50 protein-coding genes, 1 tRNA gene and 2 pseudogenes (2 of these 53 running past the window's edge) are annotated in these 57,671 nt (G+C 55.6%); 28 read left to right on the top strand and 25 right to left on the bottom strand.

Translation table 11 applies throughout. The features are described from left to right. Window positions 1-109: the end of a glutamine synthetase family protein gene (locus IM294_RS17130; RefSeq protein ID WP_126818260.1), read on the top strand. 1,280 nt of this gene lie to the left of the window's left edge; only the last 109 of its 1,389 coding nucleotides appear in the window; its start codon lies beyond the left edge, outside the window; its stop codon occupies window positions 107-109. A gap of 49 nt (window positions 110-158) precedes the next feature. Here IM294_RS17130 and mglC read toward each other — a convergent pair whose 3' ends face one another. From mglC to IM294_RS17095, 7 genes are all read right to left on the bottom strand, one after another. Next, a complete protein-coding gene (gene mglC / locus IM294_RS17125; protein WP_013097952.1) occupies window positions 159-1,169 on the bottom strand; it encodes a galactose/methyl galactoside ABC transporter permease MglC in 1,011 nt (336 codons plus the stop codon). A 15-nt stretch (window positions 1,170-1,184) separates the two neighbouring features. Further along, the gene (mglA, locus tag IM294_RS17120; RefSeq protein WP_028013859.1) at window positions 1,185-2,705 is read right to left on the bottom strand and encodes a galactose/methyl galactoside ABC transporter ATP-binding protein MglA; all 1,521 of its coding nucleotides are present in this window, start codon (window positions 2,703-2,705) and stop codon (window positions 1,185-1,187) included. A gap of 79 nt (window positions 2,706-2,784) precedes the next feature. Further along, entirely contained in the window at window positions 2,785-3,783 is a 999-nt protein-coding gene (gene mglB, locus IM294_RS17115) for a galactose/glucose ABC transporter substrate-binding protein MglB (RefSeq protein WP_008500923.1), read from the bottom strand. Between the two features lie 294 nt (window positions 3,784-4,077). Then, window positions 4,078-5,100, bottom strand: a complete 1,023-nt coding sequence (galS, locus tag IM294_RS17110) for an HTH-type transcriptional regulator GalS (protein ID WP_048960194.1) — start codon at window positions 5,098-5,100, stop codon at window positions 4,078-4,080. 155 nt (window positions 5,101-5,255) lie between these two features. Further along, a complete protein-coding gene (gene yeiB, locus IM294_RS17105; RefSeq protein ID WP_045259731.1) occupies window positions 5,256-6,413 on the bottom strand; it encodes a DUF418 domain-containing protein YeiB in 1,158 nt (385 codons plus the stop codon). 18 nt (window positions 6,414-6,431) lie between these two features. Further along, window positions 6,432-7,100 (bottom strand): GTP cyclohydrolase I FolE, encoded by a 669-nt coding sequence (folE, locus tag IM294_RS17100; RefSeq protein WP_023330924.1) that lies wholly within the window; start codon window positions 7,098-7,100, stop codon window positions 6,432-6,434. A gap of 102 nt (window positions 7,101-7,202) precedes the next feature. After that, window positions 7,203-8,351, bottom strand: coding sequence for a YbfB/YjiJ family MFS transporter (locus IM294_RS17095; protein WP_045259730.1), 1,149 nt, complete (start codon window positions 8,349-8,351; stop codon window positions 7,203-7,205). A 138-nt stretch (window positions 8,352-8,489) separates the two neighbouring features. On the opposite strand from IM294_RS17095, the gene fghA reads away from it, so the two are divergent. After that, the gene (gene fghA, locus IM294_RS17090; protein WP_126818207.1) at window positions 8,490-9,317 is read left to right on the top strand and encodes an S-formylglutathione hydrolase; all 828 of its coding nucleotides are present in this window, start codon (window positions 8,490-8,492) and stop codon (window positions 9,315-9,317) included. Window positions 9,318-9,585: 268 nt separating this feature from the next. Then, window positions 9,586-11,571 (top strand): ligand-gated channel protein, encoded by a 1,986-nt coding sequence (locus IM294_RS17085; protein WP_126300529.1) that lies wholly within the window; start codon window positions 9,586-9,588, stop codon window positions 11,569-11,571. Window positions 11,572-11,625: 54 nt separating this feature from the next. On the opposite strand, the gene IM294_RS17080 is transcribed toward IM294_RS17085, so the two are convergent. Further along, window positions 11,626-13,095 (bottom strand): amino acid permease, encoded by a 1,470-nt coding sequence (locus IM294_RS17080; protein ID WP_028013865.1) that lies wholly within the window; start codon window positions 13,093-13,095, stop codon window positions 11,626-11,628. Window positions 13,096-13,253: 158 nt separating this feature from the next. Then, entirely contained in the window at window positions 13,254-14,120 is an 867-nt protein-coding gene (yieE, locus tag IM294_RS17075) for a DNA-binding transcriptional regulator YeiE (protein WP_045629869.1), read from the bottom strand. A gap of 97 nt (window positions 14,121-14,217) precedes the next feature. Here yieE and IM294_RS17070 point away from each other — a divergent pair, with 97 nt between their 5' ends. Further along, window positions 14,218-15,264, top strand: a complete 1,047-nt coding sequence (locus tag IM294_RS17070) for a YeiH family protein (protein ID WP_126818206.1) — start codon at window positions 14,218-14,220, stop codon at window positions 15,262-15,264. Between the two features lie 64 nt (window positions 15,265-15,328). Beyond that, window positions 15,329-16,186: a deoxyribonuclease IV gene (gene nfo, locus IM294_RS17065; RefSeq protein WP_041909003.1), complete on the top strand. Its 858-nt coding sequence runs from the start codon at window positions 15,329-15,331 to the stop codon at window positions 16,184-16,186. 46 nt (window positions 16,187-16,232) lie between these two features. Here the strand turns inward: nfo and fruA are convergent, their stop codons facing one another. Genes fruA through fruB form a run of 3 tightly spaced genes read right to left on the bottom strand, consistent with a single transcriptional unit; the run spans window position 16,233 to window position 20,003 of the window. Further along, entirely contained in the window at window positions 16,233-17,918 is a 1,686-nt protein-coding gene (gene fruA / locus IM294_RS17060) for a PTS fructose transporter subunit IIBC (RefSeq protein ID WP_049137307.1), read from the bottom strand. Between the two features lie 16 nt (window positions 17,919-17,934). Further along, a complete protein-coding gene (gene fruK / locus IM294_RS17055) occupies window positions 17,935-18,873 on the bottom strand; it encodes a 1-phosphofructokinase (RefSeq protein ID WP_010433510.1) in 939 nt (312 codons plus the stop codon). Next, window positions 18,873-20,003, bottom strand: a complete 1,131-nt coding sequence (fruB, locus tag IM294_RS17050) for a fused PTS fructose transporter subunit IIA/HPr protein (protein WP_126818205.1) — start codon at window positions 20,001-20,003, stop codon at window positions 18,873-18,875. Before fruB ends, fruK begins: the two co-directional genes overlap by 1 nt. Window positions 20,004-20,364: 361 nt before the next feature. On the opposite strand from fruB, the gene setB reads away from it, so the two are divergent. Then, window positions 20,365-21,546: a sugar efflux transporter SetB gene (gene setB, locus IM294_RS17045; protein WP_126818204.1), complete on the top strand. Its 1,182-nt coding sequence runs from the start codon at window positions 20,365-20,367 to the stop codon at window positions 21,544-21,546. On the opposite strand, the gene IM294_RS17040 is transcribed toward setB, so the two are convergent. Beyond that, window positions 21,543-21,797 carry a YkgJ family cysteine cluster protein gene (locus tag IM294_RS17040; protein ID WP_028013872.1) on the bottom strand — a complete coding sequence of 85 codons (255 nt, stop codon included), beginning with the start codon at window positions 21,795-21,797 and terminating at the stop codon, window positions 21,543-21,545. The two genes, setB and IM294_RS17040, sit on opposite strands and share 4 nt — an antisense overlap. 162 nt (window positions 21,798-21,959) lie before the next feature. On the opposite strand from IM294_RS17040, the gene yeiP reads away from it, so the two are divergent. After that, a complete protein-coding gene (gene yeiP, locus IM294_RS17035; protein WP_008500940.1) occupies window positions 21,960-22,532 on the top strand; it encodes an elongation factor P-like protein YeiP in 573 nt (190 codons plus the stop codon). A 45-nt stretch (window positions 22,533-22,577) separates the two neighbouring features. On the opposite strand, the gene uxuA is transcribed toward yeiP, so the two are convergent. Further along, the gene (gene uxuA / locus IM294_RS17030; protein ID WP_041908997.1) at window positions 22,578-23,768 is read right to left on the bottom strand and encodes a mannonate dehydratase; all 1,191 of its coding nucleotides are present in this window, start codon (window positions 23,766-23,768) and stop codon (window positions 22,578-22,580) included. A 205-nt stretch (window positions 23,769-23,973) separates the two neighbouring features. Between uxuA and IM294_RS17025 the strand changes: the two genes are divergently transcribed. The 9 genes from IM294_RS17025 (at window position 23,974) to yejF (ending at window position 35,566) form a co-directional block, all read left to right on the top strand. Further along, window positions 23,974-25,440, top strand: coding sequence for a mannitol dehydrogenase family protein (locus IM294_RS17025; protein WP_126818203.1), 1,467 nt, complete (start codon window positions 23,974-23,976; stop codon window positions 25,438-25,440). Window positions 25,441-25,563: 123 nt separating this feature from the next. Continuing rightward, the gene (locus IM294_RS17020; protein ID WP_048960965.1) at window positions 25,564-26,550 is read left to right on the top strand and encodes a GTP-binding protein; all 987 of its coding nucleotides are present in this window, start codon (window positions 25,564-25,566) and stop codon (window positions 26,548-26,550) included. Window positions 26,551-26,583: 33 nt separating this feature from the next. Beyond that, window positions 26,584-27,297: a phosphatase PAP2 family protein gene (locus tag IM294_RS17015; RefSeq protein WP_028013876.1), complete on the top strand. Its 714-nt coding sequence runs from the start codon at window positions 26,584-26,586 to the stop codon at window positions 27,295-27,297. Between the two features lie 415 nt (window positions 27,298-27,712). After that, window positions 27,713-28,282: a bifunctional murein DD-endopeptidase/murein LD-carboxypeptidase gene (gene mepS / locus IM294_RS17010; RefSeq protein ID WP_028013877.1), complete on the top strand. Its 570-nt coding sequence runs from the start codon at window positions 27,713-27,715 to the stop codon at window positions 28,280-28,282. 127 nt (window positions 28,283-28,409) lie between these two features. Beyond that, window positions 28,410-29,966 (top strand): cyclic di-GMP phosphodiesterase, encoded by a 1,557-nt coding sequence (locus tag IM294_RS17005; RefSeq protein ID WP_028013878.1) that lies wholly within the window; start codon window positions 28,410-28,412, stop codon window positions 29,964-29,966. Between the two features lie 74 nt (window positions 29,967-30,040). After that, window positions 30,041-31,846, top strand: coding sequence for an extracellular solute-binding protein (locus IM294_RS17000; protein ID WP_028013879.1), 1,806 nt, complete (start codon window positions 30,041-30,043; stop codon window positions 31,844-31,846). 9 nt (window positions 31,847-31,855) lie between these two features. Further along, the gene (locus tag IM294_RS16995; protein WP_028013880.1) at window positions 31,856-32,950 is read left to right on the top strand and encodes a microcin C ABC transporter permease YejB; all 1,095 of its coding nucleotides are present in this window, start codon (window positions 31,856-31,858) and stop codon (window positions 32,948-32,950) included. Further along, window positions 32,950-33,975, top strand: a complete 1,026-nt coding sequence (locus IM294_RS16990; RefSeq protein ID WP_063155045.1) for an ABC transporter permease — start codon at window positions 32,950-32,952, stop codon at window positions 33,973-33,975. The genes IM294_RS16995 and IM294_RS16990 overlap by 1 nt, the downstream gene beginning before the upstream one ends. A 1-nt stretch (window position 33,976) precedes the next feature. Next, complete coding sequence (gene yejF, locus IM294_RS16985) at window positions 33,977-35,566, top strand: microcin C ABC transporter ATP-binding protein YejF (RefSeq protein ID WP_028013882.1); 1,590 nt, start codon at window positions 33,977-33,979, stop codon at window positions 35,564-35,566. A 3-nt stretch (window positions 35,567-35,569) separates the two neighbouring features. Here yejF and IM294_RS16980 read toward each other — a convergent pair whose 3' ends face one another. From IM294_RS16980 to rsuA, 3 genes are all read right to left on the bottom strand, one after another. Beyond that, window positions 35,570-35,914 (bottom strand): YejG family protein, encoded by a 345-nt coding sequence (locus IM294_RS16980; RefSeq protein WP_028013883.1) that lies wholly within the window; start codon window positions 35,912-35,914, stop codon window positions 35,570-35,572. 279 nt (window positions 35,915-36,193) lie between these two features. Then, window positions 36,194-37,390, bottom strand: a complete 1,197-nt coding sequence (locus tag IM294_RS16975; protein WP_048958051.1) for a Bcr/CflA family multidrug efflux MFS transporter — start codon at window positions 37,388-37,390, stop codon at window positions 36,194-36,196. A gap of 15 nt (window positions 37,391-37,405) precedes the next feature. Then, entirely contained in the window at window positions 37,406-38,113 is a 708-nt protein-coding gene (gene rsuA, locus IM294_RS16970; RefSeq protein ID WP_028013885.1) for a 16S rRNA pseudouridine(516) synthase RsuA, read from the bottom strand. Between the two features lie 152 nt (window positions 38,114-38,265). Between rsuA and IM294_RS16965 the strand changes: the two genes are divergently transcribed. Together IM294_RS16965 and rplY are read left to right on the top strand one after the other, a co-directional pair. Beyond that, the gene (locus IM294_RS16965; protein WP_047363059.1) at window positions 38,266-40,026 is read left to right on the top strand and encodes a DEAD/DEAH box helicase; all 1,761 of its coding nucleotides are present in this window, start codon (window positions 38,266-38,268) and stop codon (window positions 40,024-40,026) included. 125 nt (window positions 40,027-40,151) lie between these two features. After that, a complete protein-coding gene (gene rplY / locus IM294_RS16960) occupies window positions 40,152-40,436 on the top strand; it encodes a 50S ribosomal protein L25 (protein ID WP_028013887.1) in 285 nt (94 codons plus the stop codon). A 50-nt stretch (window positions 40,437-40,486) separates the two neighbouring features. On the opposite strand, the gene yejK is transcribed toward rplY, so the two are convergent. Then, a complete protein-coding gene (gene yejK, locus IM294_RS16955; protein ID WP_008500957.1) occupies window positions 40,487-41,494 on the bottom strand; it encodes a nucleoid-associated protein YejK in 1,008 nt (335 codons plus the stop codon). A 134-nt stretch (window positions 41,495-41,628) separates the two neighbouring features. On the opposite strand from yejK, the gene IM294_RS16950 reads away from it, so the two are divergent. From IM294_RS16950 to IM294_RS22110, 8 genes and pseudogenes are all read left to right on the top strand, one after another. Further along, complete coding sequence (locus tag IM294_RS16950) at window positions 41,629-41,856, top strand: YejL family protein (RefSeq protein WP_014884596.1); 228 nt, start codon at window positions 41,629-41,631, stop codon at window positions 41,854-41,856. A gap of 19 nt (window positions 41,857-41,875) precedes the next feature. Next, window positions 41,876-43,636 (top strand): LPS biosynthesis-modulating metalloenzyme YejM, encoded by a 1,761-nt coding sequence (gene yejM, locus IM294_RS16945; RefSeq protein WP_028013888.1) that lies wholly within the window; start codon window positions 41,876-41,878, stop codon window positions 43,634-43,636. 72 nt (window positions 43,637-43,708) lie between these two features. Beyond that, window positions 43,709-43,785: transfer RNA gene (locus IM294_RS16940), tRNA-Pro, on the top strand. A gap of 172 nt (window positions 43,786-43,957) precedes the next feature. Beyond that, window positions 43,958-44,243: pseudogene (locus IM294_RS22115) on the top strand (integrase arm-type DNA-binding domain-containing protein); the annotation flags it as partial. Further along, window positions 44,185-44,352, top strand: coding sequence for a hypothetical protein (locus tag IM294_RS16935; RefSeq protein ID WP_185860350.1), 168 nt, complete (start codon window positions 44,185-44,187; stop codon window positions 44,350-44,352). The pseudogene IM294_RS22115 and the gene IM294_RS16935, both read left to right, overlap by 59 nt. Window positions 44,353-44,539: 187 nt before the next feature. Further along, the gene (locus IM294_RS16930; RefSeq protein WP_126818202.1) at window positions 44,540-46,771 is read left to right on the top strand and encodes a M23 family peptidase; all 2,232 of its coding nucleotides are present in this window, start codon (window positions 44,540-44,542) and stop codon (window positions 46,769-46,771) included. Beyond that, window positions 46,768-47,178 carry a hypothetical protein gene (locus IM294_RS16925; RefSeq protein ID WP_126818201.1) on the top strand — a complete coding sequence of 137 codons (411 nt, stop codon included), beginning with the start codon at window positions 46,768-46,770 and terminating at the stop codon, window positions 47,176-47,178. Before IM294_RS16930 ends, IM294_RS16925 begins: the two co-directional genes overlap by 4 nt. A gap of 546 nt (window positions 47,179-47,724) precedes the next feature. Next, a pseudogene (locus tag IM294_RS22110) lies at window positions 47,725-47,832 on the top strand (DNA-binding protein); the annotation flags it as partial. 247 nt (window positions 47,833-48,079) lie between these two features. On the opposite strand, the gene IM294_RS16920 reads toward IM294_RS22110, so the two are convergent. Both IM294_RS16920 and IM294_RS16915 read right to left on the bottom strand, forming a co-directional pair. Next, entirely contained in the window at window positions 48,080-49,267 is a 1,188-nt protein-coding gene (locus IM294_RS16920; protein WP_126818199.1) for an MFS transporter, read from the bottom strand. A gap of 123 nt (window positions 49,268-49,390) precedes the next feature. Then, on the bottom strand, window positions 49,391-49,651 hold the full coding sequence (locus tag IM294_RS16915; RefSeq protein ID WP_008500962.1) for a DUF2534 family protein: 261 nt from the start codon (window positions 49,649-49,651) through the stop codon (window positions 49,391-49,393). Window positions 49,652-49,860: 209 nt separating this feature from the next. On the opposite strand from IM294_RS16915, the gene eco reads away from it, so the two are divergent. Beyond that, on the top strand, window positions 49,861-50,364 hold the full coding sequence (gene eco / locus IM294_RS16910; RefSeq protein ID WP_126818198.1) for a serine protease inhibitor ecotin: 504 nt from the start codon (window positions 49,861-49,863) through the stop codon (window positions 50,362-50,364). Window positions 50,365-50,444: 80 nt separating this feature from the next. Here eco and mqo read toward each other — a convergent pair whose 3' ends face one another. Beyond that, on the bottom strand, window positions 50,445-52,094 hold the full coding sequence (gene mqo / locus IM294_RS16905) for a malate dehydrogenase (quinone) (protein WP_028013892.1): 1,650 nt from the start codon (window positions 52,092-52,094) through the stop codon (window positions 50,445-50,447). Between the two features lie 188 nt (window positions 52,095-52,282). On the opposite strand from mqo, the gene IM294_RS16900 reads away from it, so the two are divergent. Further along, complete coding sequence (locus tag IM294_RS16900; protein ID WP_045259768.1) at window positions 52,283-53,572, top strand: SulP family inorganic anion transporter; 1,290 nt, start codon at window positions 52,283-52,285, stop codon at window positions 53,570-53,572. Here IM294_RS16900 and mgtE read toward each other — a convergent pair. The 4 genes from mgtE to ada all read right to left on the bottom strand — a co-directional run. Beyond that, window positions 53,535-54,971 carry a magnesium transporter gene (gene mgtE, locus IM294_RS16895; protein ID WP_028013894.1) on the bottom strand — a complete coding sequence of 479 codons (1,437 nt, stop codon included), beginning with the start codon at window positions 54,969-54,971 and terminating at the stop codon, window positions 53,535-53,537. The genes IM294_RS16900 and mgtE overlap by 38 nt on opposite strands. 147 nt (window positions 54,972-55,118) lie before the next feature. Further along, window positions 55,119-56,762 carry a multidrug ABC transporter permease/ATP-binding protein gene (locus IM294_RS16890; protein ID WP_041911987.1) on the bottom strand — a complete coding sequence of 548 codons (1,644 nt, stop codon included), beginning with the start codon at window positions 56,760-56,762 and terminating at the stop codon, window positions 55,119-55,121. A 69-nt stretch (window positions 56,763-56,831) separates the two neighbouring features. Then, window positions 56,832-57,488 (bottom strand): DNA oxidative demethylase AlkB, encoded by a 657-nt coding sequence (alkB, locus tag IM294_RS16885; RefSeq protein WP_126818196.1) that lies wholly within the window; start codon window positions 57,486-57,488, stop codon window positions 56,832-56,834. Next, window positions 57,488-57,671, bottom strand: partial view of a bifunctional DNA-binding transcriptional regulator/O6-methylguanine-DNA methyltransferase Ada gene (ada, locus tag IM294_RS16880; protein WP_126818259.1) — the end only. It continues 875 nt past the right edge of the window; the window shows 184 of its 1,059 coding nt (coding positions 876-1,059); its start codon lies beyond the right edge, outside the window — the gene reads right to left on this strand; it ends in the stop codon at window positions 57,488-57,490. The genes alkB and ada overlap by 1 nt, the downstream gene beginning before the upstream one ends.

Below are 57,671 nucleotides of genomic sequence, written 5' to 3'. Positions count from 1 at the left end.
CACCGACAGCCTGGGCGACGCCTTTTCCGAACAGTGGGTCGCCTGCAAGCTTTCTGAACTCGAGTGGTTTGAGCGCATTGTGACGCAAGAAGAGTCCCATCTGGCATAGGCCATAAAAAAGCCCGCTCGGTGAGCGGGCCGGGTATGGCGAGTGACGATTACTTCTTACGGGCGTACTTCAGTGAATCCAGCGCCACCGCGAAGATAATGATGGCGCCCTTGATGATGTACTGCCAGTACGGGTTCACGCCAATGTAGGTCAACCCGTAGTTGATGACGGTAAAGATGATCACACCGGTGACCACGCCGAGCACGGTACCCACCCCGCCGCTGAAGGAGACGCCGCCGACCACGCAGGCCGCAATCGCATCCAGCTCGTACATGAAGCCAAGGTTGTTCGTTGCGGAGCCGATACGGCCTGCTTCCAGCATCCCGCCGAAGGCGTAGAACACACCGGACAGCGCGTAAATCATCAGCAGGTTCAGGGCAACGTTTACCCCGGACACTTTCGCCGCTTCCGGGTTACCACCGATAGCGAAGATGTTTTTACCGAAGCGCGTTTTGTTCCACAGGATCCAGACGAACGCCACCGCAATCAGCGCATAGAAGGTAATGTACGACAGGCGGAAGCTGCCCAGCGCGATAAACCCCTGCGTGAAGGTGGAGAAGCCGCTGTCAAAGCCCGAAATCGGCGACGCGCCCACAAAGTCGTAGTACAGGGAGTTGATACCATAAACGATGATCATCGTACCCAGCGTGGTGATAAATGGCGTCACGTTCAGGTAAGCGATGATAATACCGTTGATCAGGCCAATCACCGCCCCGATGGCGCAGACAATCAGGATCACCACGAAAATCGGCATAGTCGCCATCTCCGGGAACACCTTGTTGGCGTTTTCCATCGACTGCAGCAGGGTTGCCGCAATAACCGCCGCCAGGCCGACCTGACGACCGGCAGAAAGGTCCGTCCCCTGGGTGACGATAAGACCCGCCACGCCGAGCGCAATGATGATACGCACGGAGGACTGGGTCAGAATATTACTCAGGTTCAGCAGGCTTAAGAACGTAGGGTCCTGGAAAATAATAATGGCCAGCAGGACTAAAAGAACAACGTAAATACCGCCTTCTTTCAGGTAAGTGAGAAAACTTTTTTTATTTAACGCACTCATGAGGAGCCCCTGATCTTAAAGGTGCAAAGACGCAAGACGCAAAATTTCGTTTTGCGTTGTCGTTTTGGTGTCAACAATACCGGCAACGAGACCATTGCTCATAACCAGAATACGGTCCGTGATCCCTAACAGTTCCGGCATTTCGGAAGAAATAATAATAATCCCTTTATTCTTTTTCGCCAGCTCGGCAATCAGCTGATAAATTTCAAACTTCGCGCCGACGTCAATACCGCGGGTCGGTTCATCCAGCATCAGAATTTCTGGCTGGGTTAATAACCAACGGCCAATAATAACTTTTTGCTGGTTACCACCGGAAAGCGAACCGATTTGGGTACGGTGGCCAGGCGTTTTCACGCGCATGGAGTCAATTACCCACTGGGTATCGCTCTTCATGCGGGAGTTATCCAGCAGCCCGACTTTGTTTTTGTAATTGCGAATATTAGAGATTAACGAGTTAAAGTTAATATCCAGATAAGCATAAATACCGGTCGAACGACGTTCTTCCGTCACCAGCGCAAAACCGTTATTAATGGCTTCGTTGGCATTATGGTTGTTAATTTTCTTCCCGTGCAGCGTGATGGTGCCGTCGGCCTTCTCGCGGATGCCAAACAGGGTTTCCACGATGTCGGTACGCTTTGCCCCTACGAGGCCAGCAATGCCAAGAATTTCGCCTTTGTGAAGGTCGAAAGAAACATCGCGGATGGACGGCTGGCGCAGCGAGGTCAGATTGCGCACTTCCAGGATTACTTCTCCTGGCTTGTTCTCTTTGTCCGGGAAGCGCTGGTTCAGGGAACGGCCGACCATCATGGCGATGATCTTGTCCATGTCCAGCCCTTCAAGCGGCTGCGTGGCAATCCACTGGCCGTCGCGCAGGATGGTAATTTCATCGCACAGCTGGAAGATCTCTTCCATTTTGTGCGAGATGTACACAATGCCGCAGCCGCGTTCTTTCAGCTTACGAATAATGGTAAAAAGGTGATTAACCTCTTTTTCCGTTAATGACGAGGTAGGTTCATCCATGATGACGATTTTCGCATCATAGGAGAACGCTTTGGCAATTTCGATCATCTGCATCTGGGAAACGGATAATGTCCCCACGCGGGCGCGCGGATCGATATCAATATCCAGCTCATCGAAAATCGCTTTGGTGTCGCGATACATTTTATCCTGATCGACAAACACACCTTTAGTTGGGTAACGTCCCAACCACATGTTATCCATTACCGAGCGTTGCAGTACCAGGTTTAATTCCTGGTGAACCATCGAGATACCGTTTTCCAGCGCTTCTTTCGCTGAATGGAAATCGATCTCTTTCCCCTGAAAAAGAATGCTGCCAGAATCTTTTTGATAGATCCCAAAAAGACATTTTAATAACGTTGATTTACCCGCACCGTTCTCCCCCATTAATGCATGAATAGAGTGAGGACGGACTTTTAAATTAACATTATCGAGTGCCTTAACACCGGGGAAGGACTTGTTGACGCCTGTCATTTCCAACAAGTATTCACCGGACGACTGAGTAGTTGTGCTGACCATAATTATACCTTGTTGGCCTCGCATATCGCGTTATAAAAGGGCGCAACGAATTGCGCCCAGTGAAGACAAAACAAAGATCTTATTTACCGATAAACTCAGCCAGGTTGGACTGGTCTACGCCCACGTAAGGCACGCGAACGATTTTGTTGTCAATTTTCCAGTTGGTGCCATCCGCCGCGCCTTTACCGTCGGCGAGGTTTTTCGCCAGATCGAAGGTCGCTTTCGCCTGGTTGTTGGCATCGTTCAGAACGGTACCGGCCATCGCGCCAGATTTAACCAGCGCCAGCGCTTCCGGCAGGGCATCCACGCCAAATACCGGGATGGACGATTTATTGTGGGCTTTCAGCGCTTCAACCGCACCCATTGCCATCGCATCGTTGTTGGCAATGACCACTTCGATTTTGTTCGCGTTCGGGCCAGACAGCCAGGCGTCCATCTTATCTTTCGCCTGAGCGGTGTCCCACATCGCGGTATCTAACGCCAGCTGCTGGGTTTTCAGGCCCTTGTCGTTCAGCTCTTTGATAACATAGGTGGTACGCGCTTCAGCATCCGGGTGGCCAGGTTCGCCTTTCAGCAGCACGAACTGGATCTGACCGTCTTTGTTCAGGTCCCAGTTCGGGTTCGCCGCCCAGTGCTTCGCGATCAGATCGCCCTGAATAATGCCGGACTCTTTAGAGTCAGTACCGACGTAATACGCTTTGTCATAGCTGTCCAGCGCTTTACGGGAAGGTTCTTTGTTGAAGAAGACGATTGGCACGTTCTGGCCGCGCGCTTTCTCAATAACCGTGCCTGCTGCAGCCGGGTCAACCAGGTTGATCGCCAGGGCCTTAACGCCTTTAGCCAGCAGAACGTCGATCTGATCGTTCTGTTTGGACTGGTCGTTCTGGGAGTCATTCATCAGCAGCTGTACGTCTGGCGCTGCTTTCGCATCTTTCTCAATTGCTTTACGCACAACAGACATGAAGTTGTCGTCGTATTTATAGATGGTCACACCAATACGGGTATCCGCAGCGTGCGCTGCTGCACCAAAAAGCATGCTTGCCATTACAGCAGACAGGGTCAACACCTTCTTATTCATGGTATCTCCGGTTTTTTTATGCAGGGTAGTTCTTGTGAATAACGATCGGCAGGCAGGTGTTAATAAAACGTTACTGACAGCCGACGTTCACTTATAAAATTTCTATCTTCCGTGGTCGGTAACGCTCCAGAAATGCGTTTTATTCGTTGTTTGCGGCACATTGGCTATGGTGAAAGCGAATAATCACCGTTACATAGCGTTTCAGCCCCTAAAACGCTGACATCATAGTCAGCGCCTTGTTAAGATACTGTGAATTTACTCACAGATTGAAAACGGTTACATCACCTGGTGTAATCAGTTAGTGATCGGAACCACAATTTGCCGGGCGGCGACGGAATGACGACGCACCAGCGTCGGCATGAAGCAGTGAGTTGCCCCCGGATCCAGCAGCCCTGCCGCTCCCTGTAACGCCAGCTCGGTCGCCAGTTTTGCCATAGAAGCAATGGGATAGCGCACCGTAGTCAGCTGCGGGTCGGTGTAACGGGCAATCGGAATATCATCGAAACCAATCAATGACAAATGCTGTGGCACCGCAATGCCGTTATCCTTCAGCGCAGTCAGCGCGCCTGCCGCCATGCTGTCGTTATAGGCAAACACCGCAGAAAGCTGCAGATTACGGCCCAGCAGTTCCACCATTGCCGCCTCACCGCCCTGCATATCCGGCGTGCCGGTGCCAATCCAGCTTTCTGATGGCGTAATACCGTGCTCTTTCAGGGCGTTTTGCCACCCCTCACGCCGCAGCTCGTCATCTTCAATGTGATGGCTGGAGGCCAGATAGCCGATCCGCTGATGGCCGTTATTGATGAGCATTTTGGTGGCCATCATGGCGCCGCTGACGTTATCCAGCCCGACACAGCGGTGGGCATAGCCCGGGACGATGCGGTTGATTAACACCATGCCCGGGATCTGCTCCATAAACCCGACCAGCTCTTCATCGCTTAAGGCTTTTGAGTGAACAATCAGGGCGTTGCAGCGCTGGCGGATCAGCACTTCAATGGCATAACGCTCCTTTTCCGCCTCGTGATAGCTGTTGCCAATCAGCACGTATTTCTGATGCTGCTGGGCGACCACATCGACCGCTTTCACCAGCGCACCGAAAAAGGCGTCCGAGACATCCATTACCACCACGCCGATGGTATCGCTGACCTGTGTTGCCAGCGCCTGCGCGTTGGCATTTGGCCGGTACCCGAGTTGAGTCACGGCTTTCATTACGGTTTCACGGGTTTCAGGGCTGACCAGCGCGCTGTTGTTCAGCACGCGGGAGACGGTAGCCACAGAAACGCCCGCCAGACGGGCGACGTCACGAATGGTGATCATATTCACCATCCTTCAAAGAATTGCAGCAACTCACAGACACCCCCTGTGTTTAGCAAGGTGGCTATTTTGGCAGCGAGAGAAAGGGGACTACGTGAAGAAGCTCACACTCATGAAAACGCTTACATCCGTTTTGTTAATGATTGTGATCCAGATCGTTATCTGGATGTATTACTCAATGATACCCCCGAAGCATGTGCGGTTAACTGACGCCACACCCACTCCAGCGGTCCCTGGCGGAAATAACGCAGCCAGATGACAGAAAACGCCAGGTTTACTATCCAGACCGGAATAACAAACGCCAGTAGTCCGAGGCGGTCGAATTTCATAAACAGGCCAAAGCGATAGAAAATCGTGGTGCAGATCAGCGTCTGCAGGAGGTAATTGCTTAACGCCATCCGCCCAACGCAGGCTACGGCGCTGACGATCCACAGGCGAGAAAGCTGTGGCCAGAAACCATAGATCAGCGCCGCATAGCCGATGGTCTGGAACGGCGCGCTCAATTCACGCGGCGCCTGCAGCAGGAACGCGCACCAGCGGTAATCCCAGTGAAGGTGCCACTGCGCCATTACCGCCGGAAGGTTAATCAGCACGCCCAGCAGAACCAGCCCCGCGCCGGTGCGGCGGTAGTGCCGCAGGCTGAATTCCCCTTTCAGCCAGCCGGTGCGCATCAGTGACGCGCCCATCAGCATCATGCCCGCCAGCTGCCAGCCGTATTGCGCCCCCAGGGCAAGCAGATTGTCGCCCAGCATATCCGCACGGTTGCTTATCGCTTCCGTACCGCCCTTCAGCTTCCAGTACTGCTCGTACTGGAGGTTAGCGGCGTCCGGGATCCAGGAACGGTTTGTCGCGTCACCGGAGATCAGCCCCAGCAAAAGCAGGACGCCGAGCCCCATGAGATAGAGCATCACGCCGGTGTTAAACAGGCTTTTCACGCTGTGCGCGTCGCGAATCAGCCGCCAGCAGATTAGCCCGACTAACCCATAAGCGAGAAGAATATCACCATCCCAGAAGAACAGGCCGTGGATAAAGCCGAGAATTGCCAGCAGCGTTAAGCGCGACTGGATCCAGCGCGTGCCGCGTTTGAGCAGAAGCTGCAGGCCCGCGCCAAACAGCAGCGCAAACAGCGTGAGGAATTTAACCTGAGCAAACAGGTCGAGGATCGCCCACGTCCAGGCATCACTGCGGGTGATGTCGCCGTACCAGGCGGGATTGAGGTAAGCGGCCTTCGGCAGACCGAAGGCGCTGATATTCAGCAGCAGGATACCCAGAATGGCGACGCCGCGAACAAAATCGAGCGTGACGTTTCGCTCCATGGTCCCTGCCCTGTTTGATTAGTTGTGGTGACGCACGGCGCGCAGGAACTCCTGGCGGGTGTTCTGGCTCGATTTAAACAGGCCACCCAGCGAGGTGGTGGTGGTCGCACTGGTCGCATCACGCACGCCGCGGGCTTTCACGCAGTAGTGCACCGCATCAATTGAGACCGCCACGTTATTGGTACCCAGCAGCGTTTGCAGCGCGATCAGGATCTGCTGCGTCAGACGCTCCTGCACCTGAGGGCGCTGCGCGAAGAACTGCACAATACGGTTGATCTTCGACAGGCCAATCACCGTGTCTTTCGGGATATACGCCACGGTCGCTTTACCGTCGATGGTCACGAAATGGTGCTCGCAGGTGCTGGTCAGCGTAATATCACGGACCGTCACCATCTCATCCACCTTCATCTTGTTTTCGATGACGGTAATTTTCGGGAAGTTGGCGTAATCCAGTCCGGAGAAAATTTCGTCAACGTACATTTTCGCGATACGCTTGGGCGTCTCCATCAGGCTGTCATCGCTCAGATCGAGATTCAGCAGTTGCATGATCTCGGTCATATGCCCGGAAATCAGACTTTTACGGGTTTCATTGTCCATATCCTGAACGGGCGGACGCAGTGGCGTTTCAAGACCGCGCGCGAGCAGGGCTTCGTGGACCAGGGCAGCTTCTTTACTGAGTGATGACATTTTGTTCTCCTGCAGGTGTGGCGTCTTTCGCCCTCGTTGTGGCAAAAGTATGCGCTCATTGTGCGTGAGGCGACGCACATAATCCAGTATTCACGACGATAATTATTGCAATTGCTGTTGCCTTTCAGCGTGGCGATTCCAGACCAGGGCACCCGCGACAAACAGCGCAACGCCAGCCAGCCCCAGCGCAGGCTCCAGACGGTGGGTTAGCCAGGTTGATAACGCCGAGGTCACCGGCCCCACCAATTGCCCGATGGCATACCCGGTGGTGAGCAGCCCCGCCATATAGCGCGTGTGGTTCGGTGCCAGCTCGCGGCCGTATAAAAGAGAGAGCTGCACCGCGCAGAGGAACCCGCCGCCGACCAGCAGCCCGCCCGTCAGCAAGCCGCCAATGCCCGGCAGCAGCCAGGCTGCCAGCACGCCCGCCCCCTGTAACCACAGCACTATCGCCAGCCTGCGGTTAGCCGTTGAGGTGTGGCGCAAAAGAATGCTGAGCGCAATCCCCACCACGGCCGCGGCACCAAAAATCGGCCAGACAAACTGGGCAAACAGGCTGCCGGGAAAACGCACCGCCGCCATTTGCGAAAGGAAGGTCGCCGGAAGGATATAGCCAAATCCCGCCAGGCTATAGCTCCAGACCAGGCGCTTGAGATCCGTCGTCAGCAACAGCGGCTCTGGCGCGCTGCCGGGTCGATGAAGCTGTCCGGAACGCGGCAGATAGCGCGCCACCAGCGCGACCAATACCAGCGCCAGCACGCCGTAGATTTGCCACGCCGCACCGGCCGAAAGGGATTTCGCCTGAATATAGACCGCGAGCAGGCCGCTCAGGGCGATGCCCGCGCCAGGACCGGCAAACACGGCGGCACTGAGCCCCGGTTTACCCAGCTGCCCCAGCCGCTCGTTGCTCCAGGCGGCAATCAGCACCATTGACCAGCCGCTCATGCAGCCAATCACAAAGCGCAGCAGGCCGTGCACAACGGCGTTATCCGCGGCGGCGGAGAGCAGGGTCAGCGCAACCGCACCGGTGATGCCAAGCCAGAGTCGCGTTTCAACAAAGCGGTGCGCCCGCATGGCATCCCATGCGCCCACCAGATAGCCCAGATAATTCATCGCCGCCACCAGACCTGCGCTGGTGAGCGTGAGTTGCCCGGCGGCAATCATCAGTGGCACTTGAGGCGTAAAGGCGAAGCGCCCTATCCCCATCGCCACCACCAGAACGACAAACCCACTAAGCGCAATACGCAGCGCCATGACCGCTCCAATTGTTAAAGAAAAGTAAATTTATGATGCAGCATCTCGCCGCTCCGCGAAAGTGAAAGTTGCTCACAGGTAAATGAAAACGCTGTATTATGGCTCTAATGAATAGCTATTCTCATTAAGGAGCCCTGCATGGAACTGCTCGAAGAGCACCGTTGTTTTGAAGGTCGACAGCAGCGCTGGCGGCACGACTCCACCACGCTGAACTGTGCTATGACGTTCAGCATTTTCCTGCCCCCGACGGAAAATCCGCCGGTTCTGTTCTGGCTTTCAGGCCTGACGTGTAATGACGAAAACTTCACTACCAAAGCGGGCGCGCAGCGTATTGCGGCCGAGCTGGGCATTGCGCTGGTGATGCCCGACACCAGCCCGCGCGGCGATGATGTGGCGGACGATGCCGGGTACGATCTGGGCAAAGGTGCCGGATTTTATCTCAACGCCACCGAGCAGCCGTGGGCGAGCCATTACCGCATGTATGACTACATTCGCGACGAGCTGCCAGCGCTGATTAAGGCCGAATTTACGGTGCGCGACCGCTGCGCCATCAGCGGCCACTCCATGGGCGGGCACGGGGCGTTAATCATGGCGCTGAAAAACCCGGGGAAATACACCAGCGTCTCTGCGTTCGCGCCGATTGTGAACCCAACGCAGGTGCCGTGGGGACAAAAAGCTTTCACAAACTATCTGGGTAAAGATGAAGAGAAATGGCAGGAATGGGACAGCTGCGCGCTGATGCTGGCAAGCCGGACGGAAGATGCGATTCCGATGCTTATCGACCAGGGTGATGCGGATCAGTTCCTCGCCGGACAGTTACAGCCTGCGGTTCTGGCTGAAGCGGCGCGCCAGAAGGACTGGCCGCTGACGCTGCGCATTCAGCCCGGGTATGACCACAGCTATTACTTTATGGCGTCCTTTATTGAAGATCATCTCCGCTTCCATGCGGTACATCTGTTCAGGTAAGTTCAGCCTTTTTGCCCGGTAGCCTCCTGCATACCGGGCCTTTCCCCTCCCCCTCATTTACATAGTTCTATCCGCTTGAATCCAGGCTGGTTTCCTTTCACTCTCCTCAAACACAAATGATTTCAATTATCATTTGTGTTTACAATTCTTCATTCTTTTGTACAATTTCAGGCTCTTCTCCATCTTAAAGAGTTCTTAAAAGACAAAAACATACAGTTCTCAGGGTTATCCCGATGGAGTTTTATTCATTTTTATACGGAATGTACAAATGACAATACCCCGCATTAAGCTCCTGGCCGTCGCCGTTGGCGCTGCCACATTCACCCCTCTCGTTCACGCAGCCGATCAGGACACCGTTGTCGTCACCGCGACGGGTTTTGAACAAAAGATCCAGAATGCCCCCGCCTCCATCTCTGTTATTTCGAAACAGCAGATTGAAGATAAAGCCTACCGTGATGTTACCGATGCCCTGAGAGACGTCCCGGGCGTGGTCGTCACCGGCGGCGGGAGTAGCAGTGATATCAGCATTCGCGGCATGGCATCTCAGTACACCTTGTTCCTCGTGAACGGCAAACGCGTCAGTACGCGAAGCACCCGCCCAAACAGCGACAACTCGGGTATTGAACAAGGCTGGCTGCCGCCGCTGGAGTCCATTGAGCGCATTGAGGTTATCCGCGGCCCGATGTCCTCACTTTACGGCTCCGATGCGATGGGTGGCGTCATCAACGTTATTACCAAAAAAGTCTCAAACACTAAAGCCTGGACCGGTTCGTTGCACGGCGATGCAACCTTCCAGGAAAACCATGATTCCGGCGATATCTTCCAGACCAACGCCTACGCTTCTGGTCCGCTGATTGACGGTCTGCTTGGCGCAAAAGTGACGGGGCTGTTGTCACGCCGCGCCGAAGATAAAATCGTGAACGGGTATAACGAGCAGAAAATGCGTAACGGTGGCATTACCCTGAACTTCACCCCGGATGAGAAGAACGATTTCGATCTTGATTTTGCTCGCGAGCTTCAGGACAGAAACAGCACGCCAGGGATGTCGAAAGCGGCTGAAACCTGCCGGGGAACGACCTGTACGCCAAATACTAAAAGCGACTCACGCTATGAGCACACAACTTACTCCTTAACCCACAGCGGGTATTACGACGACTTCAATACCACCAGCTATATCCAGCAGGAAGAGACCAATAATCCAGGTCGCAAAATGCGCTCGTATAACACCACCTTCAACAACCAGAACCAGATTTTCCTCGGCGATCATACGTTGACCCTCGGCGGGCAGTATCGGTATGAGAAACTGCGCGACGAGGGCAATCAGCTGGAAGCTGCGGACGGCCTGAACAAACTGACGCGCTGGAGCTGGGCCCTGTTTGCCGAAGATGAATGGTCAATGACGGAAAGCTTTACATTGACCGGCGGCCTGCGTATGGACAAAGACCAAAACTACGGGACGAACTGGACGCCGCGCGGTTACGGCGTATGGCACCTGGCCGATCACTGGACGTTGAAAGGCGGGGTTTCGGCTGGCTATCGTGCGCCGGATCTGCGGCAGTCGTCTGCCAGTTGGGGCCAGGTAACGGGTGGCGGCCGTCTTGACGGTATCATCGTTGGCAACCCGGATCTGAAACCAGAGAAGAGCCTGAGCGAAGAGCTCGCCCTGCTCTGGGATAACAACGATAACCTGAATGCCGGCGTGACGCTGTTTAATACCGACTTCAAGGACAAGATTACGGAAGTTCGCCGCTGTAACAGCAGCGCCGATCCCGCCTGTACGATTGGCGATCACAGCTATGATTTCGTGAGCGACCGCGTTAACGTGGACAAAGCCAACATGCGCGGCGTGGAGTCCTCCTTCGGCTGGAAAATCTCGCGCGATGTAAACTGGACCGCAAACTATACCTATACCGAATCTGAGCAGAAGAGCGGTCAGTTCTCAGGCAAGCCGCTGAACAAGATGCCGAAGCACATGTTCAACACCACCCTGGACTGGCAGGCGACACCCGACGTAGGTTTCTGGAGCCGTCTGAACCTTCGCGGTAAAACGTCTGAGTACCTGAGCCGCACGTCAATGTCCCAGGGCACACCGTCCTACACTCAGGTTGATGTCGGCCTGCGCTACAACGCGAACAAAAACCTGCTGGTTACCGCCGGTGTGTATAACGTGCTGGATAAGCAGATTGACTACGACACGTATGACACCGTGCTGGACGGGCGTCGCTATACGGTTGGCATGACCTACAGCTTCTGATCTGCCCATAAAAAAGCCCGCTCGGTTGAGCGGGCTGAAAGAGAGGAAGCGCGGTTATTGTTTAAATCGTTCCGGGAAATCCATTTCACTGTAGCGAACGAAGCGGGTTCCTTTCGTCAGTTTGTAGCCAAACCAGATGATCAGGAACAGCGGAATACCAATGTAGGTCGCCGTGACGGCACCCCAGTCAATGGTGTCCGCAAGGAAGGCCTCATAGTTCTGACCCAGAGTAATGATCAGGCACAGAACGAAGGCGAAAATCGGCCCCAGCGGGAAGAACCCTGAACGGTACGGCAGGTTATTCAGGTCATGACCCTGCATGACGTAGCCGCGACGGAAACGGTAGTGGCTGATGGCAATGCCCAGCCAGGCGATAAAGCCCGTCATCCCGGAGGTGTTAAGCAGCCACAGGTACACCGTCTGGTTGCCGAACATGGAGGTCAGGAAGCACAGGCCGGCAATCACCGTGGTGGCATACAGCGCGTTGCGCGGTACACCGCCGCGGGACAGTTTCGAGAAAATGCGCGGCGCTTTGCCGTCGCAGGCCAGGGTATAAAGCATACGGGTGGAGGCGTACATGCCGGAGTTACCCGCCGACAGCACCGCCGTCAGGATCACCGCATTCATTACCGCCGCCGCTGAGAGCAGGCCCGCGTGCTGGAAGACCAGGGTGAACGGGCTGACGCTGATGTCTTTCACGTCGTTACGCAGCAGGCTTGGATCGGTATACGGAATGATCAGGCTGATAATCAAAATAGCGAACACGTAGAACAGCAGGATACGCCAGAACACCTGACGCACCGCGCGCGGAATGTTCTTCTCCGGGTTTTCGGATTCACCGGCCGCGATACCAATCAGCTCCGTGCCCTGGAAGGAGAAGCCGACAATCATCGCCACGCCAATCATCGCCGAGAAGCCCCCGGCAAACGGCGCATCGCCGATGGTCCAGTTACTCCAGCCCGCAGGTTCAGCCCCTTTGAAAATACCCACGATCATCGCCACGCCGACGACGATAAAGATGATGACGGTTGCCACTTTGATCAAAGAGAACCAGTATTCCGCTTCGCCAAAGCCGCGCACGGAGATGTAGTTCAGCAGGAAGATGACGGCGAGGAACAGGGCGCTCCAGATCCAGCCCGGCGTGTCCGGGAACCACCAGGTCATCACCAGCTGCGCGGCGACGAGGTCCACGGCGATGGTGACGGCCCAATTGTACCAGTAGTTCCAGCCCAGCGCGAAGCCGAAGCCTTCCTCAACGTATTTTTGTCCGTAGGTCGAAAACGAACCTGACACCGGCATGTATGCCGCCAGTTCGCCCAGGCTGGTCATCAGGAAATAAACCATCAGGCCAATCAGGATATAAGAGAATAATGCCCCACCCGGGCCGGCTGCCGAAATCGTTGCGCCAGAGGCAACGAAAAGACCTGTACCGATTGAGCCGCCAATGGCGATCATCGTCAGGTGACGCGCCTTGAGTTCACGACGTAGCGTGGGCGCTTCTGTGGTTTTAGTTTCTGAAACCATGTGAAAATGCTGTCCATTTAATAAATGAGGCGCGATTGTAGCAGACGATCTGCGTTCCTTCCGGCAGAAATACCCTGTTATAAGAGAGCTTCATGACGCGTCCAGGATTATAAGTAACGCATTATTTTTCCCTCTCCCCTTTGGGGTGAGGGGCGCTTTTACATCTCGCAGTAGCGCAGAAAACGCTGCAGCGAACTGGACAAGTGTTTCTGACGATGGTGGATGCACCACAGCGTGCGCACCAGTTTTGGCAGCGGAACGGGGATTTCCACCAGCGATCCGGTCTCCAGCTGTTCGGCAATCACCCGCCGGGAAAGACAGCTGATGCCCAGGCCATGACGCACCGCGTGCTTAATCGCCTCTGAGTTTCCCAGCTCCATTCCCAGCTGGAAATGCGGCAGATGCGACAGCAGCAGGTAGTCGACAATCTCGCGCGTGCCGGAACCCTGCTCGCGGAGGATCCACTGCGCCTGCGCCAGCCGCTCCAGCGTCACCTCGCCCTGCAATAACGACGAGGCCGGAGACGCAAACACCACCAGCTCATCCTCCAGCCAGGGCTCGGCAATGATATCGACGTTGTGGCAAGGACCTTCGATAAGTCCGATATCCACGCGGAAATCAATCACCGCGTTGATCACGTCCTGGCTGTTACCCACGCTCATCTCCAGCGGCAGGGTCGGGAAATCCCGGCGGTAGCGGGCAATCACTTCCGGCAGGATGTAGTTGCCGATGGTGCTGCTGGCAAATACGCGGATCGCGCCGTTGTCCTCGCGGAACAGTTGCTCGATTTCAATAGCCTGCTCCAGCAGCGCCAGCGCGCGCGGGTAAAGCAGGCGGCCATGTTCGTTGACCACCAGTCGCTTCCCTACCCTGTCAAACAGCTGGACGCCCAGCTGACCTTCGAGATCGGTCAACGCCGCGCTGACGGCAGACTGCGAGAGTGCCAGCATTTGTGACGCCTGGGTCGTCGAGCCGCTTTTCAGCACCTCGGCAAACACTTCCAGCTGACGCAATGTAATGTGCATGGTTGCTTACCACTTATAAAGATTGATTATAAATATATAATCAATTTTATTTTTAAGCCAGCGCGCCGTAACCTTTAGCCAGACAAAGGAGAAGGTTATGTCAGAAATCACCTTACAACATCATCGTACAGTGTGGCACTTCGTGCCCGGCCTTGCGCTCAGCGCCGTCGTCACCGGCGTGGCCTTATGGGGCGGCAGTATTCCGGCAGTGGCCGGTGCAGGGTTCAGCGCGTTAACGCTGGCCATTTTGCTCGGCATGGTGGTCGGGAACACCGTTTACCCCCATATCTGGAAATCCTGTGACGGCGGCGTGATTTTCGCCAAGCAGCATTTATTACGTCTCGGGATTATCCTTTACGGCTTCCGTCTCACCTTTTCGCAGATTGCGGACGTGGGCGTCAGCGGGATTGCCATCGACGTCCTGACGCTGACCAGCACCTTTTTACTGGCGTGCTTTATCGGTCAGAAAGTGTTTGGCCTGGATAAGCAAACCAGCTGGTTAATCGGCGCAGGCAGCAGCATCTGCGGCGCGGCGGCAGTGCTGGCAACAGAACCCGTCGTTAAAGCCGAAGCCAGTAAAGTGACGGTGGCGGTCGCGACGGTGGTTATCTTCGGTACGCTGGCAATCTTCCTGTATCCGGCCATGTACCCGCTGGTGGCGCACTGGTTTAGCCCGGAAACCTACGGCATCTATATTGGCTCAACCATGCACGAAGTGGCGCAGGTGGTGGCGGCAGGTCACGCCATTAACCCGGAAGCGGAAAACGCGGCGGTCATTGCCAAAATGCTGCGCGTGATGATGCTGGCCCCGTTCCTGATTTTCCTCGCGGCCCGTGTTAAACAGCTGGCACCGGCTGGCGGCAGCGAGAAGAGCAAAATCACCATTCCGTGGTTTGCGATCCTGTTCATCGTGGTCGCTATCTTTAACTCCTTCCACCTGCTGCCAAAAGCGGTAGTGGAGATGCTGGAGACGCTGGATACGGTGCTGCTGGCGATGGCGATGGCGGCGCTGGGGGTGACCACGCACGTCAGCGCGCTGAAAAAAGCCGGTGCGAAGCCGCTGCTGATGGCGCTGGTGCTCTTCATCTGGCTGATTGTCGGCGGCGGTGCGATTAACCTCGCCGTGCACAGCCTGATGGCATAAACCATCTCGTCCTTCTCCTGTTAACCCGCTATCATAAGCGTTTCGGGTTAACAGGAGTTTTTTTATGAAATACGTTGGAGCGCACGTCAGCGCTGCAGGTGGCCTGGCGAATGCCGCCATTCGCGCCGCCGAAATTGAGGCGACCGCTTTCGCCCTGTTCACCAAAAACCAGCGCCAGTGGCGCGCCGCGCCGCTCACCGCTGAGGTCATTGACGATTTCAAAGCCGCCTGTGAAAAATACCATTACGGGCCGGGCCAGATCCTTCCCCACGACAGCTATCTGATTAACCTCGGGCATCCGGTGCAGGAAGCGCTGGATAAGTCCCGCGAGGCGTTCCTTGATGAAGTGCAGCGCTGCGAACAGCTCGGGCTGACGCTGCTGAACTTCCATCCGGGTAGTCATCTGATGCAGATTGATGAAGATGCCTGTCTGGCGCGCATTGCCGAATCCATCAACATGACGCTGGATAAGACCAAAGGCGTCACCGCAGTGATTGAAAACACGGCTGGTCAGGGCAGCAACCTCGGCTTTAGGTTTGAACATCTGGCGGCAATCATTGACGGCGTGGAAGATAAGTCTCGCGTGGGCGTGTGCATTGATACCTGCCACGCGTTTGCCGCCGGGTATGACCTGCGCACAACCGAGGCAACGAAAAATACTTTCGAGGAGTTCGAGCGCGTTGTTGGCTTTAAATATCTTCGCGGTATGCACCTGAACGATGCGAAAAGCGCGTTCGGCAGCCGCGTTGACCGCCACCACAGCCTGGGCGAAGGCAATATCGGTCACGATGCCTTCCGCTTTATTATGCAGGACGCCCGCTTCGACGGTATTCCGATGGTGCTGGAAACCATCAATCCGGATATCTGGGCGGAGGAGATTGCCTGGCTGAAGGCGCAGCAAACCGCAGAACAGGCGGCATAAAAAAAGCCGGGTTGCATTAGCACCCGGCTTTTTTATTGCTTAGTGCTTACGCTGCTTTTGCCACAACTTCCGCTTCCGGACGTTTCAGCACCGCGTAAGACAGGCCTGCCACCAGCGTACCGGCAATAATCGCCAGCAGATAACCCAGTACCGGGGTGATGGCGCCAGGGATCAGCAGGACGAACAGACCGCCGTGCGGCGCCATCAGCTTCGCGCCAATCGCCATGGAGATGGCACCCGTTACCGCGCCGCCGACGATGCAGCACGGCAGAACACGCATTGGGTCACGCGCCGCGAACGGAATCGCACCTTCGGTGATGAAGCACAGGCCCAGCACCAGCGCCGCTTTACCGCCTTCCTGCTGCGCTTTGTCGAACTTACGACGGGCAATAATCGTCGCCAGGCCAAGCGCCAGCGGTGGCACCATACCGGCCGCCATGATCGCCGCCATCGGCGCGTAAGTCTGGGTACTCAGCAGGCCAACGCCAAAGGCGTATGCCGCTTTGTTCACCGGGCCACCCATGTCGGTACACATCATGCCGCCGAGGATTGCGCCCAGCAGCACCGCGTTCGCCGTGCCCATGGTTTGCAGCCAGTGGGTCAGGCCCGCCAGGATACCCGCAACCGGCTTACCAATCAGGTAGATCATCGCCAGACCGACCACCAGGCTGGAGATGAGCGGAATGATCAGGATTGGCTTCAGCGCCTCCATACTCTGCGGCAGCTTCAGCTTCGAGCTAATCAGCTTCGCGACGTAACCCGCGAGGAAACCGGCGATGATACCGCCAATAAAGCCGGAGCCGGTGCTCACCGCCAGCATACCGCCGATAAGACCAGGGGTCAGACCCGGACGGTCAGCAATGGAGAAGGCGATAAAGCCCGCCAGCACTGGCACCATCAGCGCGAACGCTGAACCGCCGCCGATCTGCATCAGCGCAGCCGCAAGCGTCCCTTCTTCTTTAAATGCCGTAATACCAAACGCGAACGACAGTGCGATACACAGGCCGCCCGCAACCACCATCGGCAGCATGTAGGACACGCCGGTCAGCAGGTGACGGTATGCGCCCGCAGACTCTTTTTTGCCTTCGGTCGGCGTTTTTGCTGCACCGGTGGCCTGATACGGTTTGGCTTCTGCCAGGGCCTTATCAAACTCCTGCGCGGTCTTTTTCAGCGCCAGGCCGGTAGAGGTGCGGTACATCGGTTTGCCGGCAAATTTCGCCAGATCCACTTCGATATCTGCCGCCACAATCACCAGATCGGCCTCAGCGACCTCTTCCGGCGTAATGGCATTGCCCGCCCCCACGGAGCCACGGGTTTCAACCTTCACCCACCAGCCGCGTTTTTTCGCTTCGGTTTCAATGGCTTCAGCCGCCATAAAGGTGTGCGCCACGCCCGTCGGGCAGGCCGTGACCGCGACAACACGTTTCGGACCCGAGGCCGCAGCCGGAGCCGCTGCGACAGGCGCGCTGTAGACTGTCGCGTGACCTTTCGCTTCGCTCAGGAACAGTTCCGGGTGTGCCACCGCGCGATTAATATCGCCCAGCCACACTTTTTTGCCGTTCAGCGCGCTGTCAGCGGGAATTTTATCGCCCAGGACAATCGCCAGTTCGGCATCGCCTGGGTTATCAATGATGTCCAGGTGTGCTTTTTGTGCCGCCGCGCCCAGCAGGGTCTTCGCCATGTAGGCGCGAGCCTGTCCGAGACCGGAGTCAATGATCAGCAGCGTTTTCATTATTCCTCTCCTGCTGTTAGTTAAAAGGTTTTAAGTCAACGCGCGCCATCATCGCGGCTAACTGGGTACGATCGGTAATACCGACATTGCTCTGGCTCACGGCCAGGGCTGCAACGGCGGTGGCAAGACGTAACGTATGTTCACTGGATTCACGCATCAGCAGGCCGTAAATCAGGCCGCCAACCATAGAATCCCCTGCGCCAACGGTGCTCACCACTTCCATTGACGGCGGTTTGGCAATCCATTCACCTGAAGCGTTAACCCACAACGCCCCTTCTGCACCCAGCGAGATCACCACGTGAGCAATACCCTGCTCGCGCAGCGCATGGGCGGCCTCAATCACATCTTTTAATTCCGGCAGCTTGCGTCCTGCCCAGATCTCCAGCTCGCGGCGGTTTGGCTTCACCAGCCACGGAGAGGCTTTCAGACCCGCCACCAGCGCATCGCGGCTGCTGTCGAAGATAATGCACGGGCACTGGCTGCGCAGACGCGTCATCCAGTCGGTAAACGCTTCCGGGCTGACGCCGGACGGCAGGCTGCCGCTGACGCACACCATATCGAACTGGCCCAGCCAGGTCAGGGAGTCGGTCACAAAGCGCTCCCAGTCAGCTGGCGTCACTTCGAAACCGGAGAAGTTAAGATCGGTCACTTCGCCGTCTTTTTCCGTCAGCTTAACGTTGATGCGGGTACGGCCCTGCACAACCTGGAAACGGTTGGCAATGCCCAGCTCGCTGAACAGCTGCTGGAAGCCATCCTGGTTATCTTTACCGAGGAATCCGCCTACGGTGACGTCGATACCGAGATCCTTGAGCACCTTCGCGACGTTAATCCCTTTGCCCGCAGCATGCAGGCCAGTGGTACGCACGAGGTTAACTTCGCCGCGCTCAATTTCCGGGCAAAACCCCACCAGGTCATAAGCCGGGTTCAGCGTAATAGTCGCAACACGTCTGCTCATTATGCGCCCTCCCCCAGACCTGCCGCGATGGCGTCGCCAATTGCTTTCAGCGCCTGTTCAGCATCTACGCCCTGCGCGGTGAAGCGCAGGCGATGGCCTTTCTTCACGCCCAGCGCGACGACTTTCATCAGGCTACGGCCGTTGGCCGGTTTGCCCGAACCATCCAGGTTGGTCACGGTAATCTCGCTTTCAAATTGTTTAATGGTGTTGACCAGCATGGTGCCCGGACGGGCATGCAGGCCGTGTTCGTTGCGCACCACGAACTCGGCGTTCAGCACGTCGTCCGTTAGAGCGTCGTCGCTGGTCAGCAGCGCCAGCACGGTCGCCGCATCGGCGTTCAGCAGTTTTTCAGCTTTATTGTTCAGCAGCAGATCGCCCAGACGCTTCAGCACCGAAACCGGCTGCTCATCGTTCATCGCCACGGTCACCAGCATGGCTGCTGTCTCGCCCTCAACGTCGAACGCGGTGGCGGCGCGGCTCACAGCAATTGCGCTACGCAGGTTGCCTTCAGCGCTGTCGTTCAGCCAGATGCCCTGGCCGAGATTCAGCGGTTTATCGTTAATCACGCGCGTCACAAAGGTGGCATCAGCGGCACCCGCTTCTTTCAGGCGACCCGCGTTCAATGCCTGCAGCGTGACCAGATCGGAGGCCACAACATCCAGCGTCAGCGTGTCGTTATCCAGCTTCAGCGCTTCACTCTGTTTTTCGCCCATCAGCAACGCCCGCAGCTCTTCAGCGGTTGTTGCAGACTTCAGCTGTTCCGCCACGGAGTCATCGCTCAGGACATGCGTCAGCTGACGCAGCAGGCCTAAGTGTTCGTCGCTGCTCGCCGCGATACCGATAGCAACATAAGCCACCTGGCCGTCGCCCCAGAGCACGCCCTGCGGGAACTGATAGACCTTAACGCCGGTTTTCAGCACCTGGTCGCGGGTGTCGGTTGTGCCGTGCGGAATGGCAATGCCATTGCCGAGGAAGGTGGAGGTCTGCTGCTCGCGCGCCAGCATACCGTTTACGTAGCCGTTCGCGACGTTACCCGCCTGCACAAGGGCAGCGGCAACCTGACGAATAGCCTCTTCTTTATCCCCGGCCTGAGCGCCCGGGTGAATATCCTGAACAGATAACTGGAACATGGTTCTCCTCTCCTGCTGAAAGTGAATCGTTTCAGCTTACATGAGAAAAAATGCGCTAGCCTGCTCCGTTTGTTAAAACAAGATAGCGCTGAAACGTTTCAAAAAGTCTTGCGCTTTCTGCATTGGCTTGCAAGAAATGTCGTATTTCCGATATCAGAATTTAGAGATACTGCACATTTCTTCTGCGTTCAGCTAAATTTTGCTGAACTTCAGCAAACCAGTTTCAGCTAAGTTCAGCCAGGTGGGGAGTAAGTTGAAATGCCATTTTGATTTTTCGTGGGGTAATTGACTTCACCCACTGTTTATTTTTTAACTGACGGCGTAAACTCCGCCCCTCTCTGTTACTCGCTAATTATAAAACATGCATAACACCCCTGCGGCCAGCGCGCCGAAGCCCTTTGATTTGACGTCAACGGCGTTCCTGATTGTTGCCTTCTTTACGGGCATCGCCGGTGCGTTGCAAACCCCGACGCTGAGCCTGTTCCTGACCAACGAAGTTCACGCCCGTCCGGCGATGGTTGGCTTCTTTTTTACCGGAAGCGCCATCATCGGCATTCTCGTCAGCCAGTTTCTTGCCGGTCGTTCCGACCGCAAAGGCGATCGTAAAAGCCTGATCGTTTTCTGCTGTCTGCTGGGGGTGCTGGCCTGCGTCCTGTTTGCCTGGAACCGTAACTATTTCATTCTGCTGTTCATCGGCGTTTTTCTGAGCAGCTTTGGCTCAACCGCCAACCCGCAGCTGTTTGCCCTTGCCCGCGAACATGCCGACCATACCGGGCGGGAAGCGGTGATGTTCAGCTCGATATTGCGCGCTCAGGTGTCGCTGGCATGGGTAATTGGCCCGCCGCTGGCCTACGCGCTGGCGATGGGGTTTGGCTTTACGGTGATGTACCTGAGCGCGGCGGTCGCGTTTGTGGCGTGCGGCGCAATGGTATGGTTTTTTCTGCCGTCAATGCGCAAAGAGCCCAAAGTGGCAACGGGCGTGCTGGAAGCGCCGCGTCGTAACCGCCGCGATGCCCTGCTCCTGTTTGTTATCTGCACGCTGATGTGGGGCACCAACAGCCTGTATATCATTAACATGCCGCTGTTTATTATTGATGAGCTACACCTGCCGGAGAAGCTGGCCGGCATTATGATGGGCACCGCCGCGGGTCTTGAGATCCCGACCATGCTGATTGCAGGCTATTATGCGAAGCGTTTTGGAAAGCGTTTTTTAATGCGCATCGCGGCCGTCGCCGGGCTGCTATTCTACGTTGGCATGCTGACGGTCCATACGCCAGCCCTGCTTCTTGCTTTACAGCTGCTGAACGCCGTGTATATCGGCATCCTGGCGGGGATTGGCATGCTCTACTTCCAGGATTTGATGCCGGGGCAGGCAGGTGCCGCCACCACCCTTTATACTAATACCACCCGCGTGGGCTGGATTATCGCGGGCTCGATGGCCGGTATCGTTGCCGAGATCTGGAACTACCACACGGTGTTCTGGATTGCGCTGGTGATGTGTACGCTGACGATTGGCTGTCTGGCGAGGATCAAAGACGTTTAAGGCGCGGTGAGCGCTTCCAGCTCCAGCAGCCATGTCATTGCCTGCGCGCGCGTGCTGCCGCACATTTCAGCTGATGGCTGAAGCCCGGAACAGACCTTCGGGCGCAGGGGAGACTCAAAGATCATACACAGGTTGGATTCAGAGAGCTGAACGCAGCGGGTATTGGCGGGCTTGCCTTCAGGCATGCCTGGAATGGGGCTTGAAATGGACGGAGCGGTACAGCACGCGCCGCAATCTGGACGACAATCCATACATGCTCTCTCGGTGGCGAACACCCGTACAGTCGGGCATCGGGCGCACAGTAACACCTTTTGCGTATTGATAGCAAAAGCCACGAATTCCACTTGCCTGAAAGGCCGCGCGCGAGTAATTTGGCGCGATATTTTTTACCTCCCGTAGACAGGATTACCGCAATGCCAAGAGCGAACGAAATTAAGAAAGGTATGGTACTGAATTACAACGGCAAATTGCTGATTGTGAAAGACATCGACATTCAGGCACCAAGCGCCCGTGGTGCAGCGACGCTGTACAAAATGCGTTTCGCCGATGTGCGTACCGGCCTGAAGGTGGAAGAACGTTTTAAAGGTGACGATATCGTTGATACCGTGACCCTGACCCGCCGCTACGTTGATTTCTCATACATCGACGGCAACGAATACGTGTTCATGGATAAAGAAGATTACACCCCGTACATCTTCACCAAAGATCAGATCGAAGAAGAGCTGCTGTTCATTCCGGAAGGCGGTATGCCAGACATGCAGGTACTGACCTGGGACGGCGTGCTGCTGGCGCTTGAACTGCCGCAGACCGTGGATCTGGAAATCGTTGAAACCGCGCCGGGCATTAAAGGCGCGTCAGCAAGTGCGCGCAACAAACCAGCGACCCTGACCACCGGTCTGGTTGTGCAGGTGCCGGAATATCTCTCCGCTGGCGAGAAGATCCGCATCCATATTGAAGAAAAACGCTATATGGGTCGTGCTGACTGATTATGGCATTTGTCGGGTGGCGGCTTCGCCACCCGACAATTCCGGTTACAGAAGCTCCGGATACTTCGTCATCTTGAGCGCCAGCTCGACTCCTCGCACTTCCGCCATCCCCTTCAGGCGGCCAATCGCCGAATAGCCCGGGTTGGTTTTCTTACGCAGATCGTCCAGCATCTGGTGTCCGTGATCCGGACGGAACGGAATAGGACGCACATCGCCCGCCTGCTTGCGACGCGCCTCTTCAGCCAGAATAGCGTCGACCACCGCCACCATATTCACATCACCGCCAAGGTGCGCCGCCTCATGGAAGGTTTTTGGGTTCTCTTCACGGCAGGTCGCACGCAGATGCGTAAAGTGAATGCGATCGCCAAAGGTTTCTATCATCCGTACCAGGTCGTTATCAGCGCGCACGCCGTAGGAGCCGGTACACATGGTAAAGCCGTTATAGATGCTGTCGACCGTCTCTTTCAGCCATTGCATATCTTCAATCGTAGACACGATACGCGGCAGGCCGAGGATAGGACGCGGCGGATCGTCCGGGTGTACCGCCAGACGCACGCCGGCTTCTTCCGCAACCGGAACGATAGCGCGCAGGAAATACGCCATGTTTTCACGCAGCTGCTGCTTATCAATATTGCCGTATTCCGCCAGACGCGCGCGGAACTGATCCAGCGTGTACCCCTCTTCCGCACCCGGCAGGCCAGCAATGATATTGCGGGTCAGCTTCTCAACGTCCGCTTCACTGGCGGCATTGAACCATTCAAGGGCCTGCTGCTGCTCTTCAGCGGTGTAATCCGCTTCGGCGCCCGGGCGTTTCAGAATGTGCAGCTCAAACGCCGCAAAGGCAATCTGGTCAAAACGCAGCGCTTTCGAGCCGTCCGGCATCTGATATTCCAGGTCGGTACGCGTCCAGTCCAGAATCGGCATGAAGTTATAGCAGACCGTATCAATGCCGCAGGCCGCCAGGTTGCGAATGCTCTGCTGATAGTTTGCAATCCAGGTCCGGTATTCCCCGGAATGGGTTTTGATATCTTCGTGAACTGGAATGCTTTCTACCACAGACCAGGTTAACCCCTTCTCCGCCAGCAGCGCCTGACGCTGTTGAATCTCCTCAACCGGCCATACCTGGCCGTTAGGAATGTGATGCAGCGCCGTGACGACACCCGTTGCGCCAGCCTGACGCACATCATCAAGAGAAACCGGATCGTTCGGCCCGTACCAACGCCAGGTTTGTTCCATTGCCTCATCCTCTCAAGTTGTTATACCAATATGGGTTACTGCAATGACGACTACCATACATGTTTACCGTGAAGGGTCAACACGCCGCCACACATTGATTGATCAAACTCACAGAACGGGGATATTTACGGCTTACCAATTTTATTTGCTGTCATATAACTTTAGACTGGCATTGTTAATTAATGGTTAATCAGGTGTGTATTTCATGAAGACAATTGCCTCAACCGCCCTTCCAGCCCAGGTTCAACAACCGCGCTACGATCGTCATCAACTGCGCTCCCGCATCGTCCATTTCGGCTTCGGTGCGTTTCACCGCGCGCATCAGGCATTGTTAACAAACCGGGTGCTGAATGAAAAAGGCGGCGACTGGGGAATTTGTGAGATTAGCCTGTTCAGCGGCGACGTGCTGATGAGCCAGCTGCGCGCGCAGGATCACCTGTTTACCGTGCTGGAGAAAGGAGCTGAAGGAAATCAGCCGATTATTGTCGGGGCCGTGCGTGAATGCCTGAATGCAAAGCTGGACTCTCTGCCCGCGATAATAGAGAAGTTTTGCGAGCCGCAGGTGGCGATTGTGTCGCTCACCATTACGGAGAAAGGCTACTGCATCGATCCCGCGACCGGTAAGCTGGATTTACAAAACGCCCGGATCGTCCACGATCTGGAAAATCCCGCTGAGCCGCATTCCGCGCCGGGGATCCTGGTCGAAGCCCTTAATCGCCGCCGCGAGCGCGGCTTGCCTGCGTTTACCGTGCTTTCCTGCGACAACATTCCGGACAACGGCCACGTGGTGAAAAATGCGGTGCTTGGCATGGCGCAAAAGCGCTCCCCGGCGCTGGCAGAGTGGATCGAGGGCCACGTGAGTTTTCCGGGAACGATGGTCGACAGAATTGTTCCCGCCGCGACGGAGGCCTCGCTTGCGGAAATCGCCGACGCGCTCGGCGTTGACGATCCGTGCGCCATAAGCTGCGAGCCGTTTATTCAGTGGGTAGTGGAAGATAATTTTGTCGCCGGGCGTCCGGAGTGGGAAGTGGCGGGCGTTCAGATGGTGCAGGACGTTCTGCCGTGGGAGCAGATGAAATTACGCATGCTTAACGGCAGCCACTCTTTCCTGGCGTATCTGGGGTATCTCGTCGGGTACGCGCATATTAATGAATGCATGGAGGACGCCACCTTCCGCGAAGCCGCCCGGCGGCTAATGCTGGATGAACAGGCGCCTACGCTGCGTATAAAGGATGTCGACCTGACTGCCTATGCCGACAGCCTGATTGAGCGCTTTGCTAACCCGGCGCTGCAGCACCGTACCTGGCAAATCGCGATGGACGGTAGCCAGAAGCTGCCGCAGCGAATGCTGGATGGCATCCGCGTCCACCTTGAGCGTAAAACAGAATGGCCGCTGCTGGCGCTGGGCGTCGCTGGCTGGATACGCTACGTCAGCGGGTTCGACGAACGCGGCAACGCGATTGACGTTCGCGATCCCCTCAGCGATAAAATCCGCACGATTGTCGAGGCCAGCAGCGACGCCGACCGCGTAGATGCGCTGCTGGGGCTGAGCGAGGTCTTCGGTCACGATCTCGCGCAAAATAGCGTTTTCGCTGAGGCTGTCAGCCAGGCCTACCAGCGCATCACCCGCCGTGGCGCACGCCAGGCTGTTATTGAAACGTTAAATCTTTAGCGATTATTGCGCTTAATGCGAACGGACATTGCCTCCGTTCGCCCTCCCCCTTCTCATTGCGCCCGTTTTTCGCCAGGATAAGAGCATAGTGTTATAGCATCACAATTCTCTTGCGGAGCGCACGTGACCAAAACCAACCTCATCACCGGTTTTCTCGGCAGCGGTAAAACCACCTCTATTCTTCATCTGCTGGCGAATAAAGACCCCGCCGAGAAATGGGCCGTGCTGGTCAATGAATTCGGCGAAGTGGGCATTGATGGCGCGTTGCTGTCATCCAGCGGCGCAATGATTAAAGAGATCCCCGGCGGATGCATGTGCTGCGTAAACGGCTTACCGATGCAGGTAGGCCTCAATACGCTGCTGCGTCAGGGCAAACCGGACCGCCTGCTGATTGAACCTACCGGTCTGGGCCACCCGAAGCAGATCCTCGATTTACTGACCGCCCCGGTTTACGAGCCGTGGATCGATCTTCGCGCCACGCTGTGCCTGCTCGATCCGCGTCAGCTTCTGGATGAAAAAGCGGTGGCCAATGAGAACTTTCGCGATCAGCTCGCCGCAGCAGACGTTATTGTCGCCAATAAAGAAGATCGCGCCACGGCGGAAAGCCGGGCCGCGCTGGACGCGTGGTGGCAGCATTTCGGCGGCAATCGGACGCGGGTGCAGGCCACTCAGGGGAATATTGATAGCGCCCTGCTGGATCTTCCCCGCCTGAACCTGGCGCAACTTCCGGCCAGCGCAGAGCATGCGCATCACCATTCTGCAAAGCAGGGTCTGGCCGCGCTTAGCCTGCCGGAACACCAGCGCTGGCGTCGTAACCTTAACAGCGGTCAGGGGTATCAGGCCTGCGGATGGATTTTCGATGCCGATACCGTTTTCGATACCATTGGCATCCTTGAGTGGGCCAGGCTTGCGCCGGTCGACCGCGTGAAAGGGATCATGCGCACGCCAGATGGGCTGGTGCGGATCAACCGCCAGGGCGACGATTTCTTTATCGAAACGCAAAACGTCGCGCCACCTGACAGCCGAATAGAGTTAATTAGTGCGGTTAACGCCGACTGGAATGCCCTGCAGTCCAGCCTGTTGAAGCTTCGTTTAAGTTCGGGCGGCTAACGTTGCCCCAGTTTTCACTCAATGCAGAACGTTATGACGACTCGAATTCCCCAGATACTACTGCTTAATGTCGCCGGTCTGGCGCTCTTTTTCTCCTGGTATATCCCGGTGAATCACGGTTTCTGGTTCCCGCTGGATTCATCCCTGTTTCATTTCTTCAACCAGGGGCTGGTGAAGAGTGACGCCTTTCTGTGGCTGGTGGCAATTACCAATAACCGCGCCTTTGACGGCTTTTCCCTGCTGGCCATGGGCTGCCTGATGCTCTCTTTCTGGCTCAAAGAGGATGACACGGGGCGTCGCCGCATCCTGATTATCGGACTGGTGATGCTTCTGGCTGCGGTGATCATTAATCAGCTGGCACAACATCTGATGCCGGTAAAACGTGCAAGTCCTTCGCTCTCTTTCCCGAATATTTATCGCGTGAGTGAACTGCTGCATATTCCAACAAAAGATGCCTCGAAGGACAGTTTCCCGGGCGATCACGGCATGATGCTGCTTATTTTTTCTGGGTTTATGCTGCGCTATTTCGGTAAGAAGGCGTTCGCAATCGCCCTGCTTATTGTGGTGATATTTGCCTTCCCACGCGTGATGATTGGCGCGCACTGGCTGACGGATATTGTCGTGGGTTCCCTTTCCGCGGTGCTGATTGGTCTGCCGTGGGTTCTGATGACGCCTTTGAGCGATCGCCTAATTACCCTTTTCGATCGCTATCTTCCGCGTAGAAAGCAACAAAAATTGAACAAATAATTACCGTTTTTTAACGTAAACTATCGGGGATCATCACGATCCCTGATAATGCCCTTCCCGCGATCTTTCTGCGCTGTCATATTCTTGTCATCACATTCGTGATAAAAATGAAGCAATTGCACGATTACGCGGCGGATCTGCCGCTATTTTGTGCAATGACAAATTTTTACTTTCTGTATCACAATTTCTTATAAAAAAAAGGCTCTTTTTACTCGCATTAGCCCTGGCAATCGGTTAATCTCGAACTCGTTTTGCCCCATGGAGATAATTATTTCGATGGTGAATAATTTTGTGCGCTGCACCACAAATGTCACCAGAAACAATTGTCTCAATGTGAACAGATAATTAGTCTCGTCACGTTTGGCATTTTTATAACGATATTTGTCGTTAAGGACTTCAAGGGAAAATAAACAAAATGGTCAAATCTCAACCGTTTCTGAGATATATCTTACGGGGGATCCCGGCGATAGCAGTCGCGGTACTGTTATCTGCATGTAGTACATCGAACACCGCAAAGAATATGCATCCTGAGACGCGTGTTGTGGGAATGGAAGATTCCTCTTCACTGCAAGCCTCTCAGGATGAATTTGAAAATATGGTACGTAATCTGGACGTGAAGTCCCGCATTATGGACCAGTATGCTGACTGGAAAGGCGTGCGTTACCGTCTTGGCGGCAGCACTAAAAAAGGCATTGATTGTTCCGGCTTTGTACAGCGTACCTTCCGCGAGCAATTTGGGTTAGATCTTCCGCGTTCGACCTACGAACAGCAGGAGATGGGCAAGTCGATTTCACGTACCAAACTGCGCACCGGCGATTTAGTGCTGTTCCGTGCAGGTTCTACCGGTCGACATGTGGGCATCTACATTGGTAATGACCAGTTTGTACATGCCTCCACCAGCAGCGGTGTGACCATTTCCAGCATGAATGAACCGTACTGGAAGAAGCGCTACAACGAAGCGCGCCGCGTACTGACCCGCAGTTAATATGATAATTGTATCGTTGGTTATCCCTTGGCTGGCGATACAATAAAAAAAAGCACTGCTTCGGCGGTGTTTTTTTTTGCCCGTTACAATGAATACAATCAGCGGCAATTCAGGAACCACGACGTTTATGCTCACCCGCTACTTCTCCAGTCATCGAAAGATACTGTTCCTCAGTATCATTACCGGCCTGATCGCCGCCCTGCTCCTGGGTTCATTGCAATTTTTCTGGAGCTACCACAAGCGGGAAATCCGATTCGATACGTTGATCATGGATGTGCGCATCTACATGGAGAGCTATTTTGACGAGCTGAAAGCCTCCATCGACGTGCTCCAGCCGCTGACGCTCAATAATTGCCAGGACGTTAACGCGGAGCTGACCTCGCGCGCGGCCTTCAGCCTCAACGTACGCGCCTTCCTGCTGGTCAGAGACAAAATGGCGTTCTGCTCGTCAGCCACAGGGCCAATGAATGCCCCGATGGAGGAGCTGATACCCGAGCTGCACATCAACAAGCAGGTTGATATCGCACTGCTCCCCGGCACGCCCATGCTGCCCAATAAGCCCGCAATTGCCATCTGGTATCGTAATCCGCTTGTGAAGGACGGCGGCGTATTCACCTCGGTGAATCTCAACCTGACGCCGTACCTTCTTTACACCGCGCGCCAGGACGAGTTTGCAGGCATCGCGATCGTCATCGGCGACAATGCGTTATCCACTACCTCAAGCACCCTCGTCAAAGCGAAGGATTTACATGAAACGCCGGCGCGCACCGCGACGCTCAAAGACGTTCCTCTGACCATCAACCTGTACGCCGAGGAGTGGACGACCGATGAGATACTTTACGCTCTGTTCTTCGGGCTGGTGTGCGGGATTGCGGCAGGATCGCTTAACTTCTACATCCTCACGACGCGTCTCAATCCGGGCAAAGAGATTCTGAGCGCCATCAAGCGCGGCCAGTTTTATGTGGTTTATCAGCCCGTTGTCGACGCCAAATCGCTCAGGATGACCGGGCTTGAAGTGCTGATGCGCTGGAAGCACCCGACCATGGGTGAGATCCCGCCGGACGCCTTTATCAATTTTGCCGAAGCGCAGAAGCTGATTGTTCCCCTCACGCTGCATCTTTTTGACCTGATTATTCACGATGCGCCAGTGCTACAGACCGTGCTGCCGCCGGGTGCCAAAGTGGGCATTAATATCGCGCCGGGGCATCTGCATGCGGAAAGTTTCAAAGACGATATGCGCACCTTCAAAGCCCTGCTGCCGCCTGATTACTTCCAGATCGTACTGGAAATTACCGAGCGCGATATGCTGAACCATCGGGAAGCTAACAGCCTCTTCGAATGGCTGCATAACGAAGGGTTTGAAATTGCCATCGACGATTTCGGCACCGGCCACAGCGCGCTGATTTATCTTGAACATTTCACCATGGACTACCTGAAAATCGACCGTGGCTTTGTCAACGCCATTGGCACAGAAACCGTGACCTCCCCGGTGCTGGATGCCGTACTGACGCTGGCAAGACGACTGAATATGTCGACCGTTGCGGAAGGGGTGGAAACACCGGAACAGGCGGCCTGGCTGCGCGAGCATGGGGTTAATTATCTGCAGGGTTACTGGATTAGCCGCCCGATGCCGCTGGAGCAGTTCCGCACGTGGCAAAATACAGTGTCGCCTGACGGGGAATAATTTCACATTGCCCGTGGCGTCACTTATTATTCAGCTTAACTGAGCCGGTCTGTAAAAGAGGGAGCCGCCGCGAGATGTTTATGCGCTTTATGTTGCTTTGGTTGGCAGTCGTGAGCCTGTCCAGCCAGGCGCAAACCATCAAAGAGAACATCGCGTTCGCCGTGATTGGCGAGCCAAAATACGCGGTCAATTTTACGCACTTCGATTACGTCAATCCTGCCGCCCCTAAGGGTGGAAAGGTCACGCTCTCGGCTACCGGAACGTTCGACAACTTTAACCGCTTCGCCCTGCGCGGCGTGGCCGCGGCGCGAACGGAATCGCTCTATGACACGCTTTTTGTCACGTCGGATGATGAACCCGGCAGCTATTACCCGCTGATTGCCGATAACGTGCGCTATGCCGATAACTTCGCCTGGGCCGAAATTACCCTAAACCCCCGGGCCCGCTTTCACGACGGCACGCCGGTCAAGGCCAGCGACGTCGCTTTTACGTTTCATAAATTTATGACCGAAGGCGTGCCTCAGTTCCGCATTGTGTATAAAGGCGCAACGGTGCGCGCCATTGCACCCCTCACCGTACGCATTGAGCTGAGCGAACCGAACAAAGAGAATATGCTTAGCCTGTTCTCGCTGCCGGTGATGCCTGAATCGTTCTGGAAAAACCATAAGTTAAGCGACCCGCTCTCCACGCCGCCGCTGGCCGGTGGCCCTTACCGGATTACCGACTGGCGCATGGGGCAGTACGTGGTCTATTCCCGCGTGAAAGATTACTGGGCGGCCAACTTGCCGGTAAACCGCGGGCGCTGGAATTTCGACACCCTTCGCTATGACTACTACCTCGACGATAACGTGGCGTTTGAAGCGTTCAAGGCCGGCGCCTTCGATTTACGCGTGGAGAACAGCGCCAAAAACTGGGCGACCCGCTATATCGGCAAAAACTTCACGAAAGGCTACATCGTCAAAGACGAGCACAAAAACGAATCCGCCCAGGACACGCGCTGGCTGGCGTTTAATATTCAGCGCCCGGTATTTACCGACCGCCGCGTTCGGGAAGCCATTTCCCTGGCTTTCGATTTTGAATGGATGAACAAAGCCCTGTTTTACGGGGCGTACAGCCGCGCGAACAGCTATTTCCAGAACACCGAATATGCCGCGCGCGACTACCCTAAAGCCGACGAACTGCTCCTGCTGGCGCCGCTGAAAGCGGAAGTGCCGCCGGAGGTGTTTACCACGGTGTTTCAGCCGCCCGCTTCAAAGGGTGACGGCTACGACCGCGACAACCTGCTGAAGGCCAGCAAGCTGCTGGATGAGGCAGGCTGGCAGCTGAAGAACCAGAAACGCGTCAATGCGAAAACCGGCAAGCCTTTAAGCTTTGAACTGCTGCTCTCCTCCGGCGGCAACGATCAGTGGGTGCTGCCGTTTAAGCACAACCTTGCGCGGCTGGGGATCACCATGAACATTCGCCAGGTCGATAACGCGCAGATCACCAACCGCATGCGCAGCCGCGATTACGACATGATGCAACGCCTGTGGCCCGCACAGCCGTGGCCCAGCTCGGATCTGCAAATCTCCTGGGCCTCCAGCTACATCGACTCCTCGTACAATGCGCCAGGCGTAAAAAGCCCGGCGATTGATGCCCTGATTGCAAAAATTGTGGCGGCGCAGGGCGATAAAGATAAGCTCTTGCCGCTTGGTCGCGCCCTCGACAGGGTGTTAACCTGGAACTACTACATGCTGCCCATGTGGTATATGGGCGAAGACCGCCTTGCGCGCTGGGACAAGTTCTCCGTGCCTGCCGTGCGCCCTGTCTATTCTCTGGGCTTTGACACCTGGTGGTATGACGTGAATAAAGCCGCCAGACTGCCCGCCGAGCGGCGATAAGGAATTATCATGGGTGCCTATTTAATACGCCGTCTTCTGCTGGTCATTCCCACGCTGTGGGCCATTATCACCATTAACTTTTTTATCGTGCAAATTGCCCCGGGCGGGCCGGTCGACCAGGCCATTGCCGCCATTGAGTTTGGCAACAGCGGCGGCATGCCCGGCGGCGGCGGCGAAGGCATGGGCGCCAGCCATGCGCGAACCGGCGTGGGGAATATCAGTGAAAGCCACTACCGCGGTGGACGCGGGCTGGATCCTGAAGTGATCGCCGAGATCACCCATCGCTACGGCTTTGATAAGCCGATACACGAGCGCTATTTCAAGATGCTCTGGGATTATATCCGCTTTGATTTTGGCGATAGCCTGTTCCGCAGTGCGTCCGTATTAACGTTGATCAAGCAAAGCCTGCCGGTTTCGGTCACGCTGGGGCTGTGGGGGACGCTGATTATCTATCTGGTCTCTATACCGCTCGGGATCCGAAAAGCGGTGCATAACGGCAGCCGCTTCGATATCTGGAGCAGCACCTTCATCATCATCGGCTATGCTATTCCGGCGTTTCTGTTTGCCGTTCTGCTGATTGTCTTCTTTGCCGGAGGCAGCTATTTCGACATCTTCCCGCTGCGGGGGCTGGTCTCCGCCGATTTCAGCACGCTGCCGTGGTACCAGAAAATCACCGACTATCTCTGGCATATCACGCTGCCGGTGCTGGCGACGGTGATCGGCGGGTTTGCCGCCCTGACCATGTTAACGAAAAACGCCTTTCTCGATGAAATCCGCAAGCAGTATGTCGTGACCGCCCGCGCCAAAGGGGTCAGCGAGAAGCAGATTATGTGGAAACATGTTTTCCGCAACGCCATGCTGCTGGTGATTGCCGGATTTCCAGCCACGTTCATCAGCATGTTTTTTACCGGCTCGCTGCTGATTGAGGTGATGTTCTCGCTCAACGGTCTCGGCCTGCTGGGCTACGAAGCCACCGTATCGCGCGATTATCCGGTAATGTTTGGCACGCTCTATATTTTCACCCTGATTGGCCTGCTGCTGAATATCATCAGCGATATCAGCTATACGCTGGTCGATCCCCGAATTGATTTTGAGGGCCGCTGATGTCGCGTTTAAGCCCCGTTAACCAGGCCCGCTGGGCCCGTTTTCGCCATAACCGCCGCGGCTACTGGTCGCTGTGGATTTTTGCTGTCCTGTTTGTCCTGAGCATGTGTTCGGAGCTGATCGCCAACGACAAACCGTTGCTGGTGCACTTTAACGACCGCTGGTACGTGCCGGTACTGGCTAACTACAGTGAAAGCGACTTCGGCGGCCCGTTTGCCACCCCGGCGGAGTACCAGGATCCGTGGCTGCGTCAGCAGATCGAACAGCACGGCTGGGCCCTCTGGGCTCCGGTGCGCTTTGGCGCCAACAGCATTAACTTCGCGACCACAACCCCCTTCCCTTCTCCGCCCTCTGCGCAAAACTGGCTGGGAACAGACGCCAACGGCGGCGACGTGCTGGCGCGCATCCTCTACGGTACGCGGATTTCTATTCTCTTTGGACTGATGCTGACCGTCTTCTCCAGCGTAATGGGCGTAGTGGCCGGCGCCGTTCAGGGCTACTACGGCGGAAAAATTGACCTGTGGGGGCAGCGTATCATCGAAGTCTGGTCCGGTATGCCAACGCTGTTTCTGATCATTCTGCTTTCCAGCGTGGTACAGCCGGGCTTCTGGTGGCTGCTGGGCATCACCGTTCTGTTTGGCTGGATGGCTCTGGTGGGCGTGGTGCGGGCAGAGTTTCTGCGCACCCGTAATTTCGACTATATTCGCGCCGCGCAGGCGTTAGGCGTGAGCGATCGCGCAATCATCTTCCGCCATATGCTTCCCAATGCGGTGGTGGCGACCCTCACCTTCCTGCCCTTTATTCTGTGCAGCTCCATCACCACCCTCACCTCGCTGGACTTTCTGGGCTTCGGCCTGCCGCTGGGGTCGCCGTCGCTCGGCGAACTGCTGCTGCAGGGCAAGAACAACCTGCAGGCGCCGTGGCTGGGCATCACCGCCTTTCTTTCCGTGGCCGTGCTGCTTTCGCTGCTGATTTTTATTGGCGAAGCCGTGCGCGATGCCTTCGATCCCAACAAGGCGGTATAAGATGACGCAGCCTCTTCTCAGTATTGATCGCCTGTCGATTGCCTTCTCGAAGCAGGGCGAGACCCGTACCGTGGTCACCGACCTGTCTCTGCAGATCCAGCGCGGTGAAACGCTGGCGCTGGTGGGTGAATCCGGTTCGGGCAAGAGCGTCTCGGCGCTCTCCATCCTGCGTCTGCTGCCCTCCCCGCCCGTGAGCTATCCGCAAGGGGATATTCTGTTCCACGGCAGTTCGCTGCTGCACGCTGATGAACATACCCTGCGCGGTATTCGCGGCAATAAGATTGCCATGATCTTCCAGGAGCCGATGGTGTCGCTCAACCCACTGCATACGCTGGAAAAACAACTCTATGAAGTGCTGTCACTTCATCGGGGGATGCGCAAAGAGGCCGCGCGGGGCGAAATTCTGGATTGTCTGGAACGAACAGGCATACGCAACGCGGCCAAACGGCTGAATGATTTTCCGCATCAGCTCTCCGGCGGCGAACGCCAGCGGGTAATGATTGCCATGGCCCTGCTCACGCGCCCCGAACTGTTGATTGCCGACGAGCCGACGACGGCGCTGGACGTCACGGTGCAGGCGCAAATTCTGACGCTCTTGAGAGAGCTGCGTGACGAGCTGGACATGAGCCTGCTGTTTATCACGCACAACCTGAGCATCGTGAAAAAGCTGGCCGACAGCGTCGCGGTCATGCAAAACGGGCGCTGCGTTGAACAGAATACCGCGTCCACGCTGCTGAACGCGCCGCAGCATCCCTATACGCAGCGCCTGCTCGACAGCGAACCTTCCGGCGACCCGGTGCCTCTCACGGCAGACAGCACACCGCTGCTGCGCGTCGATGATTTATCCGTCTCGTTCCCGATCCGCAAAGGCGTTCTGCGGCGCATCGTTGACCAGAACCCGGTGCTGAAAAATATCCGCTTCTCGCTGCGACCGGGTGAATCCCTGGGGCTGGTGGGCGAATCCGGTTCGGGGAAAAGCACTACCGGTCTGGCGCTGCTGCGCTTAATTGCCTCTCAGGGCGAGATCCTGTTTGACGATATGCCGCTGCACCGCTGGAACCGCCGCCAGATGCTGCCCGTGCGGCCCCGCATGCAGGTGGTATTTCAGGATCCCAACTCCTCGCTTAACCCGCGCCTCAGCGTGTTGCAGATTATCGAAGAGGGCCTGCGCGTTCACCAGCCTGGCCTGAGTGCGCAACAGCGGGAACAGGAGGTTATGCGGGTGATGGCGGAAGTGGGCTTAGATCCCGACACTCGCCACCGCTACCCTGCGGAATTTTCCGGCGGACAGCGCCAGCGTATCGCCATCGCCCGCGCGCTGATCCTGAAACCGGAGCTGATTATTCTGGATGAACCGACCTCGTCTCTGGACAGAACCGTACAGGCGCAGATCCTGGCGCTGCTCAAAGGGCTACAGGAAAAGCACCGGCTGGCCTATATCTTTATCAGCCATGATCTACAGGTGGTGCGGGCGCTATGCCATCAGGTGATTGTGCTACGACAGGGTGAGGTGGTCGAACAGGGTGATTGCCAGCGCGTATTTACTGCGCCAACGCAGAGCTACACGCGCCAGCTGCTCGCGGCAGACTAGCGCTTAAAACGGATACTGGCCGGAGAAAGGTTCAGCAATCGCAACGCCAAAGTTTTTCAGGCGGCAGGTCGCGGCGAATTCGTCCTGGCTTTTGACAAACAGGCACGGCTCCCCTTCGCACTCCAGTACGGAGCTGTCCACTTCGATATCCGTCAGGGCCTGGCTGAGACGCTCCATCACCCGCCACGCATTTTCGTCGCTCGGGCTCAGCAGCTTGAGCGCCACCAGGCAATTCTCACAGCCCGCGACGCTTTGCGGAATCGGTTCAACTTTCGAACCTGCAAAACCCGCCGACCAGCGATAGCTCTGGGGCAAGCGATGGACAATGGAGAGTTGTAATGTATTCACGTTCGTTCCCCGGAAGCAAAATTTACTTCACAATTTATTTACATTTATAGTAACACATCATCGCCAACCTGCACTATTCAGCGCTTTTTTATCGGTATCGAGGCTCGCGTCGGCGCTATATGTACCCGTTTCTGCGATCTAACTCAACCTTTTTGAATACAATGATGTGACTTTTTACATAAATAGATTTTACATAAAATAAACAAACACGGAATAAACGAACGCGAGGTTGGTTGATATGCGTCAACAAAAAAGGCCCTTTCGGGCCTTATCTGCGCGTTAGTGCGCCGCTTTTCGCGGCCGGCTGGCATAAAGACAGAAAAGCACAGAGCTGGTTGCGCAAAAAGCCATCGCCCACAGCATAGGCCAGGCCGTAGTAAAGGTCGCCATAGAGAGTAACGCCCCGACGATGGCACCAATCCCGAAGCGGAAGGTTCCCGCCAGTGACGATGCGGTTCCCGCCATGTGCGGGAATTCGTCGAGGATCACCGCCATCGCATTGGACGAGATCATCGACACGCAGCCGACAAAGGCCGCCACGCCGATCACCAGCGCCCAGAAGCCCACGCCCAGAAACGCGCTCACCACCAGCCAGACCGCCATCACAAACTGGATCCACAGCCCGGCGCGGAACATGTTCAGCGCGCCCACCCGCCGGACAAAGCGGCTGTTAATGATGGTCAGGACAAAAAGGAAGACGATATTAAGCGCAAAATAATAGCCAAAGTGCTGCGGCGAAACGTGGTTCAGTTCGATATAGACAAACGGCCCGGCGCTCAGGAAGGAGAACATTCCGGCGAAGCTGAACCCGCTCGCCAGCATGTAGCTCAGCACCCGCTTGTGGCGAAACAGCGAGGCAAAGTTGCCTATCGTGGTTCGAATATGAAATTTCTGGCGGCGCTCGACGGGCAGCGTTTCATCAATAAAGAAGAAAATCATCGCCGAGGCCAGCAGCGCGGCCAGCGCCAGGATCCAGAAAATCGCGTGCCAGCTAAACCACACCAGCACCGCACCACCGGCCATCGGTGCCACCAGCGGCGCAATCGTCGTCACCAGCATGACGAACGACATCATGCGGGAGAACTCTTCTTTCGGGTAGATATCACGCATCAGGGCGTTGATCACCACGCTCGCGGCAGCAGCGGCCAGCCCGTGCAGGAAGCGCATGATAATCAGTTGATCGATACTCTGCGCCAGCGCACAGGCGACCGCTGCGGCCGCAAAGACCAGCGTCCCGCCAAGAATAACCGGCTTACGCCCCAGGCTGTCGGCCATTGGGCCATACAGCAGCTGTCCGAGCGCGAAACCGAGAATATAGGTGCTGAGCGTCATCTGCGCGCTGCCTGCCGGTACGCCAAACTGGGCGGAAATCACCGGCAGCGCAGGCAGATACATGTCGATAGACAGCGGCATCAGCATCGCCAGCAGGCCAAGAATGAAGACAATTTTGAACGACGAGTGTGGCCTGGTGGTCACAGGGTTCTCCTGAAATTAGTGCGAAGGCAGACCGACGCTGGCAATCTCTTCTTCCGTCAGCGGACGATATTCACCGGGTGCCAGGTCGGGATCGAGCGCAATCGCACCGATGCGTTCACGGTGCAGGCCCACAACGTGGTTACCCACGGCGGCAAACATGCGTTTCACCTGATGGTAGCGTCCTTCGCTGATGGTCAAACGGACCTCCGTCGGGGTGATGACCTCAAGCACGGCGGGTTTGGTCAGATCCTTTTCATTATGCAGCTGAACGCCTTTCGCGAATTGCTCTGCCGTGTCATCCGCAACCGGTGACTCCAGCGTGACCAGATAGGTTTTCTCACAGTGGTGGCGCGGGGAAGTGATGCGATGCGACCACTGTCCGTCGTCGGTCATCAGCACCAGACCGGTGGTGTCGATGTCGAGGCGGCCCGCGGCGTGCAGCTTGTGCGCCACCGGCTCGTCGAGGAAATAGAGGACCGTCGGGTGATCCGGATCGTCCGTTGAGCAGACATAGCCTTCCGGCTTATTGAGCATGAAATAGCGGGGACCGTGCTGCTGGGTCAGCGGATTGCCGTCGTACTCAACCTGATGGTCAGGCTGCAGTTTGAACGCGCTGTCTCGCACAATGTCGCCATCCACGGTAACGCGGTTGGCGCGAATTTCGCGCCCGGCAATAGCGCGGCTTACGCCGAGTTGCTGAGCGATAAACTTATCAAGTCGCATGAAATCTTTTTAGCCTTAATGGTGCTGGATGTCGGACCGTGCGTCCGAAAAAAGAAGCAGTCAGGAACGGTTCAGTATAATGGTCTGGTTGCGCCACTCAAGGGAAAAAGTTTCGTGGCATACTATATGCGGATTAACGAAACCGAGACCCCATGACTTTTACACTTCGTCCCTATCAGCAGGAAGCCGTTGACGCGACGCTCGCCTGGTTCCGTAAACACCGGGAACCGGCGGCCATTGTCCTCCCGACCGGTGCAGGCAAGAGCCTGGTCATTGCCGAACTGGCGCGCCTGGCGCGTGGTCGCGTGCTGGTATTGGCCCACGTCAAAGAGCTGGTGGCGCAAAACCATGCCAAATATTGTGCGCTGGGGCTGGAAGCCGACATTTTCGCCGCCGGGCTGAAGCGCAAAGAGAGCCACGGCAAAGTGGTTTTCGGCAGCGTACAGTCGGTGGCCCGCAACCTGGATCTGTTCCGCAGCGAGTTTTCGCTGCTGATTGTCGACGAATGTCACCGCATCAGCGATGACGACGACAGCCAGTATCAGCAAATCCTCACTCACCTTAAAGAGGTGAACCCTCACTTACGCCTGCTCGGCCTGACGGCAACCCCGTTTCGTCTGGGCAAAGGCTGGATCTACCGCTTTCATTATCACGGCATGGTGCGCGGCGACGAGAAAGCGCTGTTCAGCGACTGTATCTATGAACTTCCGCTGCGCTACATGATTAAGCACGGCTACCTGACGCCGCCCGAGCGGCTGGATATGCCGGTCGTGCAGTACGATTTCAGCCGCTTACAGGCGCAGAGCAACGGGCTGTTCAGCGAGGCGGATCTTAACCATGAGCTGAAAAAACAGAAGCGGATCACGCCGCATATCATCAGCCAGATTGAAGAGTTCGCGCAAACGCGTAAAGGGGTGATGATTTTTGCTGCCACCGTCGAACACGCGCGCGAAATCACGGGACTGCTACCCGCTGACGACGCAGCGCTGATCACTGGCGAAACGCCCGGCCCGGAGCGCGACAGGCTGATTGAGGCTTTCAAAGCCCAGCAGTTCCGCTACCTGGTGAATGTCTCCGTATTAACCACCGGGTTTGACGCCCCGCACGTCGACCTGATTGCGATTCTGCGCCCGACCGAATCCGTCAGCCTGTATCAGCAGATTGTCGGCCGTGGCCTGCGCCTGGCGCCGGGCAAAACCGACTGCCTGATACTGGATTACGCCGGCAACCCGCACGATCTGTACTCCCCGGAAGTGGGCGCGCCAAAAGGCAAAAGCGACAACGTGCCGGTACAGGTGTTTTGCCCGGCCTGCGGCTTTGCCAACACCTTCTGGGGAAAAACCACCGCCGACGGCACGCTGATTGAACACTTTGGCCGCCGCTGTCAGGGCTGGTTTGAGGATGATGAGGGGCATCGCGAGCAGTGCGATTTCCGCTTCCGCTTCAAAAACTGCCCGCAGTGCAACGCCGAAAATGACATCGCCGCCCGCCGCTGCCGCGAGTGCGACACGGTGCTGGTGGACCCGGACGACATGCTGAAAGCGGCGCTGAAGCTGAAAGATGCGCTGGTGCTGCGCTGCTCCGGCATGGCGCTGCAGCCCGGCGCGGATGAAAAAGGCGAATGGCTGAAAATCACCTATTACGACGAGGATGGCGCTGACGTCAGCGAACGGTTCAGGGTTCAGACGCCTGCCCAGCGCACGGCATTTGAGCAGCTGTTTATCCGGCCGCATACCCGCACGCCTGGCGTGCCGCTGCGCTGGATAACCGTGGCGGATATCGTGCATCAGCAGGCGCTGCTGCGCCACCCCGACTTCGTGGTCGCCCGCAAGAAAGGCCAGTTCTGGCAGGTTCGCGAGAAGGTCTTTGACTATGAAGGTCGCTTCCGTCGGGCAAATGAATTGCGCGGTTAACGGGACTTTTCATTGATGTGCGGGGCATTTGAGTATAAAATGCCGCCCGCTTCACATCCGTGGGGCAGAACACTCACCTGCTGCTGGGTCGCCTGTAGTAGGGTTTTAAATACAGAGAGAAATCAATGTTTACTATCGAAGCAGAAGTACGTAACGTGCAGGGTAAGGGTGCGAGCCGCCGCCTGCGTAACGCTAACAAGTTCCCGGCTATCGTTTACGGTGGCGAAGCTGCTCCAGTTGCTATCGAACTGGATCACGACAAAGTGTGGAACATGCAGACCAAAGCTGAGTTCTACAGCGAAGTTCTGACCATCGTTGTTGGCGGTAAAGAAGAAAAAGTGAAGGTTCAGGCTGTTCAGCGTCACGCGTTCAAGCCAAAACTGACTCACATCGACTTCGTTCGCGCGTAATCGCAAACCTGTCGAGAAAACCCCGCTTCGGCGGGGTTTTTTTATGGCTGCTATTTACCGCCAGACGTGCGGCGCTGAAGCTGATCGCGCAGGTTCGGCGGCGTACCTTTGATGGTCAGGGTATCGGTGGCCGGATCCCAGAAGATGCGTTCCCCCAACAGCATGGCGTCAAAGTTGATGGTTAACCCACCGCCGCTGCCGGCAAATTTGGTTAACTGACGCAGCGTGCTGCGATCCGCCGGGAAGCTCTCCTCAAGCTCATAGCCCTTCTCCGCGGTGAATTCCTGGAAGCTCACTTCGCTGACGCCCGCCAGCTCTTTTGACAGGGACTCCAGTTCAATCTCTTCCCCCGCCTGCAGCTGCTCGTTGCAGTAGCTGTAAACCTGCTGACGCACGGTCTGGCGTTCAGATTTATCGAGTTGCGCTTCCGCCGTGAAGTCATCAACGGCCTGCAGCAGCCCTTTGTTCTGCGCTTTGGCGTTCAGGCCTTCGCTGGCACCGAGGAAGTCCATAAAGAAATCCGCCACTTTGCGGCCCACCCGCCCCTTCAGGAAGGTAAGGTAGCGGGTCGACTCCGGGTTAGTTTCCCACTCGGTCAAATCAATGCGCGCCACAATATCCGCATGGTTGATATCCAGATAGTGCGTTGAGCTGATGTCCAGCTGCTCGTTCACGCGCATGCTACTTAAGTTATTCAGCACGGTAACCAGCAGGTACTCGACCGCCAGGTAACGATAGTGGCAGAACAGGACAATACCGCCGTCGGCGAACGGATATTTCGCCAGCTCGTCGCGCAGACGCCCGGTTGCCGCGCGACTAAACGCCAGGAAATCCTCCTCGCCCTGACGCTGCAGGCGCAGGCTATCGGCCAGCTCACTCTCTTCGCTGAACAGACCATAGGCTTTATTTTTAGCGCTGTAGACGCGATGCAGCTCTGCCATCATTTCCACAACGGTTGCCGTGGGTTCCAGTAACGAATCGCGTAGCACCACTTCAAGGGTTTGCTCATCACGCTTGATAAGCTGGTGCAAGGCAATCTGGTTGATTTCCAGACTCATGATAAACTCTCCTTTTAGACCGGGCGGTATTCAACCACCACCAGGACATGTGTGCAACAACAGATAAAAAAGGGGAAAAAAAGCTGTTGCTACGGTAATATGTTGCCCTTTCATCAACAAACTGATTTTGATTTATGCCACAACATTCCCGCTACAGTGATGAACACGTTGAACAACTGCTCAGTGAGCTGGTCAACGTACTGGAAAAACATAAAACGCCGACCGATCTCTCCCTGATGGTTTTGGGAAATATGGTCACCAACCTTATCAACACCAGCGTTGCTCCGGCTCAGCGTCAGGCGATCGCCAAATCTTTCGCCCAGGCGTTACAGTCATCCGTCAGCAACGACCAGGCCCATTAAGGGAAACGAACAACAGTTTATGGTGACGAATCGTCAGCGCTACCGTGAAAAAGTCTCCCAGATGGTCAGCTGGGGACACTGGTTTGCCCTGTTCAACATTCTGCTAGCGACGGTAATTGGCTGTCGTTATCTGTTTGTCGCAGACTGGCCCACAACGCTAACCGGGCGTATCTACTCCTGGATAAGCGTTGTTGGTCACTTTAGCTTTTTGGTATTCGCCACCTATCTGCTGATCCTGTTTCCTCTGACGTTTATCGTCATGTCGCAGCGTTTGATGCGGTTCTTGTCCGCAATCCTTGCGACGGTGGGGATGACGCTGCTGCTTATCGACAGTGAAGTGTTCACCCGGTTCCACCTGCATCTCAACCCTATCGTCTGGGAACTGGTGATCAACCCCGACCAGAACGAAACGGCCCGCGACTGGCAGCTGATGTTCATCAGCGTTCCGGTGATCCTGTTGATCGAGATGCTGTTTGCCACCTGGAGCTGGCAAAAACTCCGTAGCCTGACCCGACGCCGCCATTATGCGAAGCCCGTCGCCGCGCTCTTTTTCGTCTCATTTATCAGTTCGCACCTCATGTATATCTGGGCGGATGCGAACTTCTATCGCCCTATTACCATGCAGCGCGCTAACCTGCCGCTCTCTTATCCGATGACGGCCCGTCGTTTCCTTGAGAAACACGGCCTGCTTGATGCCCAGGAGTACCAGCGCCGTCTGGTCGAACAGGGTAATCCGGAAGCGGTTAGCGTACAGTATCCACTGAGCGATCTGCGCTATCGCGATATGGGTCGCGGGCAAAACGTCCTGCTGATTACCGTCGATGGCCTCAACTATTCTCGTTACGAGAAGCAGATGCCTGCGCTGGCCGATTTCGCGAGTCAGAACGTGTCGTTTACCCAGCATATGAGTTCAGGTAACTCAACCGATGCGGGTATCTTTGGCCTGTTCTATGGCATTTCTGCCGGATACATGGACGGCGTGCTGTCTGCGCGCATTCCTGCGGCGCTGATCACCGGACTTAATCAGCAGGGCTATCAGTTAGGGCTGTTCTCATCGGACGGCTTCAACAGTTCACTGTACCGCCAGGCGCTACTCTCTGATTTCTCACTGCCTGCCGCGCAGAGCCAGTCTGATGCCCAGACCGCAAACCAGTGGATAAACTGGCTGCAGCGCTATGCGCAGGAAGATAACCGCTGGTTCTCGTGGGTGGCCTTTAACGGCACAACGCTTAACGACAGCAACCAGGCTGGTTTTGCGCGCCGCTACGGCCGCGCGGCCAGCGATGTTGACGCACAGATTGGCCGCGTGCTTGACGCGCTACGTGAATCAGGCAAGCTTGATAATACCGTCGTGATCGTGACCGCGGGGCATGGCGTACCGTTAGGCGACGAGACGAAGAGCATGAGCTGGTCACGTCCAAACCTGCATGTTCCGCTGGTGATCCACTGGCCGGGAACGCCGGCGCAGCGCATCAATATGCTCACAGAACATAAAGACGTCATGACGACCCTGATGCAGCGCCTGCTGCACGTCAGCACGCCAGCAAACGAGTATTCGCAGGGGCAGGATCTCTTCAGCGCCACGCGCCGCCATAACTGGGTGACTGCAGCTGACGGCAACACGCTGGTGGTGACCACGCCGAAGCTGACGCTGGTGCTGAATAGCAACGGGAACTATCAGACCTATAATCTGCAGGGTGAACGGCTGAAGGACCAGAAACCACAGCTTAGCCTGCTGTTACAGGTTCTGACGGATGAGAAGCGCTTCATCGCTAACTGATTAATAATAAACCAGTTAGCGACGGATTCCCTTGCATTCGAAACGGAATCGAGTAGTATTCTTTCTATGCGTCGGCACGTAGCGCAGCCTGGTAGCGCACCGTCATGGGGTGTCGGGGGTCGGAGGTTCAAATCCTCTCGTGCCGACCAAATTACAGTACGGGGTGGTTCAGTCCAGTCCGGAAGATGTAGGTTAAGCCGCAGTCTCTAAGTGATTGCGGCTTTTCTTTGTCTGGTGTGGTTTGGACTGATACGTTTACAGCCAGATATTTTAGTTATACGTTTTGTTATACACCTCCGATATAACAAAGGAACGTATAACATGGCGCGAGTCACTACCCCTCTCACCGCTACATAAGTCCGTGCGGCGCGTCCGGCTGAAAAGGAATACACCTTACAGGACGGCAACGGGCTTTATCTTCTCGTCAAACCTAACGGCGCTAAATTCTGGCGTTTCAACTATGTACGCTCCGGCGATAAAAAGCGTGCGCTGGTCAGTTTCGGCTCTCTGGACGATGTGGCGCTTGCAGAGCGCCCGTAAACGCCGCGATGAATACCGTGCAATGGTTTCCGCAGGTATTGACCCGCAACACCACCAGCAACGCCGGGGGCATACCCGGCATGATGGCCCGCATCGTCAGATTTTTACACCCGCGTAAAATAAAAATCGAGGCAATTATTCATCTGATGGATATTCCGCATCAACCCTATAAATAACAATTAATTATGTTAATTTTTATTACAGTAAAGCCATTGTATATTCTTTCGGCAGGGCTAAAGTATTGCTTGTTAATGCTTTCTGAAAGGAAGTCAGAATGAGTCATTCGTCCATATGCAACCGCTTTCCCCCTTCCCTAAATATTTCCCGGCAATACCTCCTGCTGCAACTTGCATGGAGGGGATTATGATAATCAGCCCGCCGTTAGTCCGCCCCCGGAATGCCGGAGAAAATGATCCGTCATGGGTCAGCAGAATGATGCCCGTAGACATAAACCGGGACTTCCCGCTCAACAGACAAGCATCATGGCACGGTGGTGTGCATGTCCTCCACACTGACCGCTATGAGGAAGGATACGACCGCATTGAGGTTGTTCGCGCCATTGCGGATGGAGAAGTCGTCTCTTTCCGTAAACCATCCGGCACGAACAAACGCGACGTATTCCCGCTGAATTACACTGGCAAAACTGATGACGGCTATGTCCTCCTGAAACACGAAACCGCCATTGGCTCAGGTGACAGTGGCACCGTAGTATTCTATTCCCTGTATATGCACCTGCGGGACAAGTTAGACCCGGCGATTCAGGACGGAGCCAAAATCTGGCGTAAGGATCCCATCGGGCAAAATGGCATGGTGGATAACGTGAACGCCTTTCACTTTCAGGTATTCTGTGACGACGAGAACATGCTGAAACTGACCGGGCGAAACACACCCGGCCTGAACATCGCCACAGATGGCAGGACAGACACGGTTTACGGCGATATACATTTTTATCTGCCTTCGGGAACACCGTTTTATGAGCAGGTAGCCAATGCAGGATCACCCGATACGGGTAATCTGAACAAGGTCCACACCAGCACCGTGCCGCTGTTTGTCAGCATGACCTTTGAAAACGGTAGCTGCACGATGGTCACCCGAAGTAAAAATGCGACCAGTGATTTTATCTATGACACGGTGGGCGATCCCCTGGTGGATACAGACAGCGAAAAAAATAAGGACGGAAATCCTGTTGGCTATGAATACAGTCTGTACCACACAGCATGTCGCCTGTATCCACAAAATCCGTCAGCAGGCTTCGAACTCCTCCGCTTCGGGCGGGTCATCAACACCGAACATGAAACCCTGACACCTGCCAACGCTCCGCTGTGGCGTACCGTCAGTTTTCCCGGTGGTAGAGGAATGGTTAACATGGCCTCTCCCGATATAAAAAAATTCAGTGATGCCGATTTTCCCCACTGGACAGGATGGTGGATGGTGGACGATGACATGGACAATAACAGCCAGTGTAATTCCCCGCTCATTGCTGCTTTACAGAAAAGCGGGCACCTCAGCGAACTGAGCAGCAAGCTTGTCTGCCATTTTCCGCTGGAATGGAATGCAGCCACCTTTGACCAGCGCTATGCCTGGCTGAAAAAAGGCAGCGAAAATGTACCCGCCATGTCGGTTGTGGACTACAGCAAAATCAAAGAACATGCATCCGCTCTGTGCTTTGATACAGGCACACTTGGCACTGGTCGACTGTGGCACTTCCACCCGGCCGCATTTATCAGCCATTTCCGCAAGTGTTGCTGGCTAAGTACGTCAGAGCTAAAACAATTAATTCCATTGCATGCAATCAGCAATACACATTGGAGTTCAGTTATATATAACGATGCTGAAAATAGTGTTGCTAACAAAATCCATAGCAGCCTAAATAACACAATGCAAAAGTACTTAATTAATACACCTTTACGAATAGCTTGCTTCCTCGGTAATGCAATTCAAGAAACAGCTTGGTTAAGCACCACTCATGAGGCATATCGATATACAGATAGAGATCGGCACACCAGAACTGTTATAGGGCATCATAATGCTTGGTACTATCCGTGGCATGGCAGAGGTCTTTTGCAGCTAACAAGCCCAGATAATTACTTCACATATTTCAGCTTTAGGGGTTTTAGTTACCCTAGCAACATCAAAAATAGGCTTTCCGCTGAATACAAAAGACTCTATGACAATAAAGCATTAAGAGATACCGATAATCACCTTGGCGACTCTAGCAATACAGACCTTCCCGTGAATATTATTGAATGGCGAGATAACATTCAAAATAACAGTTATGAGTCAAATGATAGTGCAGGGTTCTACTGGAGCTTAAATGTGATGGCTAAGTACGCCGATGCTGGGCACTCACTAGAGAGATGTTCAGTAGGTGGCAAGGTATATTATCGCAGCCAAGCCTTCTGGAAGGCCAGTGCGTCAGTTAACCTTCCGGGATGCATTGGAGACAATCATTACCGAGGGCTGAATGGATTTGAAACTCGCTGCTGTGTTTACGGTAGTGCTATTTCAGTCCTTACTGAACAGAGGTTCCCCAACGTTCGTGGTGAATTAGCAAATGAAAAACCAGAATCAAACCAGCTTCGGAGAGAAATATGAAATTATTAATCTCATTAATTGCAATGCTTGCATCTTCCTTATCGATTAATGCAAATGCGAATGAGCTAATGTTCAAATGCTCAACACAAAATAATAAAACAATCTCTATCTATCAAGATGGTAATAACTTAACGTATAAATTTGGAAGGAAAAACTCCAAACCAGAAATGGATTTAACAAAAAACAAAGAACAGCTAAGCATTACGCAAGAAATTCCTGTAGGTACAGGGCTAAACAGCTCAGTAGAGTTTAAAAATGGTATCTATAGTTACACGATAAACGAAAGTTTAAACAGAGTTAGTGATGAACACGAGGCATCTGCATGGCTAGATGTATCGAAAAATAAAGACATTATCAGTTCAATAGACTGTAACATTGACTACGGCTCGCTTTCTGATATCAAGTAAACCAAGAAATAAGGAAATCTATTCTATGAATACAGGAAACAACACTCACACGACGTTTGCGGATGGGTACCGTGAAGGATATAGGGCAATTATGGGCAACTTGGTGGTTTTGCCCGTAATTCCCGTCGCCCCGGTAACACCAGTGGGCAGCACCCCTTATCGTGAGGGGATTAAAGCCGGTATTGCGGATGCATCTCGCCGTTAAATCCTAAAGCCCTGCGGGGCTTTTTTTACGCCTGCAGCCGGTGGCGATTTACCATAACAGGGGTTTGAGGAGTAGTCAGATCACCACTGGCGGCGTTTCCGGGGTCTGAAGTGCGAAAGTCGTGGCTGGTGAACCGCAGGACAACCGGAAACGTGCCTGATAAGTTTTCGGCTATGTAGCATCGGCTCTGCATAAGACAGGGCATGTAAGCCCTGTTAAACCACTTTACAACTCTATCGTTACACCCTGCGCTCTCTGGTCGTTCTTTATTCTTCGTTCTTCGTGCTGCGCGTTAAGCTGACATAAAGGCAATCCGGAGCGACTATATGCTGATGACCTAAGCCGCCTACGCCCGGCACAAAGGCGTAAGCCGACAGACCGTCTACGATCGAATCGCCAGAGGTGAGCTTGTGCTAGTGGGCGGTAAAATTGATGCCAGCGCCTCAGAACTAAAAGTGATGAATTTTGTCGCCCCTGCTGCATGGCGTGACGACAACAAGCGGGTAAACATTTCGCCGAAAGCCGCAGGTGATAACCGAAGCAAAAGAAAGGTGACTTTTCACTGATGTTATACGTTCAGTTATACCGAATAACTATGAACAATACTTATGTGATTTAAATCATTCACTTACAGCATTAATTCAAGTCTTCTCGTGACAAAAACACATTGAAAACCAGCCTCTTACGGCTGGTTTTTTATTTTGCCTCGTCCGGTGTTTTGCGCAGGTACATCAGCGTAACCAGACAAATCACGGCTCCGGCATAAAACGTATATTCCGCGCCAAACGTTTCCCAGATGGCCCCGGCGCCCAGGCTGGCGACTAACAATCCCACGCCGCTGACCAGACTAAAAATGCCGTAGGCGGTACCGCGCAGATCCGCAGGTGCCGTTTTTGCGATCATTGCCGCCAGCAGCCCCTGCGTCATCCCCATATGCACTCCCCAAAGCGCAACGCCCAGAAGCATTCCAGCCCAGTGGCTGCTTAGCGCCAGCACAATATCTGCCCCAATCAGCATCACCAGGCCCCACTGCAGTAGTCGGGTGTGGCTCATCCCGTCCGATAACTTGCCAAACGGATAGGCTGACAGAAAATAGAGCAAATTCATGGCCACCATCACCAGCGGGATCAGCGCCAGCGGCACCCCCGACTGCTGTGCGCGCAGGACAAGAAAGGCTTCACTGAAACGTGCGAGCGTGAAGATGGCGCCCAGGCCAATAACCCACCAGCAGCCTTTCCCGAGGCGCCTGAGGTTCTCTTTTTTGATGGGGTTCGTGCGTTTATGTTCGACGGGCGTTTTCGGCTCATGCAGGCCGAAGAAAAGCAGCGCCACGGCGAGGACGCCGGGGATCACCGCAATCCAGAAAATCGTGCGGAAATCATCGTTCCACAGCAGCATTAAGCCTACGGCCAGCAGCGGCCCGAGAAATGCGCCGACGGTATCCATCGACTGACGCAGCCCAAAGGCCGCGCCGCGAAGTTCCGGCGGCGTAACGTCAGCGACCAGCGCATCGCGCGGCGCGCCCCGGATCCCCTTCCCTACCCGGTCGATTAAGCGTGCCCCCAGAATCATGCCCGACGAAGAGGCGATAGCGAACAACGGCTTACTCAGCGCGCCAAGACCGTAGCCCAGCACCGCCAGTCCTTTACGTTTACCCAGGTAGTCACTGATGGCACCGGAAAAAACTTTGATAAACAGCGCGGTGGCTTCAGCCAGGCCTTCAATCAAGCCAATGAAAATCACGCTGGCTCCCAGCGTCGTGACCATAAACAGCGGCAGCAGGCTGTGAATGATCTCCGAGGAGATATCCATCAGCATACTGACCCCACCCACAACCCAGACGCCTTTCGGGATCCGGCTGAGCGTTGCAAACCGGGATAACATTGAACATCTCCTGATTTATGTCGAACAACCTTGTTCGACACAGAATACCCTGGAAATGCGAATAAATATCATCACATATAAAAAAGCCAGCCCGCAGGCTGGCTTCTTATAGCAGGTGAATGCTCAATGTTTTTCACGTCCGCCCAGGAAGAAAATGCCCAGCGGGATGGCCAGCAGAACGGTGAAGACAAGGCTGTAAACGAAGATCATCGCCGACTGCAGCACATACATGCTGGTAGTCCAGGCGGAGAGAGGAATGTTGTACTGTTCAATGACGCCAACAATGGTGGCCCGCCCGACGCACGCGGCAGCAATCATAAACACGACGAGTAGCGCCAGGAGGAACTTGCGGCCTTCAGGTGTTTTCAGTTTTGCACGAACCATCTCTCTTCCCTTTCACAGATGAATAACATTATCGATAGACTAAAATAACACGAACGCCCGCCACACTCCACACCAGTACAAACACCTGCCAAAACGGTTAATGTTAAGTTTATTACGCTGCATATAATGAAAATGTAAGTAAATCACACCAATCATTCACACTCGTTATGTTAGTCTGTTCAGGACCGTTTTGACATAAAGGAATGACAATGAAAAACGCACCTAAATTTGCCATCGCGCTTCTCGCCGCCGCGTGCGTCAGCACCAGCGCTTTCGCCAGCGACGCCCAAAAAGTGCAGCCGCTGGAAAAAGTTGCACCCTATCCGCAAGCGGAAAAAGGCATGAAGCGTCAGGTGATTCAACTGCCGGTTCAGCAGGACGAAGCGAATTACAAAGTCGAACTGTTAATTGGCAAGACGCTGGAAGTGGACTGCAATCAGCATCGTCTGGGCGGCCAGCTGGAAAGCAAAACCCTGGAAGGCTGGGGTTATGACTATTACGTCTTTGATAAAGTGACCTCTCCGGTCTCTACCATGATGGCCTGCCCGGACGGCAAGAAAGAGAAGAAATTTGTGACGGCCTATCTGGGCGACAACAGCCTGCTGCGCTACAACAGCAAGTTGCCGATCGTGGTATATACGCCTGAAAACGTGGAAGTAAAATATCGCGTGTGGAAGGCAGAAGAGACGGTCGGACAAGCGGTAGTACGTTAAAAACAAGTCGGGTGGCGGCTTCGCCTTACCCGACCTGCTAAACTAAAAACGGTAACAGATGTTACCGTTTTGCTTTTACCTTACAGCGCGATATCCGCAACCGGCTTGTTTTCCGGCTGAGGCTTCAGCTCCGCCTTCGGCGCAGCATCCGCAGCCTGCGGCTTCACGTACTGCAGCTGCAGCACGCGGCTGGTGTACTCCAGCTCTTGTTCCGTCGCATCCACGTTACCGTTCAGCTTCGTGCCGTAGGATGGAATAATGGTTTTCAGCTTCGCCTGCCATTCCGGGCTGGCAACTTTGTCTTTAAACACTTTTTCCATCAGGTGCAGCATAATTGGCGCAGCGGTAGATGCACCCGGTGACGCACCCAGCAGCGCGGCAATCGTGCCATCCTTATCGCTCACCACTTCGGTCCCCAGACGCAGCACGCCGCCCTCTTTCGGATCGCGCTTGATGATCTGCACGCGCTGACCCGCCTGCCACAGACGCCAGTCTTCTTTCTTCGCCTGCGGATAGTACTCTTTCAGCGCCTCGAAGCGTTCTTCATCAGAAAGCATCACCTGGCTAATCAGGTATTTCACCAGGTCGAAATTATCCAGGCCCACGTCCATCATCGGTTTGACGTTAGAGGTGGTGGTCGCGCTCAGCAGATCCCAGAGGGAGCCGTTTTTCAGGAACTTGGTTGAGAAGGTCGCGAACGGTCCGAACAGCACCACGCGTTTACCGTCAAGCATACGGGTATCGATATGCGGGACGGACATCGGTGGCGCACCGACGGAAGCCTGACCGTACACTTTTGCCAGGTGACGGTTCACCACTTCCGGGTTCTCGGACACCAGGAACTGGCCGCCGACCGGGAAGCCCGCGTAGTCGTCAGCTTCAGGAATACCGGACTCCTGCAGCAGCTTCAGCGCCGCGCCGCCCGCACCGATGAAGACAAATTTCGCCTTAATGACGTGCTCGGCTTCATTGTTTTTCAGATCGGCAACCGTCACGCTCCAGCTGTTGTCCGCATTGCGCTTAAAGCCGCGCACTTCGGTGCTGAGCTGCAAATTGAAGTTATCTTTCTTCTTCAGGGACGCCACCAGCTGACGGGTAATTTCGCCGTAGTTCACATCGGTGCCAATTTCGGTACGGGTCGCCGCCACTTTCTGGTTCGGGTCACGGCCTTCCATGACCAGAGGAGCCCACTCTTTAATCTGCGCGTGGTCTTCGGAGTATTTCATCCCGCGGAACAGGGTGCTCTGCTGCAGCGCAGCGTAGCGCGCGCGCAGGAAATTCACGTTTTGCTCGCCCCACACAAAGCTCATGTGCGGCACGGTATTGATGAAGGAGTGCGGGTCATGCATCACGCCGCTGTTGACCTGGTGGGACCAGAACTGACGCGAGATCTGGAACGCTTCGTTGATCTCTACCGCCTTCTCGATACTAATGGAACCGTCCTTTTTCTGCGGCGTATAGTTCAGTTCCATGAGTGCCGAATGGCCCGTACCAGCGTTATTCCAGCCGTTCGAACTCTCCTGCGCCACGCCATCGAGGCGCTCGACCATGGTCATGGACCAGTCCGGCTGCAGTTCTTGCAGATAGGTTCCCAGCGTGGCGCTCATGATACCGCCACCGATTAAAAGGACGTCCGTTTCCTGCTCTTTTGGTGCGTCTGCTTTCGCTGCCATTGAGACGGCGTTGAGCCCGACGGCCAGAGAAAAGAGCATGGCAGTCATTTTTTTCATAATTTATGCCTTAGTGTAAAAGTGCTTGATGCGTGGAAATTGCAGGTGAAAAAAGCTGCGTGGGCACGGTAACAACTTTTAAATATTGTTTAAAGGTTACGAAATTATTGTAATTGTGAAATTTAATGATGGATTGTTTGTAGGGGATTGCGGCGCGCAACTGGTATAAGGAGGAATTTATGGCTACTATGCTGCACTTTGTGATCGCGCGCACGGAAGCCTGCCCTAACCAGCGAACTGTTATGTCCTTACCTCATTCTGCCGTATCCCCTGAAGACAGTGTAGCCAGCGTGCTGCACTCCCCTAAACAACTGGCGCGTGAAACGCTGGCGGGCGTGATTACCGCTCTGGCGCTGATCCCCGAAGTGATCTCATTTTCCGTGGTGGCGGGCGTTGACCCGAAGGTCAGCCTGATCGCCTCCGTGGTGCTGTGTCTTGCTCTCTCCGTGCTGGGCGGTCGTCCGGCGATGGTCACGGCTGCGGCCGGTTCCGTAGCGCTGGTGATTGGCCCGATGGTGCATCAGCACGGGGTACAGTACATTCTTCCGGCCGTGCTGATGGCTGGCGTGATCCAGATTCTGTTTGGCGTGCTGGGCATGGCAAGGCTGATGCGCTTTATTCCCCAGTCGGTGATGACCGGATTTGTTAACGCCCTTGGCATTTTGATTTTCTTCGCTCAGGTGCCGCATTTCTGGAGCCGAAGCCCGCTGATTGTGGGCCTGTTCGTGCTGACGCTGCTGATTGTGCTGTGGGTGCCGCGCTATATTAAAAGCGTCCCTTCCCCGCTGATTGCGATTGTGCTGTTAACCCTTTTCACCGTCACCACCGGTCAGATCCTGCCGACTGTCGGTGATGAAGGCTCAATGACTGGCGGTCTGCCTGGATTTACCGAGCTGCTGGTGCCGCTTAATTTACAGACGCTGAACATTATCTGGCCATGCGCGTTGAGTATTGCCTTCGTCGGTCTGCTGGAGTCCCTGCTGACGGCAAAACTGGTGGATGAACTGACGGTTACGCCCTCCAGCAAGCGTCGCGAGAGCATCGGGCTGGGCGTGGGGAATATCATGGCCGGGCTCTACGGTGGCATTGCGGGCTGCGCGATGATCGGACAAACAATCGTTAACGTGGAGATGGGGAAAGGACGAAGCCGCATTTCAACCATTGCGGCGGGCATCGTGCTGCTGCTCCTGGTAACGGCGCTCAGCGAAGTGATGGCCAAAATCCCGATGGCGGTGCTGGCGGGGATTATGGCGATTGTTGCCGTCAAAACCTTCAGCTGGCACAGCCTTCAGCCCGCCACGATAAAAAATGCCCCGGTTGCCGAAACGGTGGTAATGCTGGTAACAGTAGCCGCCACGGTATCAACCGGCAACCTGGCGGTTGGCGTACTGGGCGGGATTATCGTCATGGCACTGATCCCCGCCCGCATTAAGCGTCGGGTTAAAGCAGAAAAATCGTTGCCAGCCCAAGAAAAATAAAGAAACCGCCGGTATCGGTGATGGCGGTGATCATCACGCTCGACCCCACCGCGGGGTCGCGCCCCAGTTTGGTCATCGTCAGCGGGATAATGACGCCCATCATCGATGCCACCAGCAAATTCAGCACCATCGCCAGCATCATCACGCCGCCTAAGGCCATATCGTCATACAGCCACCACGTGATGCCGCCCATAATGCCGCCCCATACCAGGCCGTTAATCAGCGCCACGCCCATTTCCCTGAAGATCAGAAAGGCGAAGTTACCGGGCTGAATATTTTCCAGCGCCAGCGCGCGGACGATCATGGTGATGGTCTGGTTTCCGGTGTTGCCGCCAATTCCGGCCACAATCGGCATCAGCGAGGCCAGCGCCACCAGCTGCGAAATGGTGTGTTCAAAGCCGTCAATCACGCGGGAAGCGATGAAGGCGGTACACAGGTTAATAGCCAGCCAGGCCCAGCGGGTTTTCACCGCCTTACCGACGGAGGCGTGGACGTCATCTTCGGCGCTGATCCCGCCTAGCGCGCGCAGGTCGTTATCGGTCTCTTCATAAACCACGTCAACGATTTCATCGATGGTCAGACGGCCCATCAGCTTGCCAACGGAGTCTACGACCGCCGCACTCACAAGGTCATCACGTTCAAAGGTACGCGCCGCTTTTTCCGCATCGTCTTCCGGGGAGAAGACCATCGGCTCGTTTTCCATCACCTCGCTCACCCGCTGCTGGGCGCTGTTGAGCAGGATGGTTTTCAGCTCCAGCTCGCCAAGCAGGGTTTTATCCCGCGAGGTGACAAACAGCTTATCGGTGTTGTCCGGCATTTTGCCCAGGCGGCGCAGATAGCGCTGCACGGTACCGAGCGTGACGTCCGGACGTACCGTGATAACGCCGAACTCCATGATCGCGCCGACGCTGTTTTTCTCGTAGTGCATCACCTGGCGCACGCGCGCACGTTCATCGGCAGGCAGAGAGGCCAGCAGGCGGCCGGTCAGGTTACGCGGCAGATGCTGTACAAGGTAAATCTGCTCGTCGATATCCAGGGTTTGCAGGGCGTCGAGGATATCCCGATCGCTCATCTCGTCGATCAGGTCATCCCAGACGTTTTCGGAGGCTTCAAGCAGAACCTGGCCGCGCTCGTGATCCTGTACCAGGCGCCAGAGGGCGTGACGCTCTTCCGAAGGAAGCGCTTCCAGGGTATCCGCCAGATCCGGCGGCGGTAAATGAGCAACCAGCGCACCTACCTCAGCAATATCGTCGGCTAAGGTGCCGACATCATATTGCTCAGCCAGGGTCAGTTTGCCTAATAGCGTAGACGTGACCGCTTTATCGGTCGTGAGAAGCCAGATGAGTCGCGCACGTTCCTGGTCACGCTGCCTGGCGCTGTTTTTCTTTAATACCGACATCAATCATAAATCCATTAAATGAGTTGAGACTAAGCATAGCGCGAGGATATGTAAATAAGAATAAACAGCGAGGCGGGATGGAGAAAAAAGCGGCATTAAGGCCACGATTATCCCCTCTCCCCGTGGGAGAGGGTTAGAGTGAGGGCATCAGGCCGTGCGCGCCACCGCGTCACGCGACGCCGCATCGCGCTCGTCGCCGGTCAGCTCGCTCAGCCTGCCGTCGCGCATCTCCAGCAGACGGTCGGCGTGAATGAAGTAATGATCGTCGTGGCTGATGGCGAAAATGGTCTTGCCCATCTCCTGCATCAGCGGCAGCAGCACCTGATAAAACTCGCGACGGAAGTGCGGGTCCTGATCCGCCGCCCATTCATCCAGCAGGATGATGTCACGCTCTTCCGCCAGCGCCAGCAGCAGCGCCACGCGCTTCTTCTGCCCCTTAGAGAGCTTGAGGTTCAGGATTTTGCCGTCCTGGAGCTCCAGCTTGTGCGACATCTGCAGCTGCGCAAGCCATTTCTCAACCAGCGCCGGATTGGCCTGCTGCCCTTCCGGCCCAAGCAGCTGGTCAAACAGCCAGACATCGGTGAATACCGCTGAGAAAAGCTTGCGGTAATCCTCGGGTTTCTCCGCGCTCAGCGCCTTACCGTCCAGCAGGATCTCGCCCGACTGCGGCTGGTAAAGTCCGGTGAGCAACATCGCCAGCGTGGATTTTCCGCTACCGTTGCCGCCGATGAGAAACAGCAGTTCGCCGCGGTGAATCGTCAGGTTGACCGGTCCTACGGAGAAGGCGTTGTCCTGATAGCGGAACGTCACGTCGCGCAGCTCCAGGGTCTGCCAGTTCGGGAAGGCCTGCGGGCGCGGGAATTCAGCCTTAAATGGCGCCAGGTCGAACTTCTTAAGCTTGTTAAATGCCACCTGCGCGCTTAGCAAGGTGGGCAATGCGCCGACGGCCGAGAGCAGCGGCGTACGCAGGAACAGCAGGGTCAGCGAGTAGGTCGCCGCCACGTTGGTGTCCGCCCAGCCCAGGCTGTTCGCCATCCAGAATACCAGGCCAATGGCGCCCAGCATCATAATGTTGGACCAGTTCACCGCGCTCAGGTGGAAGGTATCGGCGCGAATAATGTGGTGCCGGTATTCGCGCGCGTCCGGGATATAGAGGTTATTGAAGATATGCTCGGCACGCTCGCGGTTGAGGGTCAGCTCTTTGCGCCCTTCCAGCACCGTCTGGTAATCGTTATAGAGCTTATCTTCCGTTTCGCGCAGGACCGCCATGTGTTTATAGACGCGCGATACCAGCACGAAACCGCCCCAGATGGTGATGGCAATCCACACCGCGGTCACCGCCAGCATTTTGGTCGAAAGCCAGGCGAGATAGGCCGCCGAGCCAAAGGTCAGGATGATCCCCTGCACCAGCTCCGGCAGGCGGACAAACGCGATGGTAATCGCGCGCACGTCGCTGGTCAGCCCCGCCAGCAGGGAGGCGCTGCCGAGCTGCTCCACGCGCTCAACCTGCGTGTCGAGGATCCGCTTGATGAACTCGCTGCGCAGGCGGAAAACGAAATGGTGACCAAGCGCGGTCAGCGCCAGCTGAGAGCCGAGCGTAACCGCCATCAACAGCAGCAGCAGGCCGAGAAACTCCGGCAGAACCGAGAGTGAGGTATCGACCATTTCGATCAGCCGCACGTTTATAAACGCGATCAGGCCAATACCGAGCGCCGCGCTGGCAAGGCTTAAGGCCATTACGGCAATGAAGGGCCAGCGGTACTGACGCCAGACAAGAAGAAGTAGTTGCATGCAGGCAATCCGGACAATAAAAATCAGCCAGCAGTGTAAACTGCCCTGAGCGGACATCAAGAATAATTCTTATTTTTGTTTGTTCAATCCCGCCTGACGGAAAGTCAGATTATAGCGGTACTCGCCAGTGAGGGGATGAACCCCGGGCTTCAGGGGCTGAATGCCGTGATAGTACAGCCGTGACTCCCTGCCCCACACCACCACGTCGCCGTGCTCCAGCATAATGCGCCTGAGCGGATCGTTGCGGCGCAATCCGCCAAACTGGAAGACGGCGGGCAGACCCAACGATACCGAGACGATGGGCGCGCGCAGATCGGGCTCATCTTTGTCCTGATGCAGCGAGAGCTTCGCACCGATGGCGTAGCGGTTAATCAGGCAGGCATCCGGCCGGAAGTCAGGGTAATCTGCTGCAACGGCAGCCTCGTGACAAAGCGCCTGAAACACCGCAGGTATGGGAGGCCACGGCCGGCCGGTCGTGGGATCGTTCGGGGCATACACATACCCACGTTCGTTCGTCGCCCACCCCAGTTCTCCGCAGTTGGCCATGGCCACCGACATGGTGTAGCCGCCCGGCGTCACCATATGGCGAAACGGTGAAACCGCCGTGACCTCTTCAATACCGACAAGCAATGCCGCCGCACGGGAGAGTGCAAAGCGGCGCAGGATCACTGCCCCGGGCGCAAGCGGCTCCTGCCACGGTTCAGCATCCGCAAAAAGATCGAGCATTATCCCTCCCGGCGTTTCACCTCACGTTTCAGTAATAGCGCTTTTCGCGCCGCCCCCCAGCGATAGCCCGACAGCGCGCCGTCGGTACGGACCACGCGGTGACAGGGGATCACAATCGCCAGCCTGTTTGCCGCACAGGCACCCGCGACGGCACGCACCGCGTTGGGCTGGCCAATCGCCTTC

The organism is Enterobacter cloacae complex sp. P43RS (assembly GCF_014930585.1).
Classification (GTDB): Bacteria; Pseudomonadota; Gammaproteobacteria; order Enterobacterales; family Enterobacteriaceae; genus Enterobacter; species Enterobacter bugandensis.
The sequence above is the reverse complement of the archived record's forward strand: the minus strand, read 5'-3'. Positions and strand labels throughout refer to the sequence as shown.

Excerpts from the sequence above, each read along its gene's own strand:
- mglC (WP_013097952.1), bottom strand. The coding sequence starts at position 1,169 with ATGAGTGCGTTAAATAAAAAAAGTTTTCTCACTTACCTGAAAGAAGGC.
- mglA (WP_028013859.1), bottom strand. The coding sequence starts at position 2,705 with ATGGTCAGCACAACTACTCAGTCGTCCGGTGAATACTTGTTGGAAATG.
- mglB (WP_008500923.1), bottom strand. The coding sequence starts at position 3,783 with ATGAATAAGAAGGTGTTGACCCTGTCTGCTGTAATGGCAAGCATGCTT.
- galS (WP_048960194.1), bottom strand. The coding sequence starts at position 5,100 with ATGATCACCATTCGTGACGTCGCCCGTCTGGCGGGCGTTTCTGTGGCT.
- yeiB (WP_045259731.1), bottom strand. The coding sequence starts at position 6,413 with ATGGAGCGAAACGTCACGCTCGATTTTGTTCGCGGCGTCGCCATTCTG.
- folE (WP_023330924.1), bottom strand. The coding sequence starts at position 7,100 with ATGTCATCACTCAGTAAAGAAGCTGCCCTGGTCCACGAAGCCCTGCTC.
- IM294_RS17095 (WP_045259730.1), bottom strand. The coding sequence starts at position 8,351 with ATGGCGCTGCGTATTGCGCTTAGTGGGTTTGTCGTTCTGGTGGTGGCG.
- fghA (WP_126818207.1), top strand. The coding sequence starts at position 8,490 with ATGGAACTGCTCGAAGAGCACCGTTGTTTTGAAGGTCGACAGCAGCGC.
- IM294_RS17085 (WP_126300529.1), top strand. The coding sequence starts at position 9,586 with ATGACAATACCCCGCATTAAGCTCCTGGCCGTCGCCGTTGGCGCTGCC.
- IM294_RS17080 (WP_028013865.1), bottom strand. The coding sequence starts at position 13,095 with ATGGTTTCAGAAACTAAAACCACAGAAGCGCCCACGCTACGTCGTGAA.
- yieE (WP_045629869.1), bottom strand. The coding sequence starts at position 14,120 with ATGCACATTACATTGCGTCAGCTGGAAGTGTTTGCCGAGGTGCTGAAA.
- IM294_RS17070 (WP_126818206.1), top strand. The coding sequence starts at position 14,218 with ATGTCAGAAATCACCTTACAACATCATCGTACAGTGTGGCACTTCGTG.
- nfo (WP_041909003.1), top strand. The coding sequence starts at position 15,329 with ATGAAATACGTTGGAGCGCACGTCAGCGCTGCAGGTGGCCTGGCGAAT.
- fruA (WP_049137307.1), bottom strand. The coding sequence starts at position 17,918 with ATGAAAACGCTGCTGATCATTGACTCCGGTCTCGGACAGGCTCGCGCC.
- fruK (WP_010433510.1), bottom strand. The coding sequence starts at position 18,873 with ATGAGCAGACGTGTTGCGACTATTACGCTGAACCCGGCTTATGACCTG.
- fruB (WP_126818205.1), bottom strand. The coding sequence starts at position 20,003 with ATGTTCCAGTTATCTGTTCAGGATATTCACCCGGGCGCTCAGGCCGGG.
- setB (WP_126818204.1), top strand. The coding sequence starts at position 20,365 with ATGCATAACACCCCTGCGGCCAGCGCGCCGAAGCCCTTTGATTTGACG.
- IM294_RS17040 (WP_028013872.1), bottom strand. The coding sequence starts at position 21,797 with ATGGATTGTCGTCCAGATTGCGGCGCGTGCTGTACCGCTCCGTCCATT.
- yeiP (WP_008500940.1), top strand. The coding sequence starts at position 21,960 with ATGCCAAGAGCGAACGAAATTAAGAAAGGTATGGTACTGAATTACAAC.
- uxuA (WP_041908997.1), bottom strand. The coding sequence starts at position 23,768 with ATGGAACAAACCTGGCGTTGGTACGGGCCGAACGATCCGGTTTCTCTT.
- IM294_RS17025 (WP_126818203.1), top strand. The coding sequence starts at position 23,974 with ATGAAGACAATTGCCTCAACCGCCCTTCCAGCCCAGGTTCAACAACCG.
- IM294_RS17015 (WP_028013876.1), top strand. The coding sequence starts at position 26,584 with ATGACGACTCGAATTCCCCAGATACTACTGCTTAATGTCGCCGGTCTG.
- mepS (WP_028013877.1), top strand. The coding sequence starts at position 27,713 with ATGGTCAAATCTCAACCGTTTCTGAGATATATCTTACGGGGGATCCCG.
- IM294_RS17005 (WP_028013878.1), top strand. The coding sequence starts at position 28,410 with ATGCTCACCCGCTACTTCTCCAGTCATCGAAAGATACTGTTCCTCAGT.
- IM294_RS17000 (WP_028013879.1), top strand. The coding sequence starts at position 30,041 with ATGTTTATGCGCTTTATGTTGCTTTGGTTGGCAGTCGTGAGCCTGTCC.
- IM294_RS16995 (WP_028013880.1), top strand. The coding sequence starts at position 31,856 with ATGGGTGCCTATTTAATACGCCGTCTTCTGCTGGTCATTCCCACGCTG.
- IM294_RS16990 (WP_063155045.1), top strand. The coding sequence starts at position 32,950 with ATGTCGCGTTTAAGCCCCGTTAACCAGGCCCGCTGGGCCCGTTTTCGC.
- yejF (WP_028013882.1), top strand. The coding sequence starts at position 33,977 with ATGACGCAGCCTCTTCTCAGTATTGATCGCCTGTCGATTGCCTTCTCG.
- rsuA (WP_028013885.1), bottom strand. The coding sequence starts at position 38,113 with ATGCGACTTGATAAGTTTATCGCTCAGCAACTCGGCGTAAGCCGCGCT.
- IM294_RS16965 (WP_047363059.1), top strand. The coding sequence starts at position 38,266 with ATGACTTTTACACTTCGTCCCTATCAGCAGGAAGCCGTTGACGCGACG.
- rplY (WP_028013887.1), top strand. The coding sequence starts at position 40,152 with ATGTTTACTATCGAAGCAGAAGTACGTAACGTGCAGGGTAAGGGTGCG.
- yejK (WP_008500957.1), bottom strand. The coding sequence starts at position 41,494 with ATGAGTCTGGAAATCAACCAGATTGCCTTGCACCAGCTTATCAAGCGT.
- IM294_RS16950 (WP_014884596.1), top strand. The coding sequence starts at position 41,629 with ATGCCACAACATTCCCGCTACAGTGATGAACACGTTGAACAACTGCTC.
- yejM (WP_028013888.1), top strand. The coding sequence starts at position 41,876 with ATGGTGACGAATCGTCAGCGCTACCGTGAAAAAGTCTCCCAGATGGTC.
- IM294_RS16935 (WP_185860350.1), top strand. The coding sequence starts at position 44,185 with ATGAATACCGTGCAATGGTTTCCGCAGGTATTGACCCGCAACACCACC.
- IM294_RS16930 (WP_126818202.1), top strand. The coding sequence starts at position 44,540 with ATGATAATCAGCCCGCCGTTAGTCCGCCCCCGGAATGCCGGAGAAAAT.
- IM294_RS16925 (WP_126818201.1), top strand. The coding sequence starts at position 46,768 with ATGAAATTATTAATCTCATTAATTGCAATGCTTGCATCTTCCTTATCG.
- IM294_RS16920 (WP_126818199.1), bottom strand. The coding sequence starts at position 49,267 with ATGTTATCCCGGTTTGCAACGCTCAGCCGGATCCCGAAAGGCGTCTGG.
- IM294_RS16915 (WP_008500962.1), bottom strand. The coding sequence starts at position 49,651 with ATGGTTCGTGCAAAACTGAAAACACCTGAAGGCCGCAAGTTCCTCCTG.
- eco (WP_126818198.1), top strand. The coding sequence starts at position 49,861 with ATGAAAAACGCACCTAAATTTGCCATCGCGCTTCTCGCCGCCGCGTGC.
- mqo (WP_028013892.1), bottom strand. The coding sequence starts at position 52,094 with ATGAAAAAAATGACTGCCATGCTCTTTTCTCTGGCCGTCGGGCTCAAC.
- IM294_RS16900 (WP_045259768.1), top strand. The coding sequence starts at position 52,283 with ATGCTGCACTTTGTGATCGCGCGCACGGAAGCCTGCCCTAACCAGCGA.
- mgtE (WP_028013894.1), bottom strand. The coding sequence starts at position 54,971 with ATGTCGGTATTAAAGAAAAACAGCGCCAGGCAGCGTGACCAGGAACGT.
- IM294_RS16890 (WP_041911987.1), bottom strand. The coding sequence starts at position 56,762 with ATGCAACTACTTCTTCTTGTCTGGCGTCAGTACCGCTGGCCCTTCATT.
- alkB (WP_126818196.1), bottom strand. The coding sequence starts at position 57,488 with ATGCTCGATCTTTTTGCGGATGCTGAACCGTGGCAGGAGCCGCTTGCG.